At 62.0% G+C, this 56,851-nt stretch carries 53 protein-coding genes (1 of these 53 cut by a window edge); 36 read left to right on the top strand and 17 right to left on the bottom strand.

The annotated features are described in order from the left end of the window. On the top strand, positions 1–1,179 hold the end of the coding sequence (locus tag HP556_RS05995; protein ID WP_175366273.1) for an MBG domain-containing protein. Its footprint begins 5,910 nt before the window's first position; the window shows 1,179 of its 7,089 coding nt (coding positions 5,911–7,089); its start codon lies beyond the left edge, outside the window; its stop codon occupies positions 1,177–1,179. A 458-nt stretch (positions 1,180–1,637) separates the two neighbouring features. On the opposite strand, the gene HP556_RS05990 is transcribed toward HP556_RS05995, so the two are convergent. Both HP556_RS05990 and HP556_RS05985 read right to left on the bottom strand, forming a co-directional pair. After that, a complete protein-coding gene (locus HP556_RS05990; protein ID WP_175366272.1) occupies positions 1,638–2,414 on the bottom strand; it encodes an SDR family oxidoreductase in 777 nt (258 codons plus the stop codon). Positions 2,415–2,439: 25 nt separating this feature from the next. Then, the gene (locus tag HP556_RS05985; RefSeq protein WP_175366271.1) at positions 2,440–3,138 is read right to left on the bottom strand and encodes a GntR family transcriptional regulator; all 699 of its coding nucleotides are present in this window, start codon (positions 3,136–3,138) and stop codon (positions 2,440–2,442) included. Between the two features lie 181 nt (positions 3,139–3,319). On the opposite strand from HP556_RS05985, the gene HP556_RS05980 reads away from it, so the two are divergent. The 5 genes from HP556_RS05980 to kce all read left to right on the top strand — a co-directional run bounded on the left by HP556_RS05980 (position 3,320) and on the right by kce (position 10,021). After that, a complete protein-coding gene (locus HP556_RS05980) occupies positions 3,320–4,576 on the top strand; it encodes an ABC transporter substrate-binding protein (protein ID WP_175366270.1) in 1,257 nt (418 codons plus the stop codon). Positions 4,577–4,697: 121 nt separating this feature from the next. After that, entirely contained in the window at positions 4,698–5,576 is an 879-nt protein-coding gene (locus HP556_RS05975; protein WP_068734877.1) for a branched-chain amino acid ABC transporter permease, read from the top strand. 10 nt (positions 5,577–5,586) lie between these two features. Further along, complete coding sequence (locus HP556_RS05970) at positions 5,587–8,106, top strand: branched-chain amino acid ABC transporter ATP-binding protein/permease (RefSeq protein ID WP_175366269.1); 2,520 nt, start codon at positions 5,587–5,589, stop codon at positions 8,104–8,106. A gap of 8 nt (positions 8,107–8,114) precedes the next feature. Next, positions 8,115–9,062, top strand: a complete 948-nt coding sequence (locus HP556_RS05965; RefSeq protein ID WP_175366268.1) for a 3-hydroxyacyl-CoA dehydrogenase — start codon at positions 8,115–8,117, stop codon at positions 9,060–9,062. A 35-nt stretch (positions 9,063–9,097) separates the two neighbouring features. Further along, positions 9,098–10,021: a 3,5-dioxohexanoate:acetyl-CoA acetone transferase gene (gene kce / locus HP556_RS05960; RefSeq protein ID WP_068734883.1), complete on the top strand. Its 924-nt coding sequence runs from the start codon at positions 9,098–9,100 to the stop codon at positions 10,019–10,021. 393 nt (positions 10,022–10,414) lie between these two features. On the opposite strand, the gene HP556_RS05955 is transcribed toward kce, so the two are convergent. Beyond that, complete coding sequence (locus HP556_RS05955) at positions 10,415–10,588, bottom strand: hypothetical protein (protein WP_158596890.1); 174 nt, start codon at positions 10,586–10,588, stop codon at positions 10,415–10,417. A gap of 287 nt (positions 10,589–10,875) precedes the next feature. Continuing rightward, complete coding sequence (locus HP556_RS05950; protein WP_175366368.1) at positions 10,876–11,895, bottom strand: LacI family DNA-binding transcriptional regulator; 1,020 nt, start codon at positions 11,893–11,895, stop codon at positions 10,876–10,878. Positions 11,896–12,010: 115 nt separating this feature from the next. On the opposite strand from HP556_RS05950, the gene HP556_RS05945 reads away from it, so the two are divergent. From HP556_RS05945 to HP556_RS05920, 6 genes are read left to right on the top strand one after another with little or no spacing between them, the layout of a single operon-like run. Continuing rightward, a complete protein-coding gene (locus HP556_RS05945) occupies positions 12,011–12,901 on the top strand; it encodes a dioxygenase family protein (RefSeq protein ID WP_175366267.1) in 891 nt (296 codons plus the stop codon). Between the two features lie 7 nt (positions 12,902–12,908). Beyond that, positions 12,909–13,655, top strand: a complete 747-nt coding sequence (locus HP556_RS05940; RefSeq protein WP_175366266.1) for an SDR family NAD(P)-dependent oxidoreductase — start codon at positions 12,909–12,911, stop codon at positions 13,653–13,655. Between the two features lie 19 nt (positions 13,656–13,674). Then, positions 13,675–14,559 carry a beta-keto acid cleavage family enzyme gene (locus tag HP556_RS05935; protein ID WP_175366367.1) on the top strand — a complete coding sequence of 295 codons (885 nt, stop codon included), beginning with the start codon at positions 13,675–13,677 and terminating at the stop codon, positions 14,557–14,559. Positions 14,560–14,579: 20 nt separating this feature from the next. Further along, positions 14,580–15,599 carry a quinone oxidoreductase family protein gene (locus tag HP556_RS05930; protein ID WP_175366265.1) on the top strand — a complete coding sequence of 340 codons (1,020 nt, stop codon included), beginning with the start codon at positions 14,580–14,582 and terminating at the stop codon, positions 15,597–15,599. A 4-nt stretch (positions 15,600–15,603) separates the two neighbouring features. After that, complete coding sequence (locus HP556_RS05925; protein WP_175366264.1) at positions 15,604–15,954, top strand: cupin domain-containing protein; 351 nt, start codon at positions 15,604–15,606, stop codon at positions 15,952–15,954. 34 nt (positions 15,955–15,988) lie between these two features. Continuing rightward, a complete protein-coding gene (locus HP556_RS05920) occupies positions 15,989–16,957 on the top strand; it encodes a Bug family tripartite tricarboxylate transporter substrate binding protein (RefSeq protein WP_175366263.1) in 969 nt (322 codons plus the stop codon). A 45-nt stretch (positions 16,958–17,002) separates the two neighbouring features. Here HP556_RS05920 and HP556_RS05915 read toward each other — a convergent pair whose 3' ends face one another. Genes HP556_RS05915 through HP556_RS05895 form a run of 5 tightly spaced genes read right to left on the bottom strand, consistent with a single transcriptional unit; the run spans position 17,003 to position 22,076 of the window. Further along, a complete protein-coding gene (locus HP556_RS05915; RefSeq protein ID WP_175366262.1) occupies positions 17,003–17,977 on the bottom strand; it encodes a sugar ABC transporter substrate-binding protein in 975 nt (324 codons plus the stop codon). A 55-nt stretch (positions 17,978–18,032) separates the two neighbouring features. Then, positions 18,033–19,013, bottom strand: coding sequence for an ABC transporter permease (locus HP556_RS05910; protein WP_175366261.1), 981 nt, complete (start codon positions 19,011–19,013; stop codon positions 18,033–18,035). After that, entirely contained in the window at positions 19,010–19,987 is a 978-nt protein-coding gene (locus tag HP556_RS05905) for an ABC transporter permease (RefSeq protein ID WP_210269096.1), read from the bottom strand. The genes HP556_RS05910 and HP556_RS05905 overlap by 4 nt, the downstream gene beginning before the upstream one ends. Continuing rightward, complete coding sequence (locus HP556_RS05900; protein ID WP_175366365.1) at positions 19,984–21,555, bottom strand: sugar ABC transporter ATP-binding protein; 1,572 nt, start codon at positions 21,553–21,555, stop codon at positions 19,984–19,986. The genes HP556_RS05905 and HP556_RS05900 overlap by 4 nt, the downstream gene beginning before the upstream one ends. 56 nt (positions 21,556–21,611) lie before the next feature. Then, the gene (locus HP556_RS05895) at positions 21,612–22,076 is read right to left on the bottom strand and encodes a RidA family protein (protein WP_158550404.1); all 465 of its coding nucleotides are present in this window, start codon (positions 22,074–22,076) and stop codon (positions 21,612–21,614) included. A gap of 165 nt (positions 22,077–22,241) precedes the next feature. Here HP556_RS05895 and HP556_RS05890 point away from each other — a divergent pair, with 165 nt between their 5' ends. Beyond that, complete coding sequence (locus HP556_RS05890; protein ID WP_093756896.1) at positions 22,242–22,760, top strand: MarR family winged helix-turn-helix transcriptional regulator; 519 nt, start codon at positions 22,242–22,244, stop codon at positions 22,758–22,760. A 91-nt stretch (positions 22,761–22,851) separates the two neighbouring features. On the opposite strand, the gene HP556_RS05885 is transcribed toward HP556_RS05890, so the two are convergent. After that, positions 22,852–24,003: a LacI family DNA-binding transcriptional regulator gene (locus HP556_RS05885; RefSeq protein ID WP_175366260.1), complete on the bottom strand. Its 1,152-nt coding sequence runs from the start codon at positions 24,001–24,003 to the stop codon at positions 22,852–22,854. Between the two features lie 190 nt (positions 24,004–24,193). Here HP556_RS05885 and HP556_RS05880 point away from each other — a divergent pair, with 190 nt between their 5' ends. The 10 genes from HP556_RS05880 (at position 24,194) to HP556_RS05835 (ending at position 34,715) form a co-directional block, all read left to right on the top strand. Then, positions 24,194–25,273, top strand: coding sequence for a maleylacetate reductase (locus HP556_RS05880; RefSeq protein WP_175366259.1), 1,080 nt, complete (start codon positions 24,194–24,196; stop codon positions 25,271–25,273). Further along, positions 25,270–26,637 (top strand): amidohydrolase family protein, encoded by a 1,368-nt coding sequence (locus HP556_RS05875; protein ID WP_175366258.1) that lies wholly within the window; start codon positions 25,270–25,272, stop codon positions 26,635–26,637. The genes HP556_RS05880 and HP556_RS05875 overlap by 4 nt, the downstream gene beginning before the upstream one ends. Next, entirely contained in the window at positions 26,634–27,551 is a 918-nt protein-coding gene (locus HP556_RS05870) for an NAD(P)-dependent oxidoreductase (protein ID WP_175366257.1), read from the top strand. Before HP556_RS05875 ends, HP556_RS05870 begins: the two co-directional genes overlap by 4 nt. A gap of 9 nt (positions 27,552–27,560) precedes the next feature. Further along, complete coding sequence (locus tag HP556_RS05865) at positions 27,561–28,445, top strand: intradiol ring-cleavage dioxygenase (protein ID WP_175366256.1); 885 nt, start codon at positions 27,561–27,563, stop codon at positions 28,443–28,445. Between the two features lie 59 nt (positions 28,446–28,504). Then, a complete protein-coding gene (locus tag HP556_RS05860; RefSeq protein ID WP_175366255.1) occupies positions 28,505–29,905 on the top strand; it encodes an FAD-linked oxidase C-terminal domain-containing protein in 1,401 nt (466 codons plus the stop codon). Then, on the top strand, positions 29,902–31,440 hold the full coding sequence (locus tag HP556_RS05855; protein ID WP_175366254.1) for a sugar ABC transporter ATP-binding protein: 1,539 nt from the start codon (positions 29,902–29,904) through the stop codon (positions 31,438–31,440). The genes HP556_RS05860 and HP556_RS05855 overlap by 4 nt, the downstream gene beginning before the upstream one ends. Beyond that, on the top strand, positions 31,433–32,383 hold the full coding sequence (locus tag HP556_RS05850) for an ABC transporter permease (protein WP_115030321.1): 951 nt from the start codon (positions 31,433–31,435) through the stop codon (positions 32,381–32,383). The genes HP556_RS05855 and HP556_RS05850 overlap by 8 nt, the downstream gene beginning before the upstream one ends. Next, positions 32,380–33,354 carry an ABC transporter permease gene (locus tag HP556_RS05845; protein WP_089265507.1) on the top strand — a complete coding sequence of 325 codons (975 nt, stop codon included), beginning with the start codon at positions 32,380–32,382 and terminating at the stop codon, positions 33,352–33,354. Before HP556_RS05850 ends, HP556_RS05845 begins: the two co-directional genes overlap by 4 nt. A 36-nt stretch (positions 33,355–33,390) precedes the next feature. Next, positions 33,391–34,362, top strand: coding sequence for a sugar ABC transporter substrate-binding protein (locus tag HP556_RS05840; RefSeq protein ID WP_120293316.1), 972 nt, complete (start codon positions 33,391–33,393; stop codon positions 34,360–34,362). Positions 34,363–34,427: 65 nt separating this feature from the next. Next, entirely contained in the window at positions 34,428–34,715 is a 288-nt protein-coding gene (locus tag HP556_RS05835) for a YciI family protein (RefSeq protein WP_175366253.1), read from the top strand. A 125-nt stretch (positions 34,716–34,840) separates the two neighbouring features. Here the strand turns inward: HP556_RS05835 and HP556_RS05830 are convergent, their stop codons facing one another. Then, the gene (locus HP556_RS05830) at positions 34,841–36,478 is read right to left on the bottom strand and encodes an isocitrate lyase (RefSeq protein WP_175366252.1); all 1,638 of its coding nucleotides are present in this window, start codon (positions 36,476–36,478) and stop codon (positions 34,841–34,843) included. Between the two features lie 146 nt (positions 36,479–36,624). Between HP556_RS05830 and HP556_RS05825 the strand changes: the two genes are divergently transcribed. Further along, complete coding sequence (locus tag HP556_RS05825) at positions 36,625–38,064, top strand: helix-turn-helix domain-containing protein (protein ID WP_175366251.1); 1,440 nt, start codon at positions 36,625–36,627, stop codon at positions 38,062–38,064. 6 nt (positions 38,065–38,070) lie between these two features. On the opposite strand, the gene HP556_RS05820 is transcribed toward HP556_RS05825, so the two are convergent. Then, entirely contained in the window at positions 38,071–39,570 is a 1,500-nt protein-coding gene (locus tag HP556_RS05820; protein ID WP_175366250.1) for an ATP-binding protein, read from the bottom strand. Between the two features lie 384 nt (positions 39,571–39,954). On the opposite strand from HP556_RS05820, the gene HP556_RS05815 reads away from it, so the two are divergent. The 8 genes from HP556_RS05815 to soxA are packed head-to-tail and all read left to right on the top strand — an operon-like array spanning position 39,955 to position 46,245. Then, positions 39,955–40,404 carry a (2Fe-2S)-binding protein gene (locus HP556_RS05815; protein WP_093756882.1) on the top strand — a complete coding sequence of 150 codons (450 nt, stop codon included), beginning with the start codon at positions 39,955–39,957 and terminating at the stop codon, positions 40,402–40,404. An 11-nt stretch (positions 40,405–40,415) separates the two neighbouring features. After that, positions 40,416–42,590, top strand: coding sequence for a xanthine dehydrogenase family protein molybdopterin-binding subunit (locus HP556_RS05810; protein ID WP_175366249.1), 2,175 nt, complete (start codon positions 40,416–40,418; stop codon positions 42,588–42,590). 43 nt (positions 42,591–42,633) lie between these two features. Next, positions 42,634–42,921 (top strand): c-type cytochrome, encoded by a 288-nt coding sequence (locus HP556_RS05805; RefSeq protein ID WP_089265733.1) that lies wholly within the window; start codon positions 42,634–42,636, stop codon positions 42,919–42,921. 1 nt (position 42,922) lies between these two features. Next, complete coding sequence (locus HP556_RS05800) at positions 42,923–44,203, top strand: NAD(P)/FAD-dependent oxidoreductase (protein WP_175366248.1); 1,281 nt, start codon at positions 42,923–42,925, stop codon at positions 44,201–44,203. Positions 44,204–44,237: 34 nt separating this feature from the next. After that, positions 44,238–44,660 (top strand): sulfur oxidation c-type cytochrome SoxX, encoded by a 423-nt coding sequence (soxX, locus tag HP556_RS05795; protein WP_244528001.1) that lies wholly within the window; start codon positions 44,238–44,240, stop codon positions 44,658–44,660. Positions 44,661–44,672: 12 nt separating this feature from the next. Next, a complete protein-coding gene (locus HP556_RS05790; protein WP_175366246.1) occupies positions 44,673–45,149 on the top strand; it encodes a SoxY-related AACIE arm protein in 477 nt (158 codons plus the stop codon). Beyond that, on the top strand, positions 45,149–45,469 hold the full coding sequence (gene soxZ / locus HP556_RS05785) for a thiosulfate oxidation carrier complex protein SoxZ (RefSeq protein ID WP_175366245.1): 321 nt from the start codon (positions 45,149–45,151) through the stop codon (positions 45,467–45,469). The genes HP556_RS05790 and soxZ overlap by 1 nt, the downstream gene beginning before the upstream one ends. Next, a complete protein-coding gene (gene soxA, locus HP556_RS05780; protein ID WP_175366244.1) occupies positions 45,466–46,245 on the top strand; it encodes a sulfur oxidation c-type cytochrome SoxA in 780 nt (259 codons plus the stop codon). The genes soxZ and soxA overlap by 4 nt, the downstream gene beginning before the upstream one ends. A gap of 38 nt (positions 46,246–46,283) precedes the next feature. On the opposite strand, the gene HP556_RS05775 is transcribed toward soxA, so the two are convergent. Beyond that, positions 46,284–46,778: a PaaI family thioesterase gene (locus tag HP556_RS05775; RefSeq protein WP_175366243.1), complete on the bottom strand. Its 495-nt coding sequence runs from the start codon at positions 46,776–46,778 to the stop codon at positions 46,284–46,286. A 135-nt stretch (positions 46,779–46,913) separates the two neighbouring features. Then, entirely contained in the window at positions 46,914–48,104 is a 1,191-nt protein-coding gene (gene carA / locus HP556_RS05770) for a glutamine-hydrolyzing carbamoyl-phosphate synthase small subunit (RefSeq protein WP_175366242.1), read from the bottom strand. Between the two features lie 310 nt (positions 48,105–48,414). On the opposite strand from carA, the gene HP556_RS05765 reads away from it, so the two are divergent. Both HP556_RS05765 and HP556_RS05760 read left to right on the top strand, forming a co-directional pair. Continuing rightward, a complete protein-coding gene (locus tag HP556_RS05765; protein WP_338117535.1) occupies positions 48,415–50,040 on the top strand; it encodes a glycosyltransferase family 39 protein in 1,626 nt (541 codons plus the stop codon). Positions 50,041–50,180: 140 nt separating this feature from the next. Beyond that, positions 50,181–50,636, top strand: a complete 456-nt coding sequence (locus HP556_RS05760) for a GatB/YqeY domain-containing protein (protein ID WP_093756874.1) — start codon at positions 50,181–50,183, stop codon at positions 50,634–50,636. Between the two features lie 109 nt (positions 50,637–50,745). On the opposite strand, the gene HP556_RS05755 is transcribed toward HP556_RS05760, so the two are convergent. Next, positions 50,746–51,096: an endonuclease domain-containing protein gene (locus tag HP556_RS05755; RefSeq protein WP_120293285.1), complete on the bottom strand. Its 351-nt coding sequence runs from the start codon at positions 51,094–51,096 to the stop codon at positions 50,746–50,748. Positions 51,097–51,185: 89 nt separating this feature from the next. Then, positions 51,186–52,814 (bottom strand): fatty-acid--CoA ligase, encoded by a 1,629-nt coding sequence (locus HP556_RS05750; RefSeq protein ID WP_175366241.1) that lies wholly within the window; start codon positions 52,812–52,814, stop codon positions 51,186–51,188. Between the two features lie 88 nt (positions 52,815–52,902). Between HP556_RS05750 and HP556_RS05745 the strand changes: the two genes are divergently transcribed. Further along, a complete protein-coding gene (locus tag HP556_RS05745) occupies positions 52,903–53,994 on the top strand; it encodes an extensin family protein (RefSeq protein ID WP_175366240.1) in 1,092 nt (363 codons plus the stop codon). Between the two features lie 271 nt (positions 53,995–54,265). On the opposite strand, the gene HP556_RS05740 is transcribed toward HP556_RS05745, so the two are convergent. Next, the gene (locus HP556_RS05740) at positions 54,266–54,952 is read right to left on the bottom strand and encodes a L,D-transpeptidase (RefSeq protein ID WP_068734945.1); all 687 of its coding nucleotides are present in this window, start codon (positions 54,950–54,952) and stop codon (positions 54,266–54,268) included. 443 nt (positions 54,953–55,395) lie between these two features. Here HP556_RS05740 and HP556_RS05735 point away from each other — a divergent pair, with 443 nt between their 5' ends. Further along, positions 55,396–56,376 carry a magnesium transporter CorA family protein gene (locus tag HP556_RS05735; protein ID WP_089265493.1) on the top strand — a complete coding sequence of 327 codons (981 nt, stop codon included), beginning with the start codon at positions 55,396–55,398 and terminating at the stop codon, positions 56,374–56,376. Positions 56,377–56,851: the final 475 nt, after the last annotated feature.

The raw sequence follows: 56,851 nt of genomic DNA, 5'->3' as shown, positions 1-56,851 counted from the left end.
CTGAAGAACGGCCAGAATGTCGATGTCCTGACCGGCCTCGCCAATTCGTTCGGTATCACCTCCACCACCGGCGTCGCCGGCGGCCCATATGCGCTCAGCGTGGCGGGGGCACTGTCCAATGCGAATTATCGCGTAACGGCGCGCAATGATGCGAGCTGGACCGTCACGCCGGCCTCCATCGTCGTCACCGCCAACGGTGGCACGTCGGTCTATGGCAGCGCACTGGCCAATCCGGGCCTGTCGGCCGCCGGCCTGCAGAACGGCGAAGACGTCAATGTTCTCACCGGCCTGCACAATTCGTTCGGCATTACTGCGACCAGCGGCGTGGCTCATGGGCCATATGCGCTCAGTGTGCTCGGCACGCTGGCCAATCCAAACTATCAGGTCTCCGCATTCAATCCGGGCAGTTGGACCGTCACGCCGGCCTCCATTGTTGTCACGGCCAATGGCGGCACATCGGTCTATGGCAGTTCGCCGCTCAATCCCGGCTTGTCGGCCATCGGTTTGCAGAACGGTCAGGGGATTGAGGTTCTGACCGGGCTCGTCAATTCGTTCGGCATCACCGGCCGGACCGGCGTCGCGGGCAATCCCTATTTGCTCGACGTAGCCGGAACGCTGACCAATCCGAACTATGCGATCTCGGCCCGCAACAGTGGCGTCTGGATCGTGACGGCCGCGCCGCTGACAGTCACCGCAGATCCCCAGAGCAAGATGTTCGCAGAGCTTGATCCGGCGCTGACCTATCGTCTCACCGGTGGCACGCTATTCAACGGCGACCGCTTCTCCGGCTCGCTGGAGCGCGCGCTGGGTGATGTGGTGGGCGACTATGCCATTCGGCTAGGCTCGCTCGGCGTTTCGCCCAACTATGCGCTGAGCTATGTCGGGGCAGTTTTTACAATCAAGTCGTTCAACGTCTCGCTCGCGCCGAGCCCCGGTCAGATCGCCGTGGTCAACCCGGCGGCGCCAACGACCAATACGATGTCGCCGTCCCCTGTCGGCAGTCCGAAGTCCTCCTTCGATAACCTCTTCCAGGCGCCGCCGAGCTCGCCGGCTCCAACCGGAATCGTCGCCGGCAATGCTGGCGGGAGAACCAACACCAACGGATCGCCCAACGATGACGTGACGAACTCCATCGGTGGTGAGCGCGGCGAAGACAGAAAGCGGAGGAACGGTCGGTGAAACAACTTTCGCCGGCAGCTCCGCGTCTCTGAACTGCTCTCAAATCAACGGATAGTTGTGATGAGAGACGTCCGCTGAAAGAAAGGATGGGAACTCTTGGCGCCTCGCGATCGCTCTTAGCTCACGCCAAGCTTAAAAGCACTATGCGGCTTTATGCCGATGGCACGGTTACAAAATGGCTGCAGCAAGTCAGCGGCAAGTCAGTGATTTCTTCGTGGCGGAAGCTGGCGTCACAACGGCGATTCGGGCCGCGGACTATTTTGATTCCAGTTTGTACTTGGCGACAGTGAATTAGCAGCCGGCTCCGCAAGCTACTTGCCCGATCTAGCAGGATGCGAAAGGTCTGCAATCGATGTAAAGCTGACGTCAAGCTGTCACGAAAGGCCAGCTTTTGCGCCTTGCTAGAGACTGCTTCGCAGTGTCGTCAGTTGGCTTGCTCGAGTCTTGAGCATCGACCGCTAGCCTAGCATTTGGGTGTCGCCGCAGATCGAAATAGCCTGGCCCGAGATCGTACGTCCGCGTGGGCTGGCCAGGAACAGGATCTGGTCGGCGATCTGTTCCGGTGTGACATAGTCCTTGATTGACGTATAGGAGAACGCTGTTTTCTCCATCTCCGCAAAGGAAATGCCGCGCTGCTGCGCCTTGGCTTCCAGCACGCGGCGCTGGCGATCGCCGGCGACGAGGCCGGGCAGGATCGTGTTGACGCGGATGTTGTCGGGGCCGAGCTCGATGGAGAGCGATTTCGTGAAGCCGATGACGCCCCATTTCGCTGCGGCATAGGGCGAGCGCATCGCGAAGCCTACGCGGCCAGCCGCCGAGGACAGGTTGACGATGGAGCCGTTGCTGCTCTGGCGCAGCAGCGGTACGGCGAGGCGCGTGCAGTTGAACTGGCCGGTCAGGCAGATGTTCAGGCAACGATCCCAGTCATCGGGATGCATCTCCTCGACCTTGGCGGTCGGGCCTGCGACGCCGGCATTGTTGACGAGGACATCGAGGCCGCCGAGTTTGGCTGTTGCCTCATCGAACAGCCTTTGAACTGACGGACGATCAGCAACGTCGCAATGTGTCTGGGTGATTGTGGGATCACTCGCTGTGAGTGCGGCAAGAGCAGCCTGGTCCACATCGCAGACATGAACGCGTGCGCCTTCGCCGGCAAAGGCGCGGGCGATGGCGAGGCCAATTCCGTTGGCGCCCGCGGTAACGATGACGCGCAAACCCTTGATGTTGAGATCCATGGTGGCTCCGGGGACTTTGTGAGGACTAGGCGGAGAGGCCGCCGCGCGACAGGATGAAATTGGCAGCGCTGGTGATATCGGCAGCGATCCCGACTTTGGCAGCTTCGGCATCACCGATCTCGATCGCCTTGCGAACGTCCGCATGAAACCGAATGGCTTCACCCTTGGCGAGGCGATCGGGATTGCCGCGCAGATCGAGATTGATGACGGGGCCAGCCTTGAGCCAGAGCGCACGGATGATCTCGACCAGGATCGGCGACTGCGCGGCCTCGTAGACGGCAAAGTGAAACGTCTTGTTGAGTTCGACGGCGCGCGGCAGGTCGGGTGCCTTCAATTCACTTTCCGCGCGCATCGCGGCTTCGGCGATCGCGATCGATGCAAGATTGCGGTCTCCACGTAGTCGCGCTGCCTCTGCTGCGGCATGACCCTCGATAGCGATACGCACCTTCGTCAGATCGCGAAACTGCGTAGCCGACATCACGGGCACGCGCACGGCACGGTTTGCCGCGACTTCCAGCGCCTTGTCGGCGACGAGGCGGGACACCGCTTCGCGCACCGGCATGATCGACACGCCGAGCACTTCGGCGGCCGTACGCAATGACAGCTTTTCGCCAGGCGCGAGTCTACCCGAGATGAGCAAATCCGCCAGTTGCGCGTAAGCGCGCTCGCCCAGCGTCTGGCGGTCGAGCGGCTCCACAAGGGTCAGCGCAGTCGGCAGGTTCAACGCGGTCTCCGGGCATCGTCGCGAAATTACAGGGAGGGACTCGACAAAGTCCCCGTCTTTTGCAACTCTAACTGTGATCACAGATCACGGCAAGCGGACAAAGCCCTCTCAACAGAAGAGTGCGGCGCCTGCCGGAGGGGAAACAGCCGCGCCGCGCGGCCGTATCAGGGAGACGAATCTGATGTCGAACACCAATCAATTCACGCGCCGCAGTCTGCTGAAGACCGCGGGCGGTCTCGCACTTGCTTCCGGCCTCTCTGCGCCATCGGTTCTGAGCGCGCAGACCTCCGACGTCATTCGCATCGGCCATCTCACGCCGCGTACCGGCTTTCTCGGCCCGCTCGGCGAATATGGTGTGATGGCCATCGATCTCGCTGTTGAGGAGATCAATGCCGCTGGCGGCCTGATGGGGCGCAAGGTTGAACTGCTCAAGGAGGACTCGATCAATCCTCAAACGGCATCGACCAAGGCGGAGCGCATGATCGAGCGCGACAAGGTCGCCTGTATCATCGGCGAAATTTCTTCGGCATCGTGTCTGACCATCGCGCAGGTCGCCACGCGCAACAAGACGCTGTTCATCAACACCGGCGGAAATTCCGATGCGCTACGCGGCAAGGACTGCCAGCGCTATATGTTCCACGTCGAGTCGCAGAACTCGATGTATGTAAAGACCGTCGGCCGCTCGTTTCTGCGCGATGGTCTCGTGAAGGGCAAGAAGTGGTACTCGCTCACGGCCGACTATGCCTTCGGCCATGACCTGCTAAGCGTATCGAAGCGCTTCATGCAGGCCAATGGCGGTAATTTCGCGGGCGACGACCTGGTGCCCACCGACGCCACGGACTTTTCTGCCTATCTCCTCAAGATCCGCGAGGCCAAGCCTGATCTCGTGGTGATCAATCTTGCGGGCAACCAGATCACCAACTTCCTCAAGCAATATGCCGAATTCGGTCTGACTTTCCCGGTCGGCGGTTTCGGCTTCGACACGGCTCTGGCCTGGGCTGCTGGCAAGGGCAATTTCGTCGGCACCTGGCCTGTGGTCTGGCACCATCTGCTGGACACGCCCGGCAGCAAGGCCTTCGTCGCGGCCTTCACCAAGAAGTACAACAAGCCGCCGGAGAATCAGGCCTGGGGCGACTACATCGCCACGAAGATCGTGGCGCAGAGCATCAACGAGCTGAAATCGGCCGAGTCGCCGAAGATCATCGAGCATTTCGAGAAGGGCGCGAAGTTCGATCTGCTGAAGACGCGTCCCGGCTACTTCCGCGCATCAGATCATCAGCTGATGCACGAAATGTATGCGGTGACGGCGCTGCCTGCGGACAAGATCAAGAACCAGTGGGACATCTTCTCATCGAGCCCGGCCGTCCCGGGGCCGGATGAACCGCTCGAAGTGATTGCGTCTACCGCGGAAGAGAACGTCTGCAAATTCCCGAGCTAGCAACAATGTCGGCGTTTCGCCTTCGGGCGAGACGCCGACATTCTGCTCGCGAAGTTGCTTTCGTCTCGTCCTTCCGACCCCTGTCAGATGCGCATCAGCGCGCGACTGCGGAGCCCATATCATGTCCGCCATGTTGCTCACCCAGCAGATCCTCAACGGACTGCTTGATGGTGTCTATTATCTTCTGATTGCGCTCGGCCTGTCGCTGATCTTTTCGCTCGGCGGCATCGTGAATCTCGCGCATGGCGCGTTCTATGCGATTGGCGCCTATCTTACCCTTGTCATTTCGCCCTATCTCGGCTTCGGTGGTGCATTCGTCGTGGCCCCCGTTGTCGTTGCGTTGCTCGGCGTTGTCATCGAGCGGACGTTGTTCCGGCGCTTCTATCGGTCAGATCCCATTCTCTCGCTGCTACTGACTTTCGGGCTCGCGATGGTCGCCGAGCAGGCCTTGCGTATGATCTTCGGCGCGCCGCCTTTGTCGTATTCGATCCCGCCAGCGCTGCGCGGTCAGGTCGCGATCGGAAGCTTCATCTATTCGTTCTATCGCGTGGTGTTGCTCGGTATTGCCGTGGCCTGTGTGGTCGGGCTCTGGGTGCTGCTGCAGAAGACCTCATTCGGCCGTGTGGTCCGGGCCGGCGTGCAAAATCCGGACATGGTCGGAGCGCTCGGTATCTCGCTGCAGCCCTATATGTCGGTCGTCGCAGCCCTGGGTATTGGTCTGGCGGGACTCGCGGGCGTGTTGCTGGCGCCGATCTATTCGATCCATCCGGCGATGGGACAGGAGATCATCACGCCCGCCTTCGTGGTGGTCGTGATCGGTGGCCTCGGCTCGTTCTGGGGCGTGGTGATCGCTGCGCTGCTGGTCGGATTGGTCAAGGGCGTCATGGTCGGCATCGGCTATTCGGCGGCGTCCACGGCGGCGATCTATTTGTTGATGCTTCTGGTGCTGCTGTTCCGGCCGCGCGGCTTGTTCGGCGAACGCATCATGCGGTTCGAGTAAGGCGATGCCAATGTTGAATCGTCTTCCCGTTCCATTGCTGATCGCGGGCGTCGGCTTGCTCATCCTGCCGCCGATCTTGCTGGCGCTCGGATTGACCGTGACGTCGGCGACGGAGATCGTCGTCTTTGCACTGGCCTGCATGGCCCTGAATATCCTGGTGGGGCACACCGGTCTCGTCTCGTTCGGTCATGGCGCCTGGTTCGGCCTTGCGGCCTATGCTGCAGCGCTGATCCAGCGTAACTGGATGCCGAATTCATTCGTCGGGCCGACGCTGCTTGCGCTTGTCGTGGTGGCCATCACGGCGGCTGCCTTCGGCTACCTGATCCTGCGCCGCCGCGGCGTGTATTTCTCGCTGCTGACGCTGGCGCTCGCGGCCATGCTCTACAGCGTCTCGTTCCGCTGGACTGACGTCACCGGTGGCGAGAACGGCCTTGGCGGCATCACCCGGCCGGCACTGCTTGGCTTCGACCTCGATGCGGGTGCGACCTATTATTGGTTCGTGGCGCTGATCGCGTTTCTCGTGCTGATCCTGCTGTGGCGCTTCCACAATTCCACGGTCGGTTCGGTGCTGGTGGCGATCCGCGAAAACGAACAGCGCGCGCGCTTCCTCGGCTATCCCACCAATCGCTACAAGCTCGCCGCCTTCGTGCTGTCGGCTACCATCACCGGGCTGGCCGGCATTCTGCTGCTCTACAAGAACCGTATGACGTCGGCGGATCCCATTTCGGTGGCGTTCTCTGGCGAGCTTCTGGCCATGGTCGTGATCGGCGGCATGCGCAGTTTCCTCGGGCCGGCGCTCGGTGCGCTGTTTTTCATTCTGTTTCGTGAGTTTCTCGGCATCTATTCCGAGAACTGGTTGTTCTGGTTCGGTCTCGTTTTCGTTGGCTTCATCATCTTCTCGCCTACCGGCCTAATCGGTATGGGCGAGCGGCTGATGGCGCCATTCCGCAAGAAAGTGGAAGAAGACGCGGCAATGTCGGCGCGGCGCATCGAAGTGCTACCACTGCCGGAGTTTTTGCGACCGAAGTCGTCAGTCGACGGAGCGGTACTCGCTGCCAGCCATATCGTGAAAAGTTTCGGTGGCATCAAAGCCGTGCAGGGCGTCGATATCGCCATCGCCGATCGCACGCTGCATGCGCTGATCGGCCCGAACGGTGCCGGCAAGACCACGGCGTTCAATTTGCTGTCGGGTATGTACAAGCCGGATCAGGGAAGCGTGTCGCTGATGGGCATGCCTATCGCAGGCCATACACCGGAAGATATTGCAAGGGCCGGCATTGGGCGTTCGTTCCAGATTACCAACCTGTTTCCCACGCTCAGTGTTGGCGAAAATATCCGCCTCGCGGTGCAAGCACGGCATCCGCGGCGCTTCGATCCCGTGACCAACGCGCTATCGATTAGCGCAATCAACGCGGAGACCGATGCGGTGATCCGCTATCTCGGCCTCGCTGGAATCGAGAAGGCAGAGGCAGGCATGCTGTCTTACGGCGGCCAACGCCTGCTCGATATGGGCGTCGCGCTGGCTACAGCGCCGCGCGTCCTGTTGCTTGACGAACCGCTTGCAGGCCTCGCTGCTGCCGAACGTGAACGTATCGGTGCGATCATCAAGCGCATCTCGACCGATTTACCGGTCCTGCTGGTCGAGCATGACATCGATCGGGTGTTCCAGCTGGCCGACCACGTCACCGTCATGAATGAGGGACGCGTATTGCTGGATGGCTCCGTCGAAGAGGCGCGGTCCAGCCCGAAGGTGCAGGAAGTCTATATCGGGTCGGGCACGACGGCTGTGGCTGCGCGCCCCCGCGAGACCGCGGCGGGGGCGAAGCCGCTGCTGACGGTGAAGAATGTCGATACGTTCTATGGCAAGAGCCATATTCTCAACGACGTCAATTTTACCCTGCACGAGAACGAGATCATCGCACTGCTCGGGCGCAATGGCGCGGGTAAGTCGACCTTGCTCAAGTCGTTGATCGGGATCGCGCCGGCATCGAATGGCTCTATTCAACTGGCAGGCAGCGAGTTGATCGGCCTGTCGTCTGCGGAAGCTGCGCGGCTCGGCATCGGCTACGTACCACAGGGACGCGCCTTGTTCGCAGGCATGACCGTCGAGCAAAATCTCGAACTTGGTGGTCTCAAGCGGCAGACTGGCAATGGTGTGCATTGGACCCGCGAGCGCATCTACGACTATTTCCCACGCATTCGTGAGCGTCTCGACAGTCCCGCCGATTATCTGTCAGGCGGCGAGCAGCAGATGGTGGCCGTGGCGCGCGCGTTGTCGGGCGACGTCCGCGTCTTGTTGCTGGATGAGCCATTCGAAGGATTGGCGCCCGCGGTCGTGGAGCAGTTGTTTGAAACCTTTGACCGGCTTCGCAAGGAAATTGCCATCATCATCGTCGACCATAATCTCGATCTGGCTTTGGCTTTGTCCGATTCGACGGTGGCGCTGGAACGGGGCAAGGTCATTCATCAGGGGCCGTCGAAGGCCCTGCGTGACGATCTCGATCTGCGCCGCAAGGTGCTGTGGCTGTGAGAACATCAATGACACTGAACAATCGACATGTAGCGATCGTCGGCGTTGGCTTGATCGGACGCGCCTGGGCCGCGATTTTCGCGCGCGCTGGATGGACCGTGCGGCTGACAGATCCGCATCGCCCGACGCTGGATGCTGCGCCCGGGCTTATTCGCGATGAACTGCATGCGCTCGCCCGCCACGGACTTGCCAATGACCCCGACGGCGCCGCCGCGCGCATCTCGATAGCGGAAAGTCTGGCCGATGCGGTGAAGAACGTTTCCTTCGTACAGGAGAATGGCCCGGAGAACGTCGATCAGAAGATCGCCATCTTTTCCGAGCTGGATCGTCTTGCGCCTCCAGATGCACTGCTCGCATCATCCACCTCGGCCATCGTCGCCTCTCGCTTCACGGAAGCGCTTCCGGGGCGGGCGCGCTGCCTCGTCGGTCATCCCGTCAACCCGCCGCATCTGGTGCCGCTGGTCGAACTATGCGGCGCATCCTGGACCTCGCAGGAGACTATCGACCGCGCGCGTGAGATCTATCGCGAGATTGGGCAGGTCCCCGTGACCGTCAACCGCGAGATCAACGGTTTTATCCTCAATCGGCTGCAGGGCGCCTTGCTGGCGGAAGCGTTCCGTCTGGTCGGCGAAGGCTATGTCTCCGCGGAGGATCTCGATCACACTGTGAAGGACGGTCTCGGTCTGCGCTGGTCGTTTCTGGGCCCGCTGGAGACCATCGAGCTCAATGCGCCCGGCGGCATCCCGGATTACTGCGCGCGCTACACCGGTTTCTACAAGGAGCTGGCCGCTGCATCGGCAGGGCCCGAGGTTTATCAAAGCCCGAATGTCGACCGGGTGATAGCGGCCTGGCCGCATCAGCCGTCGCCCGATCGGATTGCCGCACTGACACAACAACGCAACGAACGCCTCGCAGCGCTGGCGGCTCACAAGGCCACGCAGCGTCCCAAATCCTGACTACACCATCTCTTAACAGTAAGACGGAGACTGACATGAGCCGCAAAGTCATCATCACCTGCGCCGTGACGGGCGCGATTCATACGCCCTCGATGTCCAAAGCATTGCCGGTAACGCCGCAAGAAATCGCCGACGCTGCCGTCGATGCGGCGGAAGCCGGCGCCGCCATTGTGCATCTGCATGCGCGCAACCCGAAGACCGGGCAACCCGATCAAAGTCCCGAAGCCTTTGCGCCATTCCTGAAGATCATCAAGCAGCGCACCAATGCGGTGATCAACCTGACTACCGGTGGTGCGCCCACCATGACGGTGGATGAACGCGTACGGCCTGCCGCGGTCTACAAGCCGGAAGTCGCCTCGCTCAACATGGGCTCAATGAATTTCGGATTCTTCGGGATGCTGAACCGCTTCAAGAAGTTCGAACATGATTGGGAATTGAAGCACCTGCAGAACAAGGACATTGTGTTCCGCAACACATTCCAGGACATTGAGTATGTGCTGAAGACACTGGCCGAGACGGGTACACGCTTCGAGTTCGAATGCTACGACACGGCGCACCTCTATAATCTCGCCTACTTCCTCGAACAGGGGCTGGTGAAGCCGCCGCTGTTCATCCAGACGGTGTTCGGTTTGCAGGGCGGTACAGGTGCACATCCCGAAGATGTGCTGCACATGAAGCGCACGGCGGATCGGTTGTTCGGCGACAAGTATGTCTGGTCGGTGCTCGGCGCCGGTCGCAATCAGCTGCCGATCGCGGCGATGGCCGCGGCCATGGGTGGCAATATCCGCGTCGGTCTGGAAGACTCGCTGTGGGCGGCGCCAGGTCGCATGGCCTCCTCGAATGCCGAGCAGGTCACGCTCGCGCGCAAAATCGTCGAAGGCTTGGGTCTTGAGATCGCGACCCCGGATGAAGCGCGCGAGATGCTTGATCTGAAGGGTGGAGACAAGCTGGAGGTCTAAGCTATCCCTGGAGGAGGCGGACAGTGCAAGAGATGTCCGCCTGCTCTGCTTTGGGGGAACCCTGCTGGCGAATGCCCGCTTCTGACACAAAGTCGACGTGATGGGTTACCGCTTTTGGCGCAAAGCGGACATTTGGCGCGCTGGACGTTGCGGGGATCGCATACTTTATCGTTCATGAATTTGGCATTTCTCAACCAAATCTCTCCGTATGATTCTGTTCACCATCCGCTTTAGGGAAGCGAAGAGCCGCATAAGAGATGCTGTGCCATGTTCGAAGATCAACTTCGACAAGGAGGCGTCAATGGCCCTTATCATTATGCCGTTTTTGGTGACCGCAGCGGCTGTCGGTATGTTTGTCCTGGCGACCGAGCGCACCGATGACAAACAATGCAGTTAGGCGCGGGGCTGGTCAGATTTAGAAACTTCCGGCTGATCGGAGAGCAGCTGAACAGCTTGCGAGATCAACAAGGCTACATCGCTTAGATCCAGGCGTTGGGCCCGGCCTCGCATGATGTGCAGATCGTTTTTCAACAGAATAAGTTGAGCGCGGCGAGAAACATCATGCATCTTGGGTTCCCTAGCGTGGGAACCGCCCAGCTTCATTATATGGAATGTGGAATAGCGCCGAATTACTGCACATGAATGTTCAATGCATCCCATATGACGTCAGATCTGTCATGCAACTCGCTCCGGTCTGATCACTCGCTTGTTATCGTTTGGTAGTCGCTTCTGGATTTGGCCGAATTGATAAGGAACGTCGGGGGCGTTTGCCGGTATGCGAGTCCGCCCTTGTTCAAAGCGAAGGGGCGCAAACCAGAATCACGCTGGCTCAATTAATCAGATCCAACGCTGGCTTATCGCGAGATCCTTGGTGGCTGTGTCGAGCGGCGCACGATGAGCAGGGGCGCTGTGACGACATAACGCGCATCGCCGCGGACACCTTCGATCAGGTCGAGCAGGAGCTGGCCGGTCTGTTCACCCATCTCGCGGTGGCTGATGCGGATCGTGGACAGCGGCGGATCCACCAGATCCACCAGCGGCATGTCGTTGTGACCGATCACTGACAGATCTTCCGGACATCGCCGGCCCGTTTCGCGCAACGCTTCATAGATGCCGAGCGCGAGGAGATCGTTGGCTGCGACGATGGCGGTGGCCTCAGGCTGTCGTGCGAGCAGTCTGAGTGCGGCAGCGCGCCCTGCCTCGCGCGTGAATGCTTCAGCTTCTTCGATATCATTGTCGGCCGGCGCGAAACCCGCTTCGTGCATTGCCTCCACGAAACCGCGGCGGCGGAGCGAGCCGGTCGATAGCATTTGCGGGCCGGCGAGGTGGAGGATGTGGCGATGCCCAAGTTCGAGAAGATGCGCAACCGCGAGCCGCATGCCGGCCACATCGTCCGAGACCACCGAAGGCACACGCGCCTCAGCCTCCGCGCGATTGACAAGCACGACAGGGACTTTCCAACTCAGACAACGCTCGATCGAATTATCCTTGAGCGCGACATTCGCCAGCACGAGGCCATCCACGCGGCGCGCCACGAGCCGTTGAACGATGTCGTCGGTGCCCGTCCGTTGCGGTTGCGGGTCGGCGACAATCAGCGCGTAGCCGCGCGCCGATAGCACGTCTTCGAGGCCGCCGATGATCGGCGAGAAGACGGGGTTCGCGATGTCCGGGACGATGATGCCGACCATGTTCGAACGGCCACTGCGCAGACTCGCGGCCACCGTGTCCGGGCGGTAACCCAGCCGCTCCGCTGCTTCCAGAATCCGGCGCACGACCGGCTCGCCGATTCGTCCGCGGCGGGCTGGGTCGAGCGCGCGCGACACGGTGGAGGGGTGCACTCCCACCTCGCGCGCCACGTCTTTGATTGTCGTCATCCCTGCCACGATCTCCAAGCTAGCTGGTGCGGTTGACTTGCGCAATCGATTGCACTAGATGTGCAATCGATTGCGCAGCATGATAACCGAAAAATCGCAATATGAGGGAGTGTCGATGATCATCACGCGTCAGGAGGATGTGACCGACGTTGTGCTTGCCGCGATGAGCGGTGCGCCGAACGAGCGGTTGCGCACGGTCATGGCCGCTTTCGTTCGTCATCTGCACGAATTTGCCCGCGAGGTCCGGCTGACCGAGGCGGAGTTCGAATTCGCCATCGATTTCCTCAACCGGATCGGCCAGACCACGAACGACAGCCATAACGAGGGCGTGTTGTTCAGCGATGCAGTCGGGCTCTCAACATTGGTCTGCCTGTTGAACAACGGTCAGGACGGAGCGAGCGAGACCGCCGCAGCTTTGCTCGGGCCGTTCTGGCGGGCGAACGCTCCGCGTGTGGAGAATGGTGCCTCGATCTTGCGTTCGCCGACGCCCGGTGCGCCACTGTTCGTCGATTGCCGCATCACCGACGCACTGGGAGCGCCGCTCTCGGGTGTCAGCGTTGATGTCTGGCAGGCCTCGCCGTCGGGAATGTACGAAAACCAGGACGCGGGTCAGGCTGACATGAATTTGCGGGGCGTGTTTGAGACCGATGCGAACGGCCGCTTCGCGTTCCGCTCGGTCAAGCCTGCTGGCTATCCGGTGCCGACCCATGGTCCGACCGGGGAGATGCTGGCCGCGCAGCGCCGGCATCCGTTCCGGCCGGCGCATCTGCATGTGCTTGCCTTCAAGCCAGGCTTCAAGACGCTGATCACGCAGATCTTTGTCGATGACGACGAACATCTGGAGAGCGACGTCGTATTCGGCGTGACGCGTGCGCTGATTGGCGATTTCCGCAAGGGCGAAGGCGCGTCGCCAGCGCCGGATGTCGCTGGCGAATGGTTCAGCCTCAACTACACATTCGTCATGGAGCCCGGCGAAGCCGTGCTCCCGCATCCTCCCATCAAGTGAGCTGTCGATGTCGGATATTCTCGCGAACAAGATAGCCGTGGTGATCGGCGGTTCGGGCGGCATCGGGGCCGCGGCCGCGCAAGCTTTGGCAGCCGAAGGCGCCCGTGTCATCGTGACCTGGCGCTCCGGCGAGGCAGCCGCCAACGCGTTGCTGGCCGGCCTTCCGGGCGAAGGCCATCTCGCCAGACGCGCGGTAATTGAAGATAGCGCAACGCTGACGGCGCTTGCCGGCGAGGTGGAGCGAGCGTTCGGTCGCTGCGATATTCTCGTCAATACCGCGGGCTACACCAAACCGATTCCGATCGGCGATCTCGACGCGCTGACCGACGAGTTTATCGACGACATGTTCAAGGTGAACTGGCGCGGCCAGTTCGCGGCCATCCGCGCTTTCGCGCCGCTGCTCAAGGCGAGCGGCGACGGGCTCATCGTCAACGTCTCCTCGATTGCGGGGCTGAATGGCGTCGGCTCCAATCTGGCTTACGCGGCGATCAAGGCCGGCATCGACACCATGACCAAGTCGCTCGCGCGGGCGTTGGCGCCGACAGTACGCGTGATGGCGGTATCGCCGGGCGTGGTGGCCACTGACTTTGTGCCGGGCCGTGATGCGGCCGCGCTTGAAAAGGTCGCGGGGACCATTCCGCTCAAGCGTGTTGCGACGGCCGAGGATGTCGGCCGCGCAATCGCCGCCTGCGCCACCCACCTGACCTATTCCACCGGCTCGCTGATCGTCGTTGACGGCGGCCGAGCGTTGTAAGGAGAGATTGATGCGCCCGATGCTCGACAAGATCGTCATCACTTGCGCCGTCACCGGCAATCTGACGCGGCCGGACCAGACCCCGCATCTGCCAATCACGCCGGAAGAAATCGCCGACGCCTGCCTCGGTGCCGCAGAAGCCGGCGCGGCAGTCGCGCATATCCATGTGCGCGAGCCCGGCACCGGCGCGCCGTCGATGAAGCTCAAATATTATCAGGACGTCGTCGGACGCATTCGCGCGCGCAATCGCAACCTGATCCTGAACATCACCACCGGTCCCGGCGGTCGCTTCGTGCCTTCGCAGGACGATCCCAAGGTCGCCGCCGCCGGTACTACGCTGATGAACCCGGAAGAACGCGTTGCCCATATCACGGCGCTGAAGCCTGACATCTGCACGCTCGATCTCAACACCATGAATTCCGGCGGGCAGGTGGTGATCAACACGCCCGGCAATGTGCGCCGCATGGCCAAGGTCATCCGCGAGGCCGGCGTGAAACCCGAGATCGAACTGTTCGATTCCGGCGATATCGCGCTGCTGCACGATCTCCTCGTCGACGGTACGCTCAGCGGCCCGGCGCTCACCTCCTTCGTGATGGGGGTGAAATACGGCTTCCAACCGTCGCCGGAAACGGTGCTGTATGCGCGCGGTCTGCTGCCGCGGGATGCGCATTTCACGGCCATTGGCATCGGCCGTTCCACATTTCCCATGGTGGCACAATCGGTGCTCGCCGGCGGTCATGCCCGCACCGGTCTGGAAGATGCTGTGATGCTCGGCCGTGGCGTACTGGCGCCGTCGAACGCCGTGATGGTGGACAAGGCACGCCGCATCATCGAAGAACTCGGCGCGCAGATCGCGACGCCTGCTGAAGCACGCGCACTGTTCGATTTGCCGGGCGCCGCATAACACAGCATTCGAGGACTGAAATGACTGCAGCCGCCAAGACTTCCTCCAGCGTCACCGCAACATGCCTGCGGGTCGCCGCCAAGGCTGATCGCATCGAGAATGTGGCGCTCGGCATCGAGCAACGCACACTCGCCTGCGCCAGGTCAGGCGATGCGCTGGTCGAGATAAGGGCCGCCGCGATCAATCCGTCGGACGCCAAGGCGACGCTCGGTCTGATGCCGCATGCGGTCTTCCCCCGCACGCCCGGCCGTGACTTCGCCGGAGTCGTGATCGATGGGCCGACCGACCTGATCGGCAAGGAAGTATTCGGCTCGTCCGGCCAACTCGGGATCGGCCGCGACGGCACCCATGCCACGCATCTGGTGGTGGAAGCGTCTGCGCTGGTCGAGAAGCCGATCAATATCAGCCTCGCGGAGGCGGCCGGCATCGGCGTGCCCTTTGTCACCGCGCAAGAAGGCTTTCGCCGCAGCGGCATGCCGAAGCCCGGCGAGACGGTGTTGATCCTCGGTCTGAACGGCAAGGTCGGTCAGGCGGCGACGCAGATCGCGTCATGGCAGGGCGCTCGCGTGATCGGCGTCGTCCGCAAGGACGAGCTATATGCCGGCCATGCCCATGGCGAGGTGACCGTCGTCGATTCCAGCCGCAATGACGTCGCCGCGACCGTGCGCGAACTCACCGGCGGCAAGGGCGCGGACATCGTCTACAATACCGTCGGCGAGCCCTATTACGACGCAGGCACGAAATCGCTCGCGCATCTCGGCCGCCAGATATTTATTGCCTCCACCAAGGCCACCGTGCCGTTCGATATCTTCGCCTTCTATCGCGGCAAGCACACCTTCTTCGGTGTCGACTCGCTGTCGCTGTCATCGCCGGAAGCCGGCGAGATACTGCGTGAATTGGTGCCGGGTTTCGCCAGCGGCGCATTGAAGCCGTTTCCGATCAAGCCGGACGCGATCTACCCGCTGGAGCGCGCTGCAGAGGCCTATGTCGCCGTGCTCGGCTCCTCGCGCGATCGTCTCGTTTTTCAGCCGAACGGGTGAAGCCATGCATGTCGTCCGCCTGAACGATGCCCCGCGCTACGAAGCCCCTGGCCACAATGACATGCGGATGTTTCGCCTGCAGGGCCGCGACGCCGGGCCGGGCGATGTGATGTGGCTCGGCATGAGCCAGATTCTGCCGGGCGGCGGCATTACGCCCTCGGCCTCGCCGGAGGAGAAGTTCTATATCGTCCTCGAAGGCGAAGTAACCTTCGAAACGCCGGATGGCATCGCCTCCCTCGGCATCTGGGATTCCTGCCGCATCGCGCCCAACGAGACGCGCGCGCTGCGCAACGAGACGAAACGACCGGCGGTGGTGTTGCTTGCAATGCCGCTGCCCAACACCGCCAGAGGCTGAAAGCCCGGCACTTGGTTCTTTAAGGGAGAAAATGATGGATCGCCGACACTTCATGATCGGCTCTGGCCTCGCCGCGACTGCGGCGCTGATGGGCAGCGGAGCCATTGCACAGACTTATCCGAACCAGCTCGTGCGTATTATCGTGCCGTTTTCGGGTGGCAGCCTCACCGACATCCTTGCCCGTTCGGTGGCCGAGAAGCTTGCTGCGAAGTGGAAGCAGCAGGTCATCGTCGAGAACAGGCCCGGCATCGCCGGTGTCAGCAGCGTCGCCAAAGGCCCGACCGATGGCTCGCAGATCATGCTGACCTCGAACGGGCATAGCGTGATCGGCGTGGTCAACAAGAACCTCAACTTCGATCCGATCAAGGATTTCGCTGCGATCAGCCGTGTCGGATCGACGCCGTCCATCCTGATCGTGCCGCCGGATGCGCCGTTCAAGACGCTGGCCGAACTGATCGCCGCGGCAAAGGCCAAGCCGGATTCGCTGAGCTACAGCTCTGCCGGCGTCGGTAGTTCCACCGGTATCGCCGCCGAACTGTTCAGGCATCTCACGCAGACCAAGATGGTGCTGATTCCGCATCGCGGACTGCCGGAATCCCAGATCAGCATCATGCGCGGCGACACCTCGGTTGCCTTCACTTTCTTCGGCGTCGGTGGCGACCTGATCCAGTCGGGAAAGTTGCGCGCACTGGCAGTCACCGGCAAGAGCCGCATGGCGCAACTGCCTGATGTGCCAACCTTCGCCGAGGCAGGGCTCCCCGAATTCACCTACGATAGCTGGTTCGGCATGCTCGCCGCCGCGGCGGTGCCGAAACCCATCGTCAGCCAGATCGCACGCGATCTCGCCGAGGCGCTCAGCGATCCGGCCCTGATCAAGCAGTTCGCCGCGCAGGGCGCCGACATCGCCAGCTCGACGCCAGAAGCGTTCGAGGCCGAATTGCGCGGCGATGCGGAGCGTTATGGCAAGCTCATCGCGATGTCGACGGACGGGGCGACAAAGTAAGAAGACGGGCCTGCAGCACGCGACGCGTTTGCAGGCCCGTTAGCGCTACTTCGCGATATACGCGTCCGGCGTCGGGCAAGTCCGGTCCTTGTAGGGGACGAGCCAGGGCGCATAATTGGCCTTGGTGATGATCGCACCGGGGATCGTGATCTGCTTCGGCGCACTCTGGCCGCGAATGGCATTCAGGCCGACCGCGGTGGCGACGCAGCCGATCTTGAAGCCGTCGAACTCCGCGATTGCCAGCAGGCTGCCGGCCTTCACGGCTTCGACAGCCTCCGGCACGCCATTGATCGAGACCACCGCGACGTTCTTGCGGCCGGCTGCATTGAGCGCCTCGATGGCGCCGAGGGCGGACGCGTCGGCAGCGGCGATCACGCCGTCGATGGTGCTGAACTGCTGGATCAGGTTCTCCATCGTCTGCATGCCGAGCAGGCGCTGGAAGTTGGCGGGCTGCGAGGCCAGTACTTTGATATTCGGATAGTCCTTGGCCGCAGCGTCGAAGCCGCGCTTGCGCTCGTCGCCCGTGGTCGAGCCCTTGACGCCTTCGAGGATCACCACATTGCCCTTGCCGCCGAGGTGGTCGAACAGCGTCTTGGCGATGTCATAGCCGAGCTTGTAATCGTCCTGGCCGACAAAGGAGAGATAGGGGGCGTCGCCGCCGCGGTCGTTGTAGTTGATGATCGGCAGGCCGGATTCGATCAGGCGCTTGATCGTCGGCAATTGCGCCTTGGCGTCGATTGGCATGAACAGCATCAGATTGGGCTTGGTCACGCCGACGTCTTCGAGCTGCGACATGCCTTCGGTGATATTGTTCGGCTTGGTCGGCGTGTAATATTTGACCGTCGCGCGCATTTTCTCCGCCATCTGCGCGACGCCGGCGCGCACACCCTCGAAATGCGGGTCCACCTGGTTCTTCGTGAAGGCTGCAATCACTTCGCCATCGGCGCGCACCGCCGAATTGAACAGGGTGCCGCAAATGACGGCGGCAAGAACGCATCGGATAGATCGGGTGGTTCGCATGATGGCCCCTCTGGTTGTGAATGACGAGACGTGTGGTGAACTGGTGATGCCGGGTCTATCCGCTCCCTGATCGGCGTCGGCTGATGACGAGATCCGCAATGATGGCGACCAGGACGACGGCGCCGTTGACGAAGGGATGCCAGGTCGCTGCAACATTCAGCAGATTGAGGCCGTTGACGATGATGGTGAGCAGGATGGCGCCAAGCGCGGTGCCGCCGATGTTGCCGTTGCCACCGAACAAGGATGTGCCGCCGACCAGAACTGCGGCGATAGCAGGAAGCAGCAACGGCTCGCCGATTCCGGGCTCGGCGGCATTGAGGCGTGCGAGATAGACGAGAGACGCGATGCCCGCCGTCAAGCCGCTGAGCACGTAGAGTAGCAGCCGACGACGCTCGACCGGGACGCCGGACAGCAGCGCGGCGGTCTGGTTGGCGCCCATGAAATACGCCTCGCGGCCGAAGGTCGTGCGGTGCAGGAGGATGCTGCAGGCGAGACAGACCACAAGCGTGATCCAGATCGGCAGCGGAACGCCGAGGAAGAAGCCGGTGCCGAAATAGCGAAACGACATCGGCATGCCGTAGATCGTCTGCCCGGCCATGAACCAGTAGGCGATGCCCTGCGCCACCCACAGCATGCCGAAAGTCGCAAGGAAAGGCGGCAACTGCAGGCGGTTGATCATCAGCCCGTTAGCGTAACCGATCAGCGTGCCGGCGCCGATGGCGACCGCAACGCCGTACCACGGATTGCCGGTGGTCTTGATCGCGGCTGCGGCGAGACAGGCCGACAGCGTCAGATTGGCGCCCACCGACAGGTCGAGCCCACCGCCGATGATGACGAGTGTGAGGCCGGACGCGACGAGAAACAGCAGGCTCGCCTGCCGCAGCATATTCAGCAGATTGCTCACCGACGCGAATCCCGGATCGACCGCGGTCAATGCGCCGGCGATCAGAACGATCAGCACGAACCGGCCGAGCAGGGCCGCAGCGTCGGGCGACAGGGACGATGGGCGGATATCGAGCGTTGCCGGGATCGTCATGCCGTACGCCTCACGAATTGCTTGCGCGCCTGGTCGATCAGCAACGCGAGGATGAGCAGGATGCCGATGCACACGACCTGCAGCGATGAGTCGATGGACAGAATGTTGAGTCCATTGCGCAGCACGGTGATGGCAAGCGCGCCGAGCACGGCACCGAACAGCCAGCCCTGTCCTTTTTCGAAGGAGGTGCCGCCGAGCACGACTGCGGCGATCGCCTCGAACTCCATGCCGATGCCGACGGTCGGATGCGCTGAATTGGTGCGTCCGATCAGCAACACCGCCGAAAGACCGATGATCGTGCTGCCGAGCACATAGACGGCGAGGTGCACGAGATTGGCGCGAATGCCGGCGAGACGCAGCGCGTCCTTGTTGCCCCCGATGGCGATCACGTAGTTGCCGAGCCGAGTGCGATAGAGCAGTAGCCACAGCGCGGCATAAAGGGCGGCCGCGATCGCGATCGGCGTCGGAATGAACCAAAGCTGGGAGCGATAGAAGGTTTCAATGGCAGGCGTGAAGCCGCCGACCGGATCTCCATTGGTGAGTACCAGCGCAATCCCCTGCATCAGCCCCATGGTGCCGAGGGTGACAACAAAGGCAGGGAGCGACAGATAGGCGATCAGGACGCCGTTGAGGGCCCCGAAGGCAATGCTCACCGCCAGCGTCGCCGCACAAGCGGCGAGCACGCCCCATCCGGCAAGAAGCGCCTCGGCGACGATGACGCCGCTCAGCCCGAGCAGAGCTCCGGCCGACAGGTCGAGGCCCTCGGTCATAATGATGAGCGTCATCGGCAGGGCGAGCATCAGCAGTAGCGAGGTCTGCAAGCCAACATTCATGAGGTTGGTCTGGGACACGAATCTCGGATTGACGATCGTGAACAGCACCAGCATCAGGATCAGCAGGAGGCCGGCGCCGGGGATTGCGCTGAGGAACTGGCCCATGCCGGACCTGCGCTGCAGCTGGATCGTCACGCTCATTGATGCACCGCCAGTTCGAGGATGGCCCGCTCGGTTAGCTGGTCACCGGCGAGATGCCCGACGATGCGATGGTCGCGCATGACATAGGCGCGGTCGCAGAGCTGGACGAGCTCCGGCAGTTCCGAACTGATGACGACGACACCGGCCCCGCCATCGACCAGTTGATCGATCAGGCGATAGATCTCCGCCTTGGCGCCGACATCGACACCGCGCGTCGGTTCATCCAGCAGGAACAGCCTGGACCCTGCCGCCAGCCATTTGGCCAGCACGACTTTCTGCTGATTGCCGCCGCTGAGGGTGTGGACGCTCTGGCGCGTGCCATGCGCGGCGATGCCGAGCTGTGCGATCAGACCGCGTGTGTCCCGCTCGGCTTTGGCCGGTGAGAACCAGCCGGAGGTGAAGCTGCGCCACAACGAGGCGACTGTCGCATTGTCGCGGACATCGAGTGGCAGCGCCAATCCCTCCCGTTTACGATCTTCCGGGAGCAGGGCCATGCCCGCACGCACCCGTCTGTCCAGTGTGGCCAGCGCACGGGATCCGAACAGAGCGATCTCGCCGCTGGCGATTGGATCCGCGCCGAACAAGGCGCGGACCACTTCGGTCCGGCCGGACCCGACGAGGCCGGCAAGCCCCACCACCTCGCCGGCGAGAATTTCGATGGAGATGTCCGACAGTTTGGCCGTGTTCACATCCCTGGCGAGCAGGACAGGCTCGCCGGGCGAGCGCGGCGTCCGTGCGAGTTGCGATCCCGATGGCCGTCCGATCATCGCGCCGACCATCTCGGCCTGGCTCTTCTGATCGCGCAGCACGCTGGTCACGACGGCCCCGTCGCGCAGGATGGTGATGCGATCGCCGAGCATCTGCACCTCCTTCATACGATGGGAGATGTAGACGATGGCGACGCGCTTTTCCGTCAATCGCGCGATGGTTTGAAACAGGCGATCTGATTCACGCTCGGAGATCGCCGCTGTCGGCTCGTCCATCACGAGCACCCGCGCGTTCTGCGAAAGCGCCTTGGCGATCTCCACCATCTGCTGCTGGGCTACGCCGAGATCGGCGGCGTATGCGTGGGTGTCGTAGTCGAGGCCGAGACCGTCGAGGATGGTGCGTGCGGCTGCATGCATGGCCGCGGAATCGACGAGGCCGAAGCGACTGAATGCGGCTTCGCGACCGAGAAAGATGTTCTGCGCGATGTCCAGATACGGGATCAGCGAGAATTCCTGGAAGATGACGGCGATACCAAGCGCGCTGGCATCGGCCGGGCGGGCGACGGCGACTCGCCGGCCCTCGATCTCGATATAACCGCGATCGGCCGCATAGGCGCCGTACAGCGTCTTGATCAGCGTCGACTTTCCCGCGCCATTCTGACCGAGGATGACATGGACCTCGCCGGCATAGACGTCGAGCGATACGTTCTTGAGCGCATGCACACCGGGAAAGGATTTGTCGATGCCGACCAGACGCAGCAGCGGTGCATCGGCCTCGCTTCCGGGCGCCCGCGACGCAGACCCCTTTGGGGTGTGCAGCGAGCGGTCCCCTTGCTCATCTTGATTTTCAGTGCCGTGCATCATTGTCGGCCTCGTTCGGCCCGATGACCCGGGGCCGGCGGGAGGTCACATCCGGTCTATTTTTGCACGGGAATGGCGGCGATCATGTCCAGCTCGACACGGGCGCCCTGGGTCGAGAGCTGGTTGATGCAGATGGTGGTGCTGGCCGGCGTCCAGTCGCCGAAATATTCCTTCATCACCTTCACCATACCGTCCTGGTCCCGGATGTCGGTCAGGTACTTCGTCACCTTGACGATGTCGGTCCAGGTCAGCCCTTCGTGATCCAGGATCGACTGGATCGTCTGCATGGCGCGGTGGGTCTGGTCCTCGATCGAATTCGGATGATCGTGCTCCTCCAGAACGTGGGGATGCTTGTGATAGAGCGGCGAGGGCGTTGCTCCGGAAATGAACAACATCCCGCAGGGCACTTCGACACGGATCGCTGGCGCATAAGGCATGTCCGGCTTCCGCTCCGGCATCGTCTGGATTTCCTTGACGTGCGGATTGGTGGGCGAGGTCGCAAAGGCCGGCTTGGCTGTCATGATCATTTCCTCGATGGCGGGCGTTGGTAAACCTCGTGACCTTCTCGCGAGGTGGCATCCGGTCAACCCGTCACGAAGCGTGAGGTCAAACTATCTTTGAGTCAAGATAAAATATCTTGGCGCAAAGATAGATGAATTTGCATATATTCGGTGCCCCGTGCCTATATGCTGATCAGCATGACTACCGATTCGATTGATGAGATCATTGCCGGCTGGAGCCGGCGGCGGCCCGACCTCGACGCCGGTCACCTCGACGTCGTCGGCCGGATTGTCCGGCTGTCCGTGCATATGCGCAGCGCCATCGAGCCCGCACTCGAGGAGCAGGGCTTCAATTGGGAATTGTTCGACCTGCTCCTGACGATCTACCGCCGCGAGGCCGATAGCAGTATCGGTGTTCGACCGACTGACCTCTATGCGGAGTGCCTGCTGTCGTCGGGCGGGCTCACCGCGCGGCTGCGGCGTGCCGAGCAGGACGGCTTCATCGTCAGGCGCCAGGATCCTGAAGATGGCCGCGGCGCGCGGATCACGCTTACGGCCAAGGGGCGCAATTCCGTCGACAAGGCGATTGCCCAGCACTTCAAGCTGTCCCGGTCGGTCGACGAGGTGCTGACAGCCAACGAACGTCAAACGCTCACGCGGCTGCTGCGGAAACTTCTGATTTCGGTCGAGAAGCCAGATCTGTAACGGATCGCGTCTGAGCGCCCCGTTCTCGGCAAACTCGGATCAGTCGCCGACACTTTTCCATGTCACCGCCGCAGCGTGCGTCAGGTTTGGCTTAGCTTTGTCGGTGCCGTATTCTGACTTCTCTTTTGGCCGCGTCAGAAAGATCTGATGAACGTGTCCTGGTCGGCAGCTTGATCGCGGCGACAGAATCGCGCGCAAGCAAAACCGGCTTCAGCACGATCCGATCGTTTTGAACCGGCGTTCCCTTGATCATCGCAATAAGGATGTGAGACGCCTGCGTTCCCAGTTCCGCAGTCGGTGTACTGATGGTCGTCAGCGCCGGTGCTATCGCATCCATGAACAGCATGTCGTTCATGCCGACCAGCGAGATGTTGCCGGGACATGAAATGCCTTTGTTTCTCAGGTGCCGAAGGCAGCCTACGGCCAGCATGTCGTTGCCAGCCACAATCGCCGTAATATTGGGGTTCTCCGTCAGCAAACGTTCGCAAGCGAACTCGCCTTCCTCGACCGTAAAGGCCTCACCGAAGACGGCAGTGGGCGCAACTCCGTCTTGAGCCAAGACTTTGCAAGCGCGCCGAAAGCCGCGATAGCGGTGGTAACCCGTCGACACATTTTGCGGGCCGCCGACATGAGCAATTTGCCTGTGCCCACACTCGGCGAGATGATGAACCGCCAGTTCCATTGCCTTCGCGTCGTCGACCCGGACGCTCGGAATGAATTCGCTTTCAGGATCGCGAAACACCGCGACGACTGGAATATTCGCCTCGACGCAGGCGGCGATGCCGGGATCGTTTCGCTCGAAGGTCGCGACGATCAGCCCCTCGACGCCTTGCTGGATGAAACGATCGATCAGCGCGGCCTGCCTGAGCGGATGGTTGTCGGTATTGCCGACGATGGTGACGTATCCAATCTCGGCGAACCGGTCCTCAATCGCCCGCACTATGGGGGGATGGACGGGGTCACCAAGGTTCGAAATAATAACGCCGACGGTGCGAGATCGCTGGGTCCGAAGCGCCGATGCCATGGCGTTGGCCCGATATCCCAGCTTCTTTGCGCAAGCTTCGACGCGCTCGATCATTTCTGGGGAGATCAGGTGGCGCTTCTCGGGATTGAGCCCGCGCGACACCGTTGACCAATGGACGCCAGCACACTTCGCGACATCAATGATTGTCTTACGCGACGACCGCTCCTGAAGCGCGGGTGACGTCTTCTTGGTGTTCTTGGTTTTTTTGGGCATCGCCATCCAGCCTGCTCGCGCGCGTCGTCGTATCCGCTAACGATCACGTGAGAATGCCTTATCTTGCACAAATTGACAAACGTGTGCAGAGTTTCTTGACAAACGTGTGCACGGGAATGATGGTAGCGAAAATCCGCTGCATGTCTTGGTGCAATGCAGCAGAAGCGCCCTAACGGCGTCGACGATCAGGGATGGAATGATGGAGAGCTTCGTCTATCAGGCGGCGCCCATGCGGGTCGTCTTCGGCTCGGGACGGCTGGCAGATCTGGCCGCCGAGCTCGACCGACTCGGCGTTAAACGCGCACTCGTTCTGACGACAGACCAGCAGAAATCTCACGGCGAGCAGATTGCCGCCCTGATCGGTGACAGAGCGGCGGGCGTCTATGCCGGTGCGGTGATGCATACGCCGGTTGATGTGACCGAACTTGCGATGCAGCAGGTCAAGGCTCTGCAGGCCGACGGCATCGTCGCGGTGGGCGGTGGTTCGACCATCGGGCTAGGCAAGGCGATCGCGCTACGGACCGACCTGCCGCAAATCGTCGTACCGACCAGCTATGCCGGGTCCGAAATGACGCCGATCCTGGGTGAGACCCGCGAGGGACTGAAGACCACGCAATCGAGCCCGAAGATACTCCCCGAAACGGTCATCTACGACGTCGACCTGACACGCACATTGCCGCCTGCATTTGCCGTGACATCGGGCGTCAATGCAATCGCTCACGCTGTCGAAGCGCTCTATGCGCGCGATGCCAATCCGGTCGTGTCGTTGATGGCGGAAGAGGGCATTCGCCTGTTCGCCGGCGCGCTGCCGAAGCTTGCGGCTGGCGAGGACAACGCGGCGGCACGCGATGATGCCCTGCGCGCTGCCTGGTTGTGCGGCGCCTGTCTCGGCGCCGTCGGCATGGGGCTGCACCACAAGCTCTGCCATACGCTGGGCGGCACGTTCAATTTGCCACATGCCGAAACCCACACGGTGATCCTGCCGCATGCGATGGCCTATAATGCTCCCGCCGTGCCGGTTGCGGCGGCTCGCGTCGCGCGCGCGCTTGGCGCCGGACAGGCCGCGCAGGGACTGTTCGATCTTACGCAGGGACTTGGCGCCAAAGTCGCGCTGCGCGATCTGGGAATGCCGAAGGACGGCATAGAACGCGCCGCCGACCTTGCCGTCAGCAATGCCTACTGGAACCCGCGGCCGTTGGAACGCGATGCCATCCGCGATCTGATCGCGCGGGCCTGGGCGGGCGAACCTCCGGTCATGGCGGAGGCGTTGCGATGACGGCGACACGCACGCTCATCAAATCCGCCACCATCCTGACAATGGACGACACGATTGGCGACCTCACGCAGGCCGACCTGCTGGTTGATGGCGATCGCATCGTCGACATCCGGTCGGGCCTCGATGCCGGTGATGCAGAGATCGTCGATGGTCGTGGCCGCATCGTCATTCCGGGCCTTGTCAACGCGCATATGCATACGTGGCAGACCGCCTTGCGCGGCTTCTCCGCGAACTGGACGCTTCCTGAATATTTCCGCCGGATGCATGCGGGACTGGCCACGGTCTTTCGTCCCGAGGATATCCATATCGGCACGCTGATGGGCGCGCTGAACCAGATCAATTGCGGCACCACCACGCTGGTTGACTGGTGTCACAACAACCCAACGCCTGCGCATAGTGATAGCGCCGTCGCGGCGCTGAAAGAGAGCGGCATCCGTGCCGCCTTCTTTCACGGCTCGCCGAAACCGGAGGCGGCGCCGGGGCAGCCGCACTTCTCCGAGGTTCCGCATCCGCGCCATGAGGTCGAGCGCTTCCTGGCAGGGGCACTGTCTAACCGCAGCGACCGCGTCACCCTCGGGCTTGCGATTCTTGGTCCTCATTATTCGACCATGGATGTCGCCATCCATGATTTCGAATTGGCGCGTGAGTTCGATCTGATTGCCTCTATGCATCAGGGCGGAGGCCCGGCCAAGTCGCCGGGTGGCTGGGCGAGGCTGATTGCGGCCGGTCTGGTCGGTCCCGGCATCAACATCGTGCACGGCAACGATCTTCCCGACGATCTGCTGCATCAGCTTGTCGATCTCGGCGTGTCGTTCTCGGTCACGCCAGAAAATGAAATGAATCAGGGCCACGGCTACCCGATCACCGGGCGGCTGTTGAAGCTGGGATCGCGGCCATCGCTCGGGGTCGATCTGGAATCCGTGCTGCCTGGCGACATGTTCAACGTTGGCCGCATCGCACTGTCGATGCAACGTGCGCTCGACAACGCCGGGAGTCGGCAGGCCACGGGCGCCATTCCAGCGGTGACGACAATCACGACGCGTGAGGCCTTGCGCTGGATCACCATCGAGGGCGCGCGCATGCTCGGACGTGAAAGCAGCATCGGCTCGCTCACGCCGGGCAAGAAGGCGGATCTGGTCGTCATCAATGCCACGGACCTTAACCTCTGTCCGGTCCATGATCCGGTTTCCACGGTCCTGATGCAGTCCAGCATTGCCAATGTCGAGGCGGTGATGATCGACGGCATCTGGCGCAAGCGGGGCGGACGCCTTCTGGCGGAGAACCTCGACCACAAAAAGAATGAACTCGAGCGATCGGGCATGCGCATCGTCTCCGAGATCGAACGTCAGGAGAAAGCGGCATGACAACCCCGTCGAGAGATCAAGCACAGGCCGTGGCCTGGATCGGTGTTGGCAAGATGGGCTTGCCCATTGCGGGCCGTATGGTGGAGGCCGGTATCCGCGTCACCGGCTACGACCCGGGCCAACAGCGCTTGGTGTTGGCACAGCAGCTTGGGCTTCAGACGGCCAACTCGGCCGCAGACGCCGCTGCAAACCACGCCATCATCTTCACATCGCTGCCCGACGATGCGGCGCTGCGTTCCGTGGTGCTCGGACCAGACGGCCTGCTGAACAAGCTGACACGTGGTGCGGTTCTGATCGAGACGAGCACGGTCAGCGCCGAAATATCGGCTGAAGTTGGTGTTGCGGCGGAGGCGAGCGGCGTGGCCTATCTGCGGGCGCCGGTGTCCGGCAATGCAGCGATCGCGCATACCGGCGCGCTGACCTGCTTCGTGTCGGGACCGCGCGATGCGTTCGATGCGGTTCAGCCGGTGCTGGCGACGTTCACCCGCGCGCAAACCTATCTCGGCGTGGCTGAAGAGGCGCGATTTGCCAAGCTCGCGGTCAATCTAATGATCGCGGTGTCCGCCGGAATGATGGCCGAAAGCCTCGCGCTGGCGCGCAAGGGCGGAATCTCTTGGCCGGATATCCTCAAGGTCCTGGACGATAGCGCGATCGCCTCGCCGATGGTCAAGTACAAGACGCCGCCGCTTGCCACGCGCAACTTCGAGTCCACTTTCTCGTGCCGGCAGATGGCCAAGGATCTCGACCTCATCATCGGGGCCGGCCATCACGTCGGCGTGCCACTGCAACTCGCAGCGCAGGTACGAGAAATCTACGGATCGCTTGTTGCACAGGGAGATGGCGAATCCGACTTCATCGCCACCGTGCGCCATGTCGAGCGACTATCGGGTCTCGGCGAGCCGAAGCTTGGGTGAGGGAAGGCCATGCGGAATTTCAACGAGAACACCATCACCGATGCCGTGCTGGATCGCATCACGAATGCCGGCCAGCCGCGGATCAGACAGATCAGCGAGGCGCTGGTACGCCATCTGCATGCCTTCGTCCGGGAGATTCGGCCGACCCAGAGGGAGTGGGAGCAGGGCATCGAATTCCTGACGCGTACCGGTCACATGTGCGACGATAAGCGCCAGGAGTTCATCCTGCTTTCGGATACGCTCGGGGTGTCGATGTTGGTCGATGCTATCAATCATGGTGCCGAAAAAGGTGTGACGGACACGACCGTGCTCGGGCCGTTCTTCGTCCAGGCGGCCCCGGAGAAGAAGCTTGGCGAAGACATCTCCGGTGGCATGGAGGGCGATCCGATGATCGTGACGGGATCGGTCTCGACGCCGGATGGCAAGCCGATCGCAAATGCGACAATCGACGTGTGGCACTCCGACGACGACGGGTATTACGATGTTCAGCAGCTCGACAAGATCGGCGATCTGGCGATGCGTGCGCGGTTTCATGCCGATGCCGAGGGCCGTTTCCGGTTCTGGTCGATCAAGCCAGCGGCCTATCCGATCCCGCATGACGGGCCGGTCGGCGATATGCTCACGGCTCAGGGGCGTCATCCGTGGCGACCTGCCCATGTTCACTTCATGATCTCGGCACCTGGCTTTGAGCAACTGGTGACACATGTGTTCGTTGCGGGCGACAAGTATCTCGACTCCGACGTCGTCTTCGGTGTCAAAGATACGCTCATTCGCGAATTCGCCCGGAAAGATGCCGGCGAAGCTCCCGACGGGCGCATGCAGGACACGTCTTACTATCATTTGAATTACGATTTCGGTTTGAAGCCAGACGCCAACAATGCGCATGCTGTCTAACTAACAATGCGCATCAAGGGCCGCAGAGCCTGAGCGCTGATATGGAAGGGGAGGATGCTATGGGAGCGCCAGTGAGCGCCGAGACGGCCGTGGTCCGTCTGAACGAGATCATTGGGGCGCGCGCGACGATCGCGCGCGGCGTGCTCGATGATCACGGCCGCAGCGAGGCCTATCACGCCAGTCGTCCACCGGACGTCGTGGTGTTTCCGGAGACCACGCAGGAAGTCGCTGAGATCGTGAAACTCTGCGGCGAGCTCGGTATGCCGGTCGTTCCATTCGGCGCGGGCACCTCGCTCGAAGGCAACGCGGCATCGGTGGCTGGCGGCGTCTGTATCGATCTTGCGCGGATGAACCGCGTGCTCCGGGTGCATGACAAAGACCTCGACGTTGTCGTGCAGCCTGGCATCACCCGCAAGCAACTCAATGCGCATCTGCGCGACACCGGATTGTTCTTTCCGATCGATCCCGGCGCCGATGCGTCGATCGGCGGCATGACCTCGACGCGCGCGTCCGGGACTATGGCCGTCCGCTACGGCACCATGAAGGACAACGTGCTTGCGCTCGAAGTCGTGCTGCCGGATGGGCGGGTGATCCGTACCAGCCAGCGCGCCCGTAAATCGTCAGCCGGTTACGATCTCACCCGGCTGTTCGTCGGCTCCGAGGGCACGCTCGGCGTCATCACCGAAATCACTCTGAAGCTGCATCCATGGCCGCAGGCGATCTCGTCCGCGGTCTGCAGTTTCGAGCGGCTCGATCAGGCGATCGATGCCGCGATCGAGGTGATCCAGTCGGGCATTCCCGTCGCGCGGATGGAGCTGCTGGATGAAATCATGATGCGCGGCATCAATGGTTATTCCAAACTTGGCTATCGCGAGGCGCCGACGCTGTTCTTTGAATTCCACGGCACCGAGGCGAGTGTCGCGGAGCAAGCCGAACTGGCGGAGGCGATCGCCGCCGAACATGACGGCCAGGGCTTCCAATGGGCGCGGGCCGCCGAAGAACGGACGAAGCTGTGGCATGCCCGCGACAACACGCTCTATGCGGGTCTCAGCCTGAAGCCGGGCGCCAAGGCCATGATCACGGATGTCTGCGTGCCGATCTCACGGCTGACGGAATGCCTGACCGAAACCCGCCGCGACATCGATGCCAACGGACTGATCGCGCCTGTGGTGGGCCATGTCGGCGACGGGAATTTCCATCTGCTGATCCTGATCGATCAGGATAATGCCGACGAAGTCGCGCGCGCCAAGGCGCTGCACGCGCGGTTGGTGGCGCGGGCGATCGCGATGGAGGGCACCTGCACCGGCGAACACGGCATCGGTACCGGCAAGATCGGATTCCTCCAGGACGAGCTCGGCGACGCCGTCGATATCATGCGTGGCATCAAGGCGTCGATCGATCCGAAAGGCATGATGAACCCCGGCAAGATCTTCTTGCCCAATGCAGCGGTGCTGGCATGACGCAACTTGCACAGTCCAAGGCTGCCGTGTCGATCGTTCAGGCGGCGCCGCCGCTGTTCGAACTGCGCGGCATCTCCAAGGAATTCCCGGGAGTGAAGGCACTCGACGATGTGTCGTTCTCGGTCTGGCCAGGCGAGGTGCATATGCTGCTCGGCGAGAACGGAGCAGGCAAATCGAGCCTGATGAAAGTGCTGTGCGGGGCCTATCGCGCCGATCACGGCTCGTTCCACTACAACGGCGAGACAGTCGAGATCGCGTCGCCAGCCGATGCGCAGAAGCTCGGCATCGCCGTCATCTTCCAGGAATTTTCGCTGGTCCCCTATCTCGACATCGCGCAGAACATCTTCCTTGGACGCGAGCCGGCAGGACGTGTTCCCGGCACGATCGATCGCAAGAAAATTCTGGCCGATGCCAAGCGCGTGCTGGATTCGATTGGATTCGACATCGATCCGGCGATCCGGATCGAGAAGCTGGGCGTCGCCCAGCAGCAGATGGTGGAAATTGCGAAGGCCATCAGCCAGAACGCGCGAATTCTCGTGATGGATGAGCCGACGGCGGCGCTGTCCGACCGCGAGACGGAATTGCTGTTTGCGCTGATCGCGCGGCTCAAGGCGGATGGCGTTGCCATCATCTACATCTCGCACCGCATGGCAGAAGTATTCTCGCTCGGTGACCGCATCACGGTGCTGCGCGATGGGCGCCGTATCGACGAGGTAAAACCCGGCGCCGTGTCGTCGGACGATCTGGTCCGGATGATGGTCGGTCGCAGCGTCGATATGAGCTATCCACGGACCTTCGCCGAGTCCCCTGGCAAGGTCATGCTCGAGGTGAGGGGCCTCTCTTCTGCCTCGGGCATTGCGGGCATCGACCTGGTGGTGCGGCAAGGCGAGATTGTTGGGCTGTGCGGGCTGGTCGGCTCGGGGCGCACGGAAGTGGTGCGGGCCATTTTCGGAGCCGACAAGGCGACCGCGGGACAAATCCTGTTCGACGGCCAGGAGAAATCCGGTGGCCCGGACGAAGCTGCCAGGCTGGGGCTCGCGCTGATTCCGGAAAGCCGCAAGGCCGAAGGTCTGGCTCTGATCCGCTCCGTCGGAGACAACCTGATCGTTTCCGCGCTACGCAAGATCTTTCCGCGTGGCTTCTTCGATCAGGGGAAATCCAGGCAGGTTGCCAATGATCTGATCCGGCAGTTGAGGATCGTGACCCCATCGGACAAGCAGGCCGTCGGTCTTCTGTCCGGCGGCAACCAGCAGAAAGTCGTCATCGGCAAATGGCTGGCCGCCGGCGCCAAGCTGTTCATCTTCGACGAACCGACACGGGGCATCGATGTCGGAGCGAAAGCCGAGATCTTCGCGCTCATCGACCGACTGGTCGCGGATGGTGCCGCTGCGCTGATGATCTCGTCGGAGCAGGCGGAAATCTGCCACGTCTGTGATCGCGCCTATGTCATGTGCGACGGACGGATCGCGGGTGAACTGGCTCGCCACGAACTGAGTGAGGAAAAGATCGTGAAGTTGGGGATGCATCATGCGTGAACAAGCGATGGTATTGAACACCAATCCGCTTCAGCGGATTCCCGGCGTTGCCGTCATGCTGGTGCTGCTGTGTGTTGTCTTCAGCCTGATGACACCCGGCTTCCTGACGGTGCCGAATATTTCCAACGTGCTCGTCCAATCGACGATTCTGCTGATGCTGGCGCTGCCGATGACGCTGATCATCATGACCGAAGGTCTCGACCTGTCGATGGGCGCAGTGTTGACGCTGACCTCGCTGATCGTCGCCATCGTTGCCTTGGCCACTGGCTCGTTGCTGCTCGGCCTGCTTGCGGCTCTGGCCGTCGGAATCGTGTTCGGGACGATCAACGGCTGGCTGGTGGCCGTTGTCGGCATTCCCCCTTTTGTCGCCACGCTGGGCACACTCGGGATGGCTCAGGGCCTCTCGCTGATCGTCAGCGATGGCCAGAGCGTCGTTGGCATGCCGGCCGCCGTTCGCGGCGTCTATTCCGGGACGCTCGGCGGGGTTCCGCTTCCGATCGTGTTGGGACTGGGAAGCTACCTTGCCTTCCATGGATTGCTCTACCACACGCGTTTCGGGACTTACATTTTCGCGCTCGGCGGCAACCGTGAAGCGCTGAAATTCGCCGGTATCTCGGCACGTCGCTTGCTGATCCTCGTCTACGCGCTCGGCGGCGCCATGGTCGGTCTGGCCGGTCTCCTGATGACTGCGCGCATGAACTCCGGGCATCCAACCGCTGGCCTCGGTCTCGAGTTCGATGCCATCGCTGCGGTTGCCGTCGGCGGCACGTCGTTCGAGCGCGGCAATGGTTGGCTGCTCGGCACCTTGCTCGGCGTGGTCACCGTAGGCGTGTTGCGCAACGGATTGAATCTGCTGGCGCTGCCGTCTTCGATTCAGGTGGCAAGCGTCGGCTTGCTGGTGATTGCAGCCTTGTTCGTCGATGGATTGCGGAGCCGATCATGACCGATATCTCAAAGCCGATCACGGGCGGGCGAATGTTGCTCTCCGACGAGATGATCCAGGTATTCTATCGCCTGCTCGCTGCGTTTCTGATCTGTGCGGCGCTGACCATCCTGACCAACTCGTTCTTCAGTCTCGGTAACATCCTCAACGTCCTGCGTCAGGCGAGTCTGCTGTTCTTCATTGCGTCGGGCCTGACGCTGGTGGTGCTGACAGGTGGCCTCGACCTTTCGATTGGTGCCAATGTCGCCATTTCCGCCTGTATTGCCGGAACGGTGATTCATCAGACGGGCTCGCCGACCTTGGGGGTACTGACAGGCATCGGCGTCGGTGGCGCGGTGGGGATGTTGAACGGCGTGATGGTGACGGCGCTTCGAATCCCATCTTTCATTGCGACCTACGGGATGTTGTGGGTACTGCACGGCATCACTTATTGGTACATGGGCGGAGAGACCATGCACGGTTTCCCGGCTGGCTTTCGCCAGATCGGCAGTGGCTATTTTCTCGGTCTTCCGATCCCGGTCTATCTGTTGCTGGTCTTCCTCGCCATCGGAACCATTTTCGCGCAGCGCACCACGTGGGGACAGGAAATCTATGCCATCGGCGCCAACCCGGTTGCCGCGCGGTTGTCGGGTATTCCCGTCGCTCGCCGGCTTCTGCTGGTCTACACAGTGTCGGGGGCGATGGCCGGGCTCGCCTCGATCATCTTTCTTGCGCGACTGAACTCTGCCGAAGCCGACATCGGAGAAAGCCTGACACTCCCGGCGATCGCGGCGGTTCTGATCGGGGGCACCTCGCTGTTCGGCGGTCTCGGAACGGTGTTTGGCACGTTCGTTGGCGCACTCATTTTGACCCTGGTCCTCAATGGCATGAACCTGTTGTCGGTCAACGCGAGTTGGCAGCCACTGGTGACAGGCGTCATCGTCATTCTGGCAGTATGGCTGGATATGAAAACACGGCGCCGTGCGGCGTAAGTGTTCGATCTCAAAAACAAAACGGAGGGAACGACTATGAAGAAGGCCTATGGCGCGCTTGCTGCATTGCTTCTGACGACATCACTCTCATCTCACGCATTCGCTGACGGCGAGACGATCGCGGTGTTTACGAAAAACCAGACCAATCCGTACTTCCAGACCGTGCGAGTCGGGTCCGACGCAGCCGCCAAGGCGATGAAGGCAAAGACGCTGCATTATATCCCGACCAAGCCGGACAGCATCCCGGAGCAGCTCAGCCAGATTGAGGACGTGGTGGTGAAGAAGCCGTCGGCGATTGTCTTCATTCCGGTCGACTACAAGGCGATGGTCCCCGGTGTCGAGAAAATCAATGACGCAAAGATCCCGGTGGTCAACGTGACCGATCGTTCCGCCGGTGGCAAGTTTGTCGCCTTTGTCGGCGCCGATGACTACAGTCTGGGTCTGGAGACCGGGCGCTATCTGCTGAAGACGCTCGGCGGCAAGGGCAACTTTGTGATCATTGAGGGCGTCAAAGGATCCTTGACGAGCATCGACCGCGTCCGCGGCTTCAACGACGCCTTGAAGGAAAATCCGGGAGCCAAGCTGCTGGCGTCGCAGCCGGGCAATTATCAGCGGCTGCAGGCGCTCCAGGTCATGGAGAATCTCATGCAGTCGAATACTCAGATCGACGGTGTGTTGGCTGCCAATGATGCGATGGCGATCGGTGCGATCGAGGCGCTCGATGGTGCCAATCGCAAAGCCCAGGTCATCGGCGTCAATGGTACCAAGGAGGCAATCGACGCGATCAAGTCCGGGAAGCTGCTGGCGAGCGGCGACTACAATGGTTTCATGCAGGGATGCCTCGGCATGATGATCGCCATTCGTTCGCTGCGCAACGAGCCGGTGATCACCGAGATCGTTCTCAAGCCCACGGTGATCGGCAAGGAGAACTATCAGCCCTACGACGTGCCGCTGGAATCGCGGACCTGCCCGAGCTGGGACGAGGCTGCTAAGCTCGGCACCAAGTAATATCTTCGACACTTCAGGCGGTCGTCGCAGGTCGGCGGCCGTCTTCTGTCTTTCAGGAGCTACGCATGCTGTTTGCCATCCATGCCGTCGATCATGCCGGGGCGCTCGACAAACGCTTGTCTCACTACGAGGCTCACAAGGCCTTTTTGTCCGACACCTCGGCCTATGACGTGACGATCGTCATGTCCGGTCCGCTGACAGCCGATGACGGCCAGACCATGATTGGCAGTCTGTTTCTCGTCGAGGCCGCTGACCGCGCGGCGGTCGAAAGATTTCATCACGCCGATCCGTTCTTTACCGTCGGCATCTGGCAGACCGTCACGATTACCGGCTTCCTGCGCCGACAGGGATAACCGGAATGGAGGCCGGCGCCTTGCCTGTCGGTGAGGCAGTCGTTCGGCATTTGAGCCCGATAACGAAAAAGCCTGAGATCCGCTAGGATCTCAGGCTGGTTTTACGATGAGCTGAACTGTAACGATTAGCCGAACTGGTTCATCGTGTTGTGCGCGCCGCCCGCCTTCAGGGCTGCTTCACCGGCGAAGTATTCCTTGTGCTCGTCGCCGATGTCCGAACCAGCCATGTTCTGATGCTTCGCGCAGGCGATGCCTTGACGGATTTCCGCGCGCTGGACGTTCTTGACGTAGCCCAGCATGCCCTGTTCGCCAAAATATTCCCTGGCGAGGTTGTCGGTGGACAGCGCAGCCGTGTGATAGGTCGGCAGCGTGATCAGGTGATGGAAGATGCCGGCACGCTTGGCTGAATCAGCCTGGAATGTCCGGATGAGCTCGTCGGCTTCGACCGCCAGCGGCGTGCTGTCGTACTCCACCTTCATCAGTTCGGCGCGGTTGTACTTGCTGACATCCTTGCCGGCTTCCTTCATCGCGTCATAGACCTGCCAACGGAAGTTGAGCGTCCAGTTGAACGACGGCGAGTTGTTGTAGGCCAGCTTCGCATTCGGGATCACCTCACGAACGCGATCGACCATCTTGGCGATCTGCTCGATGTTCGGCTTCTCGGTTTCGATCCACAAAAGGTCGGCACCGTTCTGTAGCGAGGTGATGCAGTCGAGCACGCAGCGGTCCTGACCCGTGCCTTCGCGGAACTGGTACAGGTTGCTGGCCAGACGCTTCGGGCGCATCAGCTTTCCATTACGCGTAATAACGACGTCGCCGTTGCCGATCTTTGAAGCATCGATTTCTTCGCAATCAAGGAAGCTGTTGTACTGGTCGCCGAGGTCGCCCGGCTTGTGGCTGACGGCGATCTGCTGCGTGAGGCCAGCGCCGAGCGAGTCGGTGCGGGTGACGATGATGCCGTCTTCGACGCCCATTTCGAGGAAGGCGTGACGGCAGGCGCGGATCTTCGCGAGGAAGACCTCGTGCGGCACGGTGACCTTGCCGTCCTGATGGCCGCACTGCTTCTCGTCCGAGACCTGGTTCTCGATCTGCAGCGCACAGGCGCCGGCTTCGATCATCTTCTTGGCGAGCAGATAGGTCGCTTCCGCGTTGCCGAAGCCGGCATCGATATCGGCGATGACGGGAACGACGTGGGTCTGGAAGTTGTCGATCTTGTTGATCAGTTCTTCTTCCTTTGCCTTGTCGCCAGCCTTACGAGCGGCGTCGAGGCTGCGGAAGATGTCGTTGAGCTCGCGCGAGTCAGCCTGACGAAGGAAGGTGTAGAGCTCCTCGATCAGAGCCGGGACCGAAGTCTTCTCGTGCATCGACTGATCCGGCAGCGGGCCGAATTCCGAGCGCAGCGCCGCGATCATCCAGCCCGAGAGGTACAGGTAGGTGCGGTCGGTGGTGCCGAAATGCTTCTTGACCGAGATCAGCTTCTGCTGCGCGATAAAGCCGTGCCAGCAGCCGAGCGACTGGGTGTACTTGGTGGTGTCTGCATCATAGGCGGCCATGTCGGCACGCATCAGCGATGCCGTGTAGCGTGCAACGTCGAGACCGGTCTTGAAGCGGTTCTGCAGGCGCATGCGTGCGACCGCTTCGGCGGTCACGCCGTTCCAGGTGTCCTTGGTCTTGAGCAGCGCCGACGCCGCCTCGATTTCGCTCCGATAGGAGCCGGTGCCGAGGATGGTCTGGTTGCTGATCCCGCGTGGCTGGAAGTTCATTGTCTCGATCCCTTTGGCTGACGAAAACCTGTCCTTGGTTGTAATCGCGGGATCGCCAGCCGCTAGACGGAACGCAGATAACTTGTCATACTTTACAAATTGAACGTGTAAGGCTGTAAAGTAGTTACAAGGTATTGGAGTGTGCGATGGCCGCCTCGGCAGGTCGTTCGGTGTTCATGGGGCCGCGAATCCGGCGGCTTCGGCGCGATCTGGGCCTGACCCAGGCCGATATGGCGGCCGATCTGGAAATTTCGGCCCCTTATGTCGCTTTGCTGGAGCGCAACCAGCGGCCGATGACGGCCGACATGCTGCTTCGGTTGGCGCGCACCTACACGATCGATCTCGCCGATCTGGCTGGCGATGGCGGTGCCGACAATACGGCGCGGATGCAGTCGATCCTGAAAGAGCCGATGTTCTCGGACATCGATATCCCCGCGCTCGAAATCAGCGATCTCGCGGTGAGCTATCCCGGCATGGCCGAGGCGTTCCTGCGCCTCTACACCGCCTATCGCGAGGAGCAGCTCGCGCTGGCGGATCGGCGCGCACCGGCGCTCACCGGTGGCGCGTCGTCTTCGGATAGCGAGGGCTATGATGCCAACGATCCCGTGGCCGAGGTCAGGCGGTTTCTGGCAGCTCGCCGCAACAATTTCGCTGTGATCGACGACGTGGCCGAACGTCTTGTGCAGGCGACGTCGGGGCCGAGCGGTTTCGTCGAGCGTCTCAAGACCCGGCATAAGCTGCAAGTGCGCTATCTACCGCCGGACGTCATGCTCGGCTCGGTCAGGCGACTGGATCTGCATCGCAAGCAATTGCTACTTGAGGATTCGCTCGATACCGCAAGCCTCCATTTCCAGTTGGCGCAGCAACTCGCCTATCTCGAAATGGAAAACGAGATCGGCACCGCGCTCGAAGACGGCCAGTTCACCACCAAGAGCGCTGAACTGCTGGCGCGCCGGGCGCTCGCGGGTTACGCCGCTGCGGCGCTGATCATGCCCTATGCGGCTTTCGCGCGCGCCGCCGAGACCCGTCGCTACGATCTCGAAGCACTGGCGCGCCAATTCGGTGCCAGCTTCGAACAGACCGCGCATCGCATCACGACCTTGCAGCGGCCGGGCGCCGAGAAAGTCCCGTTCTTCCTGATCCGCGTCGACCCCGCTGGCAACATCTCAAAGCTGCTCGACGGCGCCGGCTTTCCATTTGCCAAGCACGGCGGCGCGTGCCCGCTGTGGTCAGTGCATGACGTTTTCAAAACGCCGCGCCAGATCGTCACGCAGTGGCTGGAATTGCCGGATGGGCAGCGCTTCTTTTCGATCGCCCGCACCGTCACGGCTGGCGGTGGTGGTTACGGCGCACAACGCGTCGAGCGCGCCATCGCGATCGGTTGCGCAGCCGAACATGCCGGCCAGTTGATCTATACGCGCGACGCATCGGCGCCGCGTCCGGATGCGCCCACGCCGATCGGCGTTGCATGCCGTGTCTGTCATCGTCCAAGATGTGCTGCGCGCTCGGCGCTTCCGATCGGGCGCGAACTGCTGCCCGATGATTTCAGGACGCTGAACGTTCCGTTCGGCTTCTCGGCGGACTGAAACGGCTCAGGCCTGCTCGGCCGCAGCTTCCTCGGCGTTGGGATCGCCGGGCGCCGTAGCCCACGCCAGTTCGACAAGCGTCACGATGCGCCGACCGGCGCCATCGAGCTGACAGACGACGAGGCCTTGCTCCTCGATATAGTTCAGCAGGCGCTGTGCGCGGCGTAGCGAATGCGAGCCGTAGGCGCGGGCGATCGCGGCATTGCTCGGGCAGGGCCAGCCTTCCTTGGCGGCGCGGGCGATCATCATGAAAACGCCCTGCATATCCTCCGGCAGAATCGAGGCGCGGACCGAGACGTCTTGCCAGCCGTCATCGTTGGTCATGTCGGAGCCGAGCCCGGCGCGGGCGCGTGTCAGCATGCGGCGGAAGTCGTCGAGGTCCGGCACGGCGGCACCGAGACCCTCGATGCGGCAGCGGACCACGAATTCCTGATAGAGCACGCCGACCACCCGGAAGCCTGCATCGGGCTCCGCCATCAGGGCCTGCAACACGCGGTCGACGCGCATGCGCCGCTCCGCCAGTTCCTCGGCGCTGATCGGCGTCTCCGCCACGTCCGGCCGAATTTCCAGCGCTGCGGACTTCGCCGCCATGAGCTGGCCAAGCAGATCCGGCGATGACGGTGCGCGGCGCTGCGGCCGGACCGGCTCCGGCGGGGGCGCTGCGAGAATCGTGGCGCGGACGTCGTCGAGTGTCGCTTCCGGCAGCGGCATCAGGCGTGGGGTCGCATTGCGCGGACTTGTTTCGGTGACGCCGATGCGCAGGCCCAGCGGACGACGGGAGAGGGCGGGACCCAACGCCATGAACTGGCCGCGCTCGAGGTCGCGGAAGGATTCGGCCTGCCGTCGCTCCATGCCGAGAAGATCGGCGGCGCGTGCCATATCGATATCGAGGAAGGTGCGACCCATCAGGAAATTCGACGCTTCGGCCGCGACGTTCTTGGCGAGCTTCGCCAGTCGCTGTGTCGCGATGACGCCGGCAAGGCCGCGTTTGCGGCCGCGGCACATCAGGTTGGTCATGGCGCCGAGCGATAGTTTGCGCGCTTCGTCGGACACCTCGCCGGCAACGGCCGGGGCGAACAGCTGTGCCTCGTCCACCACCACGAGCATCGGATACCAATGGTCGCGAGGCGCGTCGAACAGCCCGCCCAGAAAGGCGGCGGCGCGGCGCATTTGATTCTCGGCATCCAGCCCTTCGAGATTGAGCACTGTGGAGACGCGGTGCATGCGCGCGCGCTCGCCGGCCACCTGCAACCCGCGTTCGGTATGCGCCTCGGCATCGATCACCAGATGACCGAATCGCTCCGCCAGCGAGACGAAATCGCCTTCAGGGTCGATGATGGTTTGTTGCACCCATGGGGCGCTCTGTTCGAGCAGCCGGCGCAGCAGATGCGATTTTCCGGAACCCGAATTGCCCTGTACGAGCAGACGCGTCGCCAGCAGTTCCTCAAGGTCCAGAGCCGCCGGGGCGCCTGACGTCGTATGCCCCATCTCGATCGCAACGGTCATGTCTCGACTCAGGTCTCCTTGTAGAGAGGGCTTACCAACCCGGCCACAGCGCGTCGAGCGGCGCACGGCTATCATCCCGTGTTCCGCGCAACTCTCACCAAGTAAATCGCGACAGCGAATCGGCGATGTTCTGCACACGGCGGTGCCCGGTTTTGCCAATGGCAATCTCAGGCGGTTTCCTTGCATGATCGCGTTGTGTTCGACCCGCGGTGATAGAGCGTCAGCAAACAGAAAATCCCGCGTGACGTAACTGTGACGTCAGCAAGGCAGGGACATCGCTGGAATCTTCGGGCGCCGCAGTCACCAAACATTTGATTTGGAATTCTTCCAGTTTCAGGGGAGGTTGCTGCAACGGCGATATGCGCCACGACCCGGGGAAATGCGATGGCAAGCCTCACGATCAATGGACGAACCTACGAGATCGATGCAGAACCGGACACGCCATTGCTATGGGCGATCCGCGAAAATGCCGGGCTGACAGGGACAAAATACGGATGTGGCGTCGCCCAATGCGGCGCCTGCACCGTTCATGTCGATGGCCAGCAGGTCCGTTCCTGCAGCATGGCGCTCAGTGAGGCGATCGGAAAGCAGATCACGACGATCGAGGGCCTTGCGTCCGAGGGGGCCGTGCACAAGGTGCAGCAGGCCTGGATCGATCATGATGTGCCGCAATGTGGTTACTGCCAGAGCGGCATGATCATGGCAGTTGCAGCGCTGCTGGAGACAGTGCCGCAGCCGACCGATGAGGATATCGACCTCGCCATCACCAATATCTGCCGTTGCGGCACGTTCCAGCAGGTCCGTGAAGCGATTCACGCCGCTGCAAGCGCTTGAGGAAGATGGTCATGGGTCATGCTCCGCAACTCAATCGCCGTTCGTTTGTCCTGGGAACTGCTGCTATCGGCAGTGGCCTCGCGCTCGGTATTCCCTTTGGCGGGCCGACCGCAGTCTATGCGGCCGATGGTACGCCTGAGGTCAATGCCTGGGTGGTGATCCGGCCTGATGAGACCGTTGTCGTGCGTATCGCGCGGTCCGAGATGGGGCAGGGAACGCTCACGGGGCTGGCGCAATTGGTCGCTGAAGAACTTGAATGCGACTGGTCCAAGGTGACGACGGAATATCCTACGCCCGGGCAAAGTGTCGCACGCAAGCGCGTCTGGGGGGACTTTTCCACCGGCGGCAGCCGCGGCGTTCGCACTTCGCATGATTACGTCCGCAAAGGCGGCGCGGCTGCGCGCCTGATGCTGATCCAGGCGGCAGCCAATGAGTGGGCCGCGCCCGTGTCGGAATGTGCCACCAGCAAGGGCGTCATCACCCATGTCCCGTCGGGGCGCACCATCACTTACGGCAAGGTCGCGGAAGCGGCTGCTAAGCTGCAGCCGCCGGCCGACGTCAAGCTGAAGGATCCCAAGGACTGGACCATCGCCGGCAAACCGCTGAAGCGGCTCGATACGGTCGAGAAAACCAACGGCAAGATGGTCTACGGCGCCGATATCAAGCTGCCGGGAATGCTCAATGCCGCGATCAAGGATTGCCCGGTGTTCGGCGGCACGCTGAAGAGCTTCGACGACAGCAAGATCCTGGGCATGAAAGGCGTCAAGAAGGTCGTGCGCGTCGGCGACAGCGCCGTCGCTGTGGTCGCTGATACGTGGTGGCACGCCAAGTCGGCGCTGGAAGCGATGCCGGTCGTCTGGGACGACGGCAAGAACGCCAGCGTGTCCAGCGAGTCCATCGCCAAGTGGCTGCAGGAAGGCCTGGACGCTGCGCAGCCCGCTTTTGTCGGCAACAAGGCTGGCGATGTCAAAGCAGCGTTTGCGGGTGCTGCGAAGACGGTGGAAGCGGTCTACGCCTATCCCTATCAGAACCACGCCACCATGGAGCCGATGAACGCGACGGTGCTCTATACGGAGGAGAAGTGCGAGGTCTGGACCGGGACGCAGAACGGCGAAGCCGTGTTTGCGGCCGCAGTCGAAGCGTCAGGGCTGCCGAGCGACAAATGCGAGGTCTACAAGATCATGCCGGGCGGCGGCTTCGGTCGGCGCGGCATGACTGATTACGTCCGTCAGGCGGTGGCCATCGCCAAGCAGATGCCCGGCACGCCGATCAAGCTGATGTGGTCGCGCGAAGAGGACATGCTGCACGGCCGCTATCATCCGATTACGCAGAGCAAGCTGGTCGGCGCCTTCGATGCCGATAACAATCTGATCGGTTTGCACATGCGGATCTCAGGCCAGTCGATCCTGGCCAGTGTGCGTCCCGAGGGAATGCAGAACGGGATGGATCCCGTCACATTCCAGGGTCTGAATGCCAGCGGTGAGGCAGCGATCGGCTACACTGTTCCGAATTTGCTGATCGACCATTCCATGCGCAATCCGCATGTGCCGCCGGGCTTCTGGCGCGGCGTCAACGTTAACCAGAATGCGATCTATCTCGAAAGCTTCATGGACGAACTCGCGCATTCGGTCGGTCAGGACCCGCTCGAATTCCGTCGCAAGCTGATGACCAAGCATCCGAAGCATCTCGCGGTGCTCAATGCGGTTGCGGAGAGGATCGGCTGGACGACGCCGGCGCCGCAAGGCGTGTTCCGCGGCATCTGCCAGCACATGGGCTTCGGCAGCTATGTTGCGGCTGCTACGGAGATTTCGGTGACGGGCGGCAACAAGATCAAGATCCATCGCATCGTTGCCGCCACGGATCCCGGTTACGCGGTGAATCCTTGGCAGATCGATCGACAGATCGCGGGCTCGTTCGTCTATGGCCTCTCGGCACTGTTCTATGGCGAATGCACTGTGAAGGGTGGTCGCATCGAGCAGGAAAACTTCGACACCTATCAGTCGATGACCATGAAGGAGATGCCGAAGGTCGAGTCGATCCTGATGCCATCGGGCGGCTTCTGGGGCGGCGTCGGCGAACCGACGATCTGCGTGGCGGCGCCGGCCGTGCTGAATGCCTATTTTGCCGCGACCGGCAAGCGCATCCGTTCCGTGCCGCTGAAGAATCACGACATCATCTTTGCGTAACCGACGCGTCGCCATGCTTGCTGCCCATCATTGGATTTCGCTCATGAAGACGTTGCGTACCTCACTTGCGATCGGGCTGATCGTCGCCTCGGCGGCGCCGGTCCGGGCGGCATCGGCGCCGCCGCCTGGCGCGGCGTCGTGCTCCGGCTGCCATGCGGCGACATCGCAGGCCATCCCGAACATCTATGGGCGCGATGCCGATGCGACGCGCTCCACATTGCTGGCCTTTCGCAATGGATCGATGCCGGCCACGGTGATGACGCGGATCGCCAAGGGCTTCTCCGAAGACGAAATCGGGTCGATTGCGGCCTGGCTGGCAACGCAGAAATAGCATGACCCACAAAAATCATACCTCACGACGGGAGTTTCTTCGCACTGCCGCTGCCGCGACGGCATCCCTTGCGCTGGCATCGCCAAGCCTGGCGCAATCGCCTGCGCGGGTCGTTGTAATCGGCGGTGGCTTCGGCGGCGCCAGTTGCGCCCGCGCGCTTCGGCAGCTCGATCCGTCGCTGGATGTCACGCTGGTGACGGCCGATCGCCAATATGTCGCGTGCCCGTTCAGCAACGAGGTCATTGCCGGTGACCGCGCCATCGAAGCCCAGCAATTCACCTACGAGAAAACCGCTGCCGCCGGCATCAAAGTCGTCGTGCAAATGGCGCAGACGATCGACCCGCAGGCGCGCACGATCGGTCTCGCCGATGGATCGACGTTGCGCTACGACCGGTTGGTTCTGTCGCCCGGAATCGATCTGCGCTTCGACGCGCTTGCGGGCTATGACGAGGCTGCAGCGTCGCGCATGCCGCATGCCTGGAAGGCCGGTGAGCAGACGCTGCTGCTGCGACGCCAGTTGGAAGCGATGGACGATGGCGGCGTGGTTGCCATCGTCGTTCCCGCCAACCCCTTCAGGTGTCCTCCGGGCCCCTATGAGCGCGCGAGCCTGATCGCGCATTACCTGAAGACCCGAAAGCCGCGGGCGAAGCTGATCATTCTCGACTCGAAAGACGCGTTCTCGAAGCAGCGGCTGTTTCAGGCTGCATGGCAGGAGCTGTATCCGGGATTGATCGAATGGGTCGCGCTGTCGCAGGGGGGCAAGGTCACGTCGGTCGATCCGGCGACCAATACGCTGGTGACAGATTTCGCGACGCATCACGTTCAGGTCGCCAATGTGATTCCGCCGCAGCGTGCAGGGCGCATCGCGGAGATTGCCGGCGTTACCGATAAATCCGGCTGGTGTCCGATCAATCCCGTCAGCCTCGAGTCCACACAGGTGCCGAACATCCATGTGATCGGCGATGCCTGCATTGCCGGTGCCATGCCCAAATCCGCATTCTCGGCGAATGCGCAGGCGAAGACCTGTGCCGGCGCGATCGTGGCGTTGCTGGCGGGGGCGACGCCGACGTCGCCGAAGCTGATCAACACTTGCTACAGTCTGGTCGCGCCCGACTACGGCATTTCCATCGCGGGCGTCTACCAGCCCCGCAATGGCCTGTTTGCGGATATCGAAGGCGCGGGCGGTACGAGTCCGCTGGATGCGCCGCGTGATGTCCGGGCCCGTGAAGCGATCTATGCGCGATCGTGGTTCGAGACGATCGGAGCAGAGGTCTTTGGTTAGTCGTCGCCGCGCATCGACGCTGTTGTCGGCGAGCGTGGCGACGCTGCTGCTGACTGCTCCGGTCCGTGCGAGTGAACTTGTCCCTTATGCGGTGATTGGCGATGCGATTCCGCTGCCCCTGGCGGGCGCGGTCGGCGACGCGTCGGCGGGCAGGGCGATCGTGGTCAACCGCACATATACGTGTCTGCTCTGCCACAGCGGGCCATTTACCGAACAGAGATTCCAGGGCGATCTTGCGCCAAGCCTTGCCGGCACCGGCAGCCGCTGGTCGGAAGGCCAGTTGCGGCTGCGGCTGGTGGATGCCTCACGCCTCAATGCCGCGACCATCATGCCGTCCTATTATCGTGCAGATGGGTTACAGCGTGTCGGGGATGCATGGCTTGGCAAGCCGATCCTGTCGGCGCAACAAATCGAGGACGTCGTCGCTTACCTGACAACGCTGCAGAACCCATCATGACGAAAGCAATCCATGGCTGAGTCCGATCGAACGACGCGTCGCCAGTTCCTGGCGACCGCCGGCGGCGCAGCGCTCGGCGCGGTGTCGCTCGTGCATGTCGGCCCGGTCCATGCGACGCCGGACACCATGAAGGCAGCCATCCGCGATATCGTCAACGGCGCCGCGGTGCGCCCCGGCAAAGTGAAGCTCGACGTCCCGCCGCTGGTCGAGAACGGCAACACCGTGCCGCTCACCGTCACGGTGACGAGCCCGATGAGTGATGCCGATCACGTGGTCAGCATCCATATCTTCAACGAGAAGAACCCGCAGCCCAATGTCGGCAACTTCTATATCTCCCCGCGCGCAGGCCGTGCGCAGATAGCGATGCGCATCCGGCTTGCCGATACGCAGACGCTCACGGCCATCGCGAAACTCTCCGATGGTTCGTTCTGGTCGGCGACCGCCGATGTCGTCGTCACGCTCGCGGCATGTACTGAGGAGGCAACCTGATGGCATCCGCGCTGATCAACGTTCCCGCCACGGCCAGGCGTGGCGATATCATCGAGATCAAGACGCTGATGTCCCACATCATGGAGACGGGCTTTCGCCATACCGTGACCGGCGAGGCCATCCCGCGCAACATCATCACCAATTTCACCTGTCGTTATAATGGCGATGAAGTGTTCCGGGCCGATCTGTTTCCCGCGTTCTCCGCCAATCCCTTCATCTCCTTCTTTACGGTCGCCACCGAGAGCGGAAAATTCGAATTCCAATGGATCGGCGACAACGGTTTTCAGGAAACGGCGTCGGCCAGCATCACGGTCACATGAAGCGACTGCGCAATATCAGCCTGTCATTGCTGGCAGTCATCGCCTTCACGTCGCTCATCGAGGCGGCGGAGATTGCGCCGGGCGAACGACGCTCCGGTGCCAGTTTCATGTCCGTCGAAACCCAGGCCATGCAGAACGACGCCACGGCCAATCCCGGCATGCTGGGGGTGCTGGATGGCGAGGTGCTATGGACCCGAAAGCCCGCCGCCGGCCGTGCTTGCGCGGATTGCCACGGTGATGCCAGCAGCATGCGCGGCGTCGCTGTGCGGTACCCGGCATTCGATGACAAGCTCAATCGCCCGGTCGATCTCGAACAGCGCGTCAATCTCTGCCGTGTCGATCATCAACAATTGCCGCCGCTCGCCGATGAAAGCCGCGATCTGCTGGCGCTGACCGCATTGATCGGCCGGCAGTCACAGGGGATGCCGATCGAGACGGGCGCCGATTCACGTCTGCAGGCATTCATCGACAAAGGCCGCGACGCCTTCATGCGCCGGCAGGGGCAATTGAATCTGGCGTGCACGAACTGTCACGACGACAACTGGGACAAACGTCTCGCTGGCTCCGCGATCACGCAGGCCCATCCGACGGGCTATCCTGTCTATCGGCTGGAGTGGCAGGGGCTTGGCTCTCTGAAGCGCCGCCTGCGCAATTGCATGATCGGCGTGCGGACGCAGCCTTATAGCGCCGACGCGCCTGAGATGGTCGAGCTTGAGCTCTACCTGATGTCGCGTGCGCGGGGCATGGCAAGCGAAACTCCCGCTGTCAGGCCGTGACGTATCGAATGTCTGTAAGGGTGCCCGCGGGCTCCAGTTCAGGTTGTTTCCTTCGGTATCTCGAACACCAAGCACGTCGTGGTGGCATGGGCGATGAGCCGCCCCTTGGAGTCCGTGATGCGCGCTTCCGCCGTCGCCGCGCGGCGGCCGACATTCAGCGTGCGGCCTTCGGTGCGCACAGTGCCGCTATCCTTGCTCATGCCGCGGATGAAGCTGATCTTGAATTCCAGCGTGGTGTAGCCGGTGCCAACGGGCAGCATCGAGTGCACAGCCAGTCCCATCGCCGAATCCAGCAGGATCGCGGCGTAACCGCCGTGCACCGAGCCGATCGGATTGTAGTGCCGGAAGCCGGGGACGCTGTGAAACACGACAACGCCAGGTTCTGCGGTCGAGTCGAACGGCTCGACATTCTCCATGATCGGCGGCTGCGGCAGCTCACCGGCGAACATCTTTCGCACGAAATCGATCCCGGGCACCGACGCCATCAGGCTGGTTGGCACGACGTCGTAGTGGGGCGTGGGGGCGTCGGTCATGGATCATTCCCGGCAATTGTAATGACGAGCATCATACAAAAGGTTGCGCCGCGTGTCATCTTTTCTACGTTCAAAACGAAAATGGCCGGGGTGATCCCGGCCATGACGTCTTAATTCCGCTGGTTGAAATGAAAGCTACGACGCCTTCTTCGCCCGCATCAGATCCGCGAACCGCTTGAACAAGTAGTGCGAGTCCCGCGGGCCGGGTGAGGCTTCCGGGTGATACTGCACCGAGAATACCGGCTTGCCGTCGAGCTGGATGCCGCAATTGGATCCATCGAACAGCGAGATATGGGTCTGCGTCGCGCCCTTCGGCAATGTCGCTTCATCCACCGCGAAGCCGTGGTTCATCGAGGTGATTTCCACCTTGCCGGTGGTCTCGTCCTTGACCGGATGATTGGCGCCGTGATGGCCCTGATGCATCTTCTTGGTCTTGGCGCCCACCGCAAGGCCCAGCATCTGGTGACCGAGGCAGATGCCGAATGTGGGCACGCCGGAATCGATCACCTGCTTGATGACAGGCACGGCATATTTGCCGGTCTCGGCGGGATCGCCGGGGCCATTCGACAGGAACACACCGTCCGGCTTCAGCGCCATGATCTCTTCTGCCGAGGTCGTGGCCGGAACGACCGTGACCTTGCAGCCTTCGCCGGCCAGCAGGCGTAGAATGTTGCGCTTGATGCCGTAATCGATGGCGACAACGTTGAATTCAGGATTGGTCTGGCGGCCGAAGCCCTTTTCCCATTCCCAGGGAGTCTCGTCCCAGGTGAAGCGCTGGGCAGATGTCACCATCGGCACCAGGTCCATGCCTTCGAGGCCGGGCCATTCGCGCGCTTCTTCCTTCAGGCCGTGCAGATCGAATTGGCCGTCCTTCGCGTGCACAAGCACCGCATTGGGCATGCCCTTGTTGCGGATCAGCGCGGTCAGGGCGCGGGTGTCGATGCCGGAAATGCCGATGATGCCGCGCGCCTTCAGCCAGGCGTCGAGATGCCGGGAAGAGCGGTAATTCGACGGGTCGGTGATCGCTGAGCGCAGGATCACGCCGCGGGCGCCTGGCGTCGCCGCCATGTTCACCGTCTCGATATCCTCGTCGTTGGTGCCGACATTGCCGATATGCGGGAAGGTGAAGGTGATCAGCTGCCCGGCATAGGATGGATCGGTGAGGATTTCCTCATAACCGGTCATCGCCGTGTTGAAGCAGACTTCGCCCACGGCCTGGCCTTCCGCGCCGAGGCCGAAGCCCTCCAGCACGGTGCCATCGGCGAGCACGAGGAGCGCGGTCGGTTTGTGGTCCGGCCAGGCTGAAGATGTTTCTGAGGGGGTCATGAGGGGACTACATAGTCCGCGCATCCGCCGCCGTCAAAGCCGGAAAGGCCGGATTCACACGTCAACCATGGCCTGGCGGGTTAGCAATCGGCGCTTTGGCCGATGGTCCGGCCCCGAACAGACCTTCATGAAGGAAGAATATCTTATCCGGCAAAAATGTGGTGTTCCGGTTGTCCGGTAAAACCTGCACGCCGATAGCGCGTAATTTGCAGAATGAGATGTAAAATCAACTAATTATAATTACGGATGCTTGCCGGAACTCACTTTCGCCGGTAGCAAGCTACGACTTCCCGTATTTCCGGATATTTCAGTGCAGTTGGACTATTTCGCCAAGATGGCCGCGCGCTCGGCCGTCGCGCCTGCGCGATGGCGCAGGCCTTTTCTGACCTTCCTCGATGGGATCGAGAAGGGCTGGACGATTCCTGTGCTGATCGTCGGCTTCGCGGGAATCTGGCTGCTGTTTCTGGTGATCGCCTATCAGAGCGGCGATCTACATGCGGATGCGCTGGAAACCTGGACCCTTGGGCGCGAATTCGCATGGGGTAATCCCAAACATCCGCCCTTGATGGGCTGGGTCGCGCGGCTGTGGACGCTGGTTTTCCCGCTGACCGACTGGTCGTTCCAGTTGCTGTCGATGACCAATGCCGCGGTGGCGCTCTGGGCCGTCGATCTGATTGCGCGCCGCTTCGTGCGCGGCGATTCGCGAGCCGTCGTGCTGCTGCTGCTGATGCTGCTTCCGGCCTATCAATTCCATGCCCAGCGCTTCAACGCGAACACAGTGCTGCTCGCGGTCTGGCCGCTGGCGACCTATTGCTTCCTGCGCTCCTTTGAAACGCGCGCTATCGGCTGGGCTGCCGCCGCCGGCGTCCTGTCCGCGCTGGCGATGCTCGGCAAATATTATTCGATCTTCCTGATCGCCAGCTTCGCGCTGGCAGCGATCGTGCATCCGCAGCGGGCGGTCTATTTCAGGTCCTGGGCACCGTGGGTCTCGACACTTGCCGGGCTCATTGCCCTTGGGCCGCACATCCATTGGCTCGTGACGACCGGTGCTGCGCCGTTCGCCTATGCCATACAGGTTCACGGCGGCATCGACTTTGGTCAGTCACTCATCGAAGCCAGCATGTTTTTGCTCGGTCTTGCGGCGACGCTGGCGCTGCCGGCTATTGTCTGGGTTTTATCGGCCGAGCTGCGCCTGAAGTACTTTTCGGCCGATTTCCGCGCGATGGGTCCAGGGTTGCTGCTGCTGTTCTGGGTGTTTATCGGCACGGTGCTACTGCCGCTCGTGACCACCGTCACGCTTGGCACCGACATGCCTTCGCTGTGGGCGCTCCAGGGCTTGTTCCTGCCTGCCGTTCTGATCGTCTGCGGCGCCCGCTTCACGCTCGAACGCCTGTATGTGGTTAATATGGTGGTGTTCGTTGCCGGCATCGCCATCATCGCAACCGTTGTGGCTGCTCCGATCCATGCGATTTACCGCAATAGCATCAATCCTAACGAGCGGACTTACTATCGGCTGGCCGCTCAAGAGCTGACCGACCGGTGGCACCAGATGACAGGCCGGCCGATGCCGCGGATCAGTGGCGACGACGGACTGGCATTCGCGACGGCCTTTTACAGTCCTGACCATCCCGTCTACAGCCGCCCGTTCCAGTTCCAGTACACTTGGGGCATGCCGCGCGCGACGACGCTGCAGAAGGGGTGGGCTTCGATGTGCTTTGCGACAGATAGCGATTGCCTGATGTGGATGGGCAAAGTCGCGATGCTCGAGCCGCGGCACGTCAGGTTTGATTTCGAGGTTCAGCCCCGGCTATGGGGCCAGGCCGGTATTCCGGCCACCATATCGGCGTTGATGGTTCTGCCATACGTCGCTGGAGCCGGCGCGCCCGGGCAGTTGTCCGCAGGCGTGGAGGATTTCAGCTCCAGCCATCGGCAATAGGTTTGAGCAGTAGGTTCGGGCAATAGCTCCGGGCGGCCCCCGAGAATCGGCGGGTGCAGTTGTGCATACCCCTTAAAACGCTTAGATCGGGGCCAACCGAGTTCCGGCGCTGCGATGGGCGGCCGCAAGAGGAGACGCAGATGCTGCGCGATGACATCAACAACGCCGTCAAGGACGCCATGCGGGCCAAGGACGAGCGCAAGCTTTCGACGCTTCGCATGGTCAATTCGACCATCAAGAATGCCGATATCGAAGCGCGCGGCCAGAGCAAGCCGCCGCTGTCGGACGCCGACCTGCTGAGCCTGCTGCAGAAGATGATCAAGCAGCGCCAGGAATCCGTCGAGCTCTACGATAAGGGTGGCCGCGCCGAACTCGCGGCCCAGGAGCGCGAGGAAATCGCGATCATCTCCGCCTATCTGCCGCAGCAGATGTCGGAGGACGAGACCAAGTCTGCCATCGCAGCCGAGATCGCAGCGACGGGTGCGGCCGGCATGAAAGACATGGGCAAGGTGATCGCTGCGCTGAAAGCCAAATATGCCGGCCAGATGGACTTCGGCAAGGCCAGCGGTCTGGTCAAGGCCGCACTGAACGGCTGAGGCTCTCTTTAACCTCTCCCCGCCCTTTGCGGGGAGAGGTCGCGCGCACCTGGCGCGCGGGTGAGGGGCCAAGCACGCTGCTTCAACGCACGCAGTCTATCGGTTCGGATCAATCCGAGGTCTTGCGCAATTCCTCATCGATGAGCGACAGCACGCCTTCGATATTTGACAGCACATCGTTGTTCCAGAAGCGAAGCACGCAATAACCTTGCTCGCGCAGATATCGATCGCGCATGGCGTCCCGTTGCGACTCCAGATGCTGCCCGCCATCGACCTCGATAACGATCATCTTCTCCCGACAAACGAAGTCGCAGATATATCGCCCGATCGGCTCTTGGCGAATGAATTTGCAGCCGGCAATCTGCCTGTTGCGCAGACGATTCCACAGTTTCGTTTCGGCGTCGGTGGAGTTGGCGCGTAATTCGCGCGATCTGTTGGTGATGCGAATGTGGCCACGCATGTGCCATGCCCCTCACCCGACCGGCTTCGCCGGTCGACCTCTCCCCGCGAAGGGCGGGGAGAGGTTAGGAACGCTGTCGCTCTTGTCAGCTAAGCCGCCGCCGTCGGCAGGCTGTAGGTCTTGAACTGATCGCGCAGCGCGGTCTTCAGGATCTTGCCGGTGGCCGTGTGCGGGATCGCATCGACGAACACGACGTCGTCCGGCATCCACCACTTGGCGATCTTGCCATCCATGTATTTCAGGATGTCTTCGCGCGTTGCGGTCTGGTCCTGCTTGAGTTGGACGATCAGCAGCGGGCGCTCGTCCCACTTCGGATGATAGACGCCGATGACGGCGGCTTCCGCCACCTGCGGATGACCGACGGCAAGGTTCTCCAGGTCGATCGACGAGATCCATTCGCCGCCCGACTTGATAACGTCCTTGGAGCGGTCGGTGATCCGCATATAGCCGTGGGCGTCGATGGTCGCGACGTCGCCGGTGTCGAAATAGCCTTCCTCGTCAAGGATCTCGTCCTCAAGCCGGAAATAGGCGCGCGCCACCGATGGGCCGCGTACCTTGAGGCGGCCGAAGGTCTTGCCGTCCCAGGGCAGGCTCTTGCCGGCGTCGTCGGTGATCTTCATTTCGACGCCAAACGGCGGATAGCCTTGCGTCTGCAGCACGTCGAGCCGCTCGTCGCCTTCGAGCTGGTCGAAGGGCGGCTTCAACGCGGCCAGCGTGCCGATCGGGCTCATTTCGGTCATGCCCCAGGCATGACGTGCACCGATGCCCATGTCGACGAAGGCCTTGATCATCGAGCGCGGCATCGCCGAGCCGCCGCACACCACCATGCGTAGGTCAGGCAGTTTCAGATTGTTCTGCGACATGTAGTTGAGCAGCATCAGCCACACTGTCGGCACGCCCGCGGTATGCGTCACTTTCTCGGTCGACATCAGTTCATAGATCGAGGCGCCGTCCATCTTGGCGCCAGGCAGTACGAGCTTGGTGCCCATCGATGGCGCGGAGAACGCGATGCCCCAGCTGTTGGCATGGAACAGCGGGACCACCGGCAGCATGGTGTCGGCGGCATTGGCGCCAAGCGAGTCGCCGGTATTGGCCATCAGCGCATGCATCACGTTGGAGCGGTGAGAATACAGCACGCCCTTCGGATCGCCTGTTGTTCCCGATGTGTAGCACATCGCCGCTGCGGTGTTTTCGTCGAACTCCTTCCATTTGAAGTTGCCGTCGACCTCCGCGATCCAGTCCTCATAGGCCACGGCGTTTTTCAGCGTGGTCTGCGGCATGTGCGCCTTGTCGGTGTAGACGATGTAGCGCTCGACTGATGGCAGCTGGTCGGCGAGTTTCTCGAGGATCGGGACGAAGGTGAGGTCGGTCATCACGATACGATCTTGCGCATGATTGATGATCCACGCGATCTGATCCGGGAATAGACGTGGATTGACGGTGTGGCAGATGGCGCCGATGCCCATGATGCCGTACCACGTTTCCAGGTGCCGCCACGTGTTCCACGCGATGGTGGCGACGCGGTCGCCCATCTTGATGCCCTCGCGGTCGAGACGCTGTGCGACCTTCAGGGCACGGGTACGAATTTCGGCGTAATTGGTGCGGTGGATGGGACCTTCGACTGATCTGGTCACGACCTCGCGCTCGCCGTGGACTTGGGCCGCATGATCGATGATCCGATGACACAGCAAAGGCCAGTCTTGCATCAAGCCACGCATTTGATCGTTCCTCCGTCTTGTGATTGGCGCGCCGGCTCCCCGATCGTTGCCGGGGAACTTCGACCCTGTTCTTGCTTTAGGTCTTGGCATGAAGTTTAGCGCGGGGAAAGCGGCCCGGAAATGGACTTTTGGCCTATCCGGCTGCGACCAAAGGACAATTGGAGCGGTTCTGGTGTTGCTGCTGGTTGCCGCGCCGGCGCAGGCCTATCTGACGACATCGCGTGTGCCGCTGCCAAAGCCTCGCCCGGCAGAAGCGCCGGCGATCAAGCCGGCGCAAAAGCCTGGTGAGGAGCCTGCGAGATCGGAGCAACCCGCTGAGCCTGAGAAGCCTGCTGCGGAAGCGCGTCCGCCGGAGCCGCCGCCGCCTTCAGCCTGCCGCTTGGCGCTCACCGATGCCATCGCTGTTGCGCCGAGTATTCCCGACATCAAGGGGCCGGGCGCCTGCGGCGGACCCGACATGGTGCGGCTGGAAGCGGTTGTGCTGCCGGACAAGACGCGCGTGCCGCTGAAGCCGGCGGGAACGATGCGCTGCGCCATGGCAACGGCGGTGGCCGAATGGATCCGCGCCGACATGGCACCGCTCGCGACCAACCTCGGCACCAAGCTTCTTGAGCTCGATAATTTCGACTCCTTCGATTGCCGTGGTCGCAACCGTGTCGTCGGGGCGAAACTGTCGGAGCATGGCCGCGCCAATGCGCTGGATGTGCGCGGGCTGAAACTCGCCAATGGCCGCTCGATCGCACTGACCGAGCGCAACACGCCGCGCGAGCAGCGCGAGGCCGTGCTGCATTCGGTCTGTACGCGGTTCACCACCGTGCTGGGGCCGGGCTCCGACGGCTACCACGAGGATCATATCCATCTCGATATCGCCGAGCGGCGCGGCAACTACCGCATCTGCCAATGGGACGTCTGGGACGAGTGGCCGCGCATCGCACCGCTGATGCCGGCCGTGCGTCCGGACGAAGCACCGCCGCGCGAAGTGGCCGAGGGCAAGCCGGGCGAGAAGACGCCGGAAGCGGCGAAGCCCGCAGAGCCTGCAGCCGCTCAGCCTGCGGCTGAAGCCGAGCCGGAGCCCGAAGCAGAAGCCGCGCCTCCACAAGAACAGCCCACGCCGAAGCCAAAACCCAAGCCGAAGAAGCGCCGCGCGCCGCCACCATCGCCATTCAGCTTTTTGCGGTGATTTGAGAAGCAGTGGGAGCAGGCGTGAGGCTGCAATGGCCTCTCAGCTGTCATCCCCGCGAAGGCGGGGATCCATAACCACGATCGGCGTGGTCAAGGCAACGGAATTGCCGCATCTACAGCGCTTCAAAAGTTCTTCGGCGTGTATGGATCCCCGCCTTCGCGGGGATGACACCGGTGTTTGAGGCGAATGTTGAGCGCCCAACCAACCCACCCCAGCAAAAAAAGCGCCGGATCAACCGGCGCTTTTTCCTATCTCATAAAATCTCAGCTCAGTATGGCGTTCCGCCGCCGCCCTGCAGGGCCAACTTCGAATTATACGGCGAGTCGCCGGCCTTCGGCTCGAGCACGACGACCACAGCGCCGGGCTTGACGCGGCTATAGAGGTCGATGACGTCTTCGTTGGTCATGCGGATGCAGCCCGACGAGATCGAGGCGCCGATATATTCCGGCTGATTGGTGCCGTGAATGCGGAACAGCGTGTCCTTGTTGCCCTGATAGAGATAGAGGGCGCGGGCACCGAGCGGATTATCGACGCCGCCGGGCACCTGGGCCGGCAGGCCTTCGATGCGGGCGTGAATGTCCTTGGTCGGGGTCCACTTCGGCCATTCGGCCATGTTGCCGACGCGCGCGACGCCCGAGAAGGCCAGCGCTTCTTCGCCGACGGTCACGCCATAGCGGATCGCCTTGCCGCCGTCCTGGACGAAATAGAGATAGTGGTTGTCGGAATCGACCACGATCGAGCCCGGCGCTTCCTTGCGGTGGAAGTCGACGATGGCGCGGCGGAACGGCTCGGCGACGGCAACCTTGGCGTAACGTGCCTTGGCGAGCTGTGCCTTGTCATTCGGCTTGAGGCTGGCTTCCGGGGCGGCCTGGAATTGCGTTGCGGTCTGCATGCAGCCCGACAGCATCAGGCCGGCGGCGACAATCAATCCAAGCTTAATCTTGAGCGGCGACATGTCATTGTTCCAATTGCGTGAGGTCCGAATTCAGACAGGCTGGTGCAAGGAAACGCACCCAAAATAGCCTGCGAACGCCACGATTCCGTTAAAGCTACTATCGCTGAAATCCGCTGCAATTCCAGCGGTTAGATGCGCTGCGCATCATGCAGCGCACAACCTGTGTCATATTTGCCGCAGAATTTTCGACCCTCCGGCCAAATCCTGTGCAGAACCGCAACGCCTCGCGAAGCCGTGATGCGCGCGTGACAATTTTGTCAGATCGAGACCATGGAACGCGCGATCTTGCGGGAAAAATTCCCCGGGTTCGGGTGGGGTTGGCGCGCCGCACAAAGGCTGTCATGACGGCTGCATCCGCATCGGTCATGGTCGGTCGCCCCTGCCGATTCTGTCCGGATCGTCCGTATTGCAGTGTCCCGCCTTTTCAATGTCCCGGAGTTGCCATGCTCGCTGTCTTCACCCCTGCCGACCACGCCTTGAGAAAATCCGAGCCAACCGATCTCGAAGCGTTGCCGGACAATGCGGTGTGGATCGACATGGTGAAGCCGTCGCCAGCCGAAGACAAGGCGGTGGAGAAACTGGCGGGGGTGGAAATTCCGACCCGCGAAGACATGCAGGAGATCGAAATCTCCAGCCGTCTCTATATCGAGAACGGCGCCCGCTATATGACCGCGAGCTTGATGTGCGGCTCCGACACGGAGTCGCCGCGGATCACGGCGGTAACTTTCATCCTCACCCGGCAACGGCTGGTGACGGTGCGCTACGACACACCGCGTCCGTTCGCGTCCGTCGAACTGAAGCTTGGCCGCAACGCGCCGCCCGGCGCCAATGGTGAAACCATTCTGCTCGAACTGCTCGACGCGGTGATCGATCGGTGCGCCGACATTCTCGAACGCGTCGGCGCCGACGTCGATCAGGTCAGCCACGACATCTTCGAGCCGGATGAGTCGCTGCGGACCGGCCATGCCAAGCGTTATTCCGAAATTCTGATCACCATCGGTCGCAAGGGCGACCTGACCTCGAAAGTACGTGAAAGCCTCGTCTCGATCGGCCGCGTCGTCACCTTCATCACCGCCGAGGCGGAAGGCGTGAAGTGGTCGAAGGACATGCGCGCGCAGCTCAAGACCATGCAGCGCGACGTGGTGTCCCTGACCGATCACGCCTCCTATCTGTCGAACAAGATCACCTTCACGCTCGATGCGATGCTCGGTGTCGTCAATCTCGAACAGAACAACATCATCAAGCTGTTCTCGGTCATGGCCGTCGTGCTGATGCCGCCGACATTGATCGCCTCGGTCTATGGCATGAATTTCAAGGCGATGCCGGAACTGCAATGGGATGTCGGTTACCCCATGGCGCTGATCATGATGCTGTTCGCCGCGGTGCTGCCTTATATGTTCTTCAAGTGGAAGAAGTGGCTGTAGGGCACGTAGGGCGGCACTAACCTCTCATTTGTCATTCCGGGATGCGTCACGCCGGCGAAGCCGGTGGGGTGCAGGCCCGGAATCCATAAGTTCGATCGTGGTTATGGATTCCGGGTTCGCGCAAGGGCGCGCCCCGGAATGACAAACGAGGGATAGCAGCGCCCAAACATTTTTCCTGCATCTCTTGACAATATGCCTATAAGGATTATCCTCCGCTCATCCGGTTCGCGAGGGGCGCTTCATGAGGCGTCTTGAGGTGGGATCTGGATTGCGGCGCCTGCGGGTGTGGGGTGACGTACCCCGCGCACTCGGGAGGCCTTGGGTCACCGTCCGACCCCACTACGGGGGTCTGCCACTCATGCTGGCTGGACGTGGCATTGGTGAACGGCGGGAAACCGTCGGGATCAGCGGAGTGCGGAGCTCTGCGCCTTTGCCCGGAAGAACGGTCCCGGGGACAGAAATCGCCGCGGTGGCG

This window comes from Tardiphaga robiniae (genome assembly GCF_013359755.1).
Lineage (GTDB): Bacteria > Pseudomonadota > Alphaproteobacteria > Rhizobiales > Xanthobacteraceae > Tardiphaga > Tardiphaga robiniae.
Note: the sequence above shows the minus strand (reverse complement) of the source record. Positions and strands in the feature narration are given on the sequence as shown.

Excerpts from the sequence above, each read along its gene's own strand:
- HP556_RS05990 (WP_175366272.1), bottom strand. The coding sequence starts at position 2,414 with ATGGATCTCAACATCAAGGGTTTGCGCGTCATCGTTACCGCGGGCGCC.
- HP556_RS05980 (WP_175366270.1), top strand. The coding sequence starts at position 3,320 with ATGTCGAACACCAATCAATTCACGCGCCGCAGTCTGCTGAAGACCGCG.
- HP556_RS05975 (WP_068734877.1), top strand. The coding sequence starts at position 4,698 with ATGTCCGCCATGTTGCTCACCCAGCAGATCCTCAACGGACTGCTTGAT.
- HP556_RS05970 (WP_175366269.1), top strand. The coding sequence starts at position 5,587 with ATGTTGAATCGTCTTCCCGTTCCATTGCTGATCGCGGGCGTCGGCTTG.
- HP556_RS05965 (WP_175366268.1), top strand. The coding sequence starts at position 8,115 with ATGACACTGAACAATCGACATGTAGCGATCGTCGGCGTTGGCTTGATC.
- kce (WP_068734883.1), top strand. The coding sequence starts at position 9,098 with ATGAGCCGCAAAGTCATCATCACCTGCGCCGTGACGGGCGCGATTCAT.
- HP556_RS05955 (WP_158596890.1), bottom strand. The coding sequence starts at position 10,588 with ATGCATGATGTTTCTCGCCGCGCTCAACTTATTCTGTTGAAAAACGAT.
- HP556_RS05950 (WP_175366368.1), bottom strand. The coding sequence starts at position 11,895 with ATGACGACAATCAAAGACGTGGCGCGCGAGGTGGGAGTGCACCCCTCC.
- HP556_RS05945 (WP_175366267.1), top strand. The coding sequence starts at position 12,011 with ATGATCATCACGCGTCAGGAGGATGTGACCGACGTTGTGCTTGCCGCG.
- HP556_RS05940 (WP_175366266.1), top strand. The coding sequence starts at position 12,909 with ATGTCGGATATTCTCGCGAACAAGATAGCCGTGGTGATCGGCGGTTCG.
- HP556_RS05935 (WP_175366367.1), top strand. The coding sequence starts at position 13,675 with ATGCTCGACAAGATCGTCATCACTTGCGCCGTCACCGGCAATCTGACG.
- HP556_RS05930 (WP_175366265.1), top strand. The coding sequence starts at position 14,580 with ATGACTGCAGCCGCCAAGACTTCCTCCAGCGTCACCGCAACATGCCTG.
- HP556_RS05925 (WP_175366264.1), top strand. The coding sequence starts at position 15,604 with ATGCATGTCGTCCGCCTGAACGATGCCCCGCGCTACGAAGCCCCTGGC.
- HP556_RS05920 (WP_175366263.1), top strand. The coding sequence starts at position 15,989 with ATGGATCGCCGACACTTCATGATCGGCTCTGGCCTCGCCGCGACTGCG.
- HP556_RS05915 (WP_175366262.1), bottom strand. The coding sequence starts at position 17,977 with ATGCGAACCACCCGATCTATCCGATGCGTTCTTGCCGCCGTCATTTGC.
- HP556_RS05910 (WP_175366261.1), bottom strand. The coding sequence starts at position 19,013 with ATGACGATCCCGGCAACGCTCGATATCCGCCCATCGTCCCTGTCGCCC.
- HP556_RS05905 (WP_210269096.1), bottom strand. The coding sequence starts at position 19,987 with ATGAGCGTGACGATCCAGCTGCAGCGCAGGTCCGGCATGGGCCAGTTC.
- HP556_RS05900 (WP_175366365.1), bottom strand. The coding sequence starts at position 21,555 with ATGCACGGCACTGAAAATCAAGATGAGCAAGGGGACCGCTCGCTGCAC.
- HP556_RS05895 (WP_158550404.1), bottom strand. The coding sequence starts at position 22,076 with ATGACAGCCAAGCCGGCCTTTGCGACCTCGCCCACCAATCCGCACGTC.
- HP556_RS05890 (WP_093756896.1), top strand. The coding sequence starts at position 22,242 with ATGCTGATCAGCATGACTACCGATTCGATTGATGAGATCATTGCCGGC.
- HP556_RS05885 (WP_175366260.1), bottom strand. The coding sequence starts at position 24,003 with ATGGCGATGCCCAAAAAAACCAAGAACACCAAGAAGACGTCACCCGCG.
- HP556_RS05880 (WP_175366259.1), top strand. The coding sequence starts at position 24,194 with ATGATGGAGAGCTTCGTCTATCAGGCGGCGCCCATGCGGGTCGTCTTC.
- HP556_RS05875 (WP_175366258.1), top strand. The coding sequence starts at position 25,270 with ATGACGGCGACACGCACGCTCATCAAATCCGCCACCATCCTGACAATG.
- HP556_RS05870 (WP_175366257.1), top strand. The coding sequence starts at position 26,634 with ATGACAACCCCGTCGAGAGATCAAGCACAGGCCGTGGCCTGGATCGGT.
- HP556_RS05865 (WP_175366256.1), top strand. The coding sequence starts at position 27,561 with ATGCGGAATTTCAACGAGAACACCATCACCGATGCCGTGCTGGATCGC.
- HP556_RS05860 (WP_175366255.1), top strand. The coding sequence starts at position 28,505 with ATGGGAGCGCCAGTGAGCGCCGAGACGGCCGTGGTCCGTCTGAACGAG.
- HP556_RS05855 (WP_175366254.1), top strand. The coding sequence starts at position 29,902 with ATGACGCAACTTGCACAGTCCAAGGCTGCCGTGTCGATCGTTCAGGCG.
- HP556_RS05850 (WP_115030321.1), top strand. The coding sequence starts at position 31,433 with ATGCGTGAACAAGCGATGGTATTGAACACCAATCCGCTTCAGCGGATT.
- HP556_RS05845 (WP_089265507.1), top strand. The coding sequence starts at position 32,380 with ATGACCGATATCTCAAAGCCGATCACGGGCGGGCGAATGTTGCTCTCC.
- HP556_RS05840 (WP_120293316.1), top strand. The coding sequence starts at position 33,391 with ATGAAGAAGGCCTATGGCGCGCTTGCTGCATTGCTTCTGACGACATCA.
- HP556_RS05835 (WP_175366253.1), top strand. The coding sequence starts at position 34,428 with ATGCTGTTTGCCATCCATGCCGTCGATCATGCCGGGGCGCTCGACAAA.
- HP556_RS05830 (WP_175366252.1), bottom strand. The coding sequence starts at position 36,478 with ATGAACTTCCAGCCACGCGGGATCAGCAACCAGACCATCCTCGGCACC.
- HP556_RS05825 (WP_175366251.1), top strand. The coding sequence starts at position 36,625 with ATGGCCGCCTCGGCAGGTCGTTCGGTGTTCATGGGGCCGCGAATCCGG.
- HP556_RS05820 (WP_175366250.1), bottom strand. The coding sequence starts at position 39,570 with ATGACCGTTGCGATCGAGATGGGGCATACGACGTCAGGCGCCCCGGCG.
- HP556_RS05815 (WP_093756882.1), top strand. The coding sequence starts at position 39,955 with ATGGCAAGCCTCACGATCAATGGACGAACCTACGAGATCGATGCAGAA.
- HP556_RS05810 (WP_175366249.1), top strand. The coding sequence starts at position 40,416 with ATGGGTCATGCTCCGCAACTCAATCGCCGTTCGTTTGTCCTGGGAACT.
- HP556_RS05805 (WP_089265733.1), top strand. The coding sequence starts at position 42,634 with ATGAAGACGTTGCGTACCTCACTTGCGATCGGGCTGATCGTCGCCTCG.
- HP556_RS05800 (WP_175366248.1), top strand. The coding sequence starts at position 42,923 with ATGACCCACAAAAATCATACCTCACGACGGGAGTTTCTTCGCACTGCC.
- HP556_RS05790 (WP_175366246.1), top strand. The coding sequence starts at position 44,673 with ATGGCTGAGTCCGATCGAACGACGCGTCGCCAGTTCCTGGCGACCGCC.
- soxZ (WP_175366245.1), top strand. The coding sequence starts at position 45,149 with ATGGCATCCGCGCTGATCAACGTTCCCGCCACGGCCAGGCGTGGCGAT.
- soxA (WP_175366244.1), top strand. The coding sequence starts at position 45,466 with ATGAAGCGACTGCGCAATATCAGCCTGTCATTGCTGGCAGTCATCGCC.
- HP556_RS05775 (WP_175366243.1), bottom strand. The coding sequence starts at position 46,778 with ATGACCGACGCCCCCACGCCCCACTACGACGTCGTGCCAACCAGCCTG.
- carA (WP_175366242.1), bottom strand. The coding sequence starts at position 48,104 with ATGACCCCCTCAGAAACATCTTCAGCCTGGCCGGACCACAAACCGACC.
- HP556_RS05760 (WP_093756874.1), top strand. The coding sequence starts at position 50,181 with ATGCTGCGCGATGACATCAACAACGCCGTCAAGGACGCCATGCGGGCC.
- HP556_RS05755 (WP_120293285.1), bottom strand. The coding sequence starts at position 51,096 with ATGCGTGGCCACATTCGCATCACCAACAGATCGCGCGAATTACGCGCC.
- HP556_RS05750 (WP_175366241.1), bottom strand. The coding sequence starts at position 52,814 with ATGCGTGGCTTGATGCAAGACTGGCCTTTGCTGTGTCATCGGATCATC.
- HP556_RS05745 (WP_175366240.1), top strand. The coding sequence starts at position 52,903 with ATGAAGTTTAGCGCGGGGAAAGCGGCCCGGAAATGGACTTTTGGCCTA.
- HP556_RS05740 (WP_068734945.1), bottom strand. The coding sequence starts at position 54,952 with ATGTCGCCGCTCAAGATTAAGCTTGGATTGATTGTCGCCGCCGGCCTG.
- HP556_RS05735 (WP_089265493.1), top strand. The coding sequence starts at position 55,396 with ATGCTCGCTGTCTTCACCCCTGCCGACCACGCCTTGAGAAAATCCGAG.